Origin of the sequence: Streptomyces chumphonensis (assembly GCF_014779715.1) — a bacterium.
GTDB classification, from domain to species: Bacteria; Actinomycetota; Actinomycetes; order Streptomycetales; family Streptomycetaceae; genus Streptomyces; species Streptomyces chumphonensis.
In genome coordinates this window covers 56,600-112,700 of sequence record NZ_JACXYU010000009.1, presented here as the reverse complement: position 1 = coordinate 112,700, position 56,101 = coordinate 56,600, and the positions used below count along the sequence as shown (strand labels likewise).

Genomic DNA, 56,101 nt, shown 5'->3' with positions numbered 1-56,101 from the left:
GTGCGCGTGGTAGCCGTGCGCGGTGCCGGGCTCCCACAGCGGCGACTGCGCCGCCAGGGCGGCGGGGCCGCTCACCCCGTCCCGGGCCTCCTCGGGGGTGAGCGGGGTGTCCAGGACGGGCAGTCCGGCGCGGTGGGCGAGCAGGTGGCGGACGAGGACGCGTTCCTTTCCGTGGGCCTTGAACTCCGGCCAGTACGTGCCGACCGGCGCGTCCAGGTCGATCCGGCCGCGCTGCTGCAGGAGGTGGAGGACGGCGGCGGCCGGACCCTTCGTCGCCGAGCGGATCACCTGGGCCGTCTCGCGGCGCCAGGGGCGGGCGGGGGCGTCGGCGTCGGCGTCGGCGCGGCCGGCCCACAGGTCGACGACGGGGCGTCCGTCGCGGTAGACGGTCACGGCCGCGCCGACGTCACCGCGCTCGGTGAGGTTCGTGCGGAAGGCGCTCAGGACCGGTTCGAATCCGGCGGTCACCGTGCCCTGGACGTCGGTCACTGCGCTGCTGCTCCTGCCTCGTGCGGTCCGGTCCGCCCGCTGAACGCGGCACGGCCGGTGTGTACGGGTGTCGTCCCCTATGGTGCGCTACGCGTCCGGAAGGGCGACCGCGTGGGGGTCGAAGCCGAACGGCAGCTCCAGCCGGTGGGCGCGCAGCAGCTCGGCGTCGCACAGGAGCGTGCGGGTGGGGCCGTCGGCGGCGATGACGCCGTCGCTCAGGATCACCGCGCGGGGGCAGAGCTCCAGGGCGTAGGGCAGGTCGTGCGTGACCATGAGCACGGTGACGTCCAGGCCGCGCAGGATGTCGGCGAGTTCGCGGCGCGCGGCCGGGTCGAGGTTGGAGGACGGCTCGTCCAGGACGAGGATCTCCGGGCGCATCGCGAGCACCGTGGCGACGGCCACCCGGCGGCGTTGCCCGAACGAGAGGTGGTGCGGCGGGCGGTGGGCGGCGTCGGCCATGCCGACCGTGCGCAGTGCCTCGTGCACCCGGGCATCGAGCTCCGCGCCGCGCAGCCCGGCGTTGGCCGGTCCGAACGCGACGTCCTCGGCGACGGTGGGCATGAAGAGCTGGTCGTCCGGGTCCTGGAAGACGATGCCCACGCGGCGGCGGATCTCGGCGACGTGGGGCGGGGAGACCGGCAGACCGCCGACGCTGACGCGGCCCGCACCGGCCGTCAGGATGCCGTTGAGGTGCAGGACGAGCGTCGTCTTCCCCGCGCCGTTGGGGCCGAGCAGGGCCACGCGCTGGCCGCGCGCGACGGTCAGGTCGACGCCGAACAGCGCCTGGTGACCGTCGGGGTAGGCGTAGGCGAGGCCGGAGACCTCCAGCGACGCGGGCTCGGGGGCGGGTGCGGGTGCGGTGCTCACAGGGTCCATCCCATCAGGCAGACGGCCAGCGCCACGCCGGGGAGGGCGGCGGTCGCCGCCCACTGGGTGCGGCCGGCCGTGCGGGTGCGGGTGACGGGCATGGTGCCGGTGTAGCCGCGGCTGAGCATGGCCAGGTGCACCCGCTCGCCGCGTTCGTAGGAACGGATGAAGAGGGCGCCCGCCGTCCGCGCCGGGGTGCTCCACTGCCGCAGCCCGCGCGGCCGGTGGCCCCGGGAGAGCTGAGCGATGCGCATGCGGCGCAGCTCCCCGGCGACCACGTCGAGGTAGCGGACCATGAACGCGGCGATCTGCACCAGCAGGGACGGCAGCCGCAGCCGCTGGAGTCCGAGGAGCAGGTCCCGCAGTTCCGTCGTGGCGGCGAGCAGGACCGAACCGGCCACGCCGAGCGTGCCCTTGGCGAGGATGTTCCAGGCGCTCCACAGCCCGGACTCGCTGAGCGAGAGGCCCAGCCACTCGACGCGCGGCCCCTCGGCGATGAAGGGGAGGAGCACGGCGAACGCCACGAAGGGCACCTCGATGAGCAGGCGGCGCAGCAGGAAGCCCGGCGGGACGCGGGCCGCCGCCGCGACGGCGGTGAGCAGCCCGGCGTACGCGCCGAAGGCCCACACCGCCTCGCGCGGTGTCGCCACGACGATGAGGACGAAGGCCGACAGGGCGACGATCTTGCAGTGCGCGGGCAGCCGGTGCACCGGCGAGCGGCCGTGCCGGTAGAGCGCGTGGGCGTGCCCGGCACCCATGTCAGTCCCGTCCGTCCCCGTGCGACGCGCGCGCCTCGGCGTCCCGGTGGGACGCGCGGCGGCGGGCGAGGAGGAAGACGCCGGTGCCGGTGGCGAGCGTGGCGGTGACGCCGATCAGCCCGGCCAGCCCGCCCGAGAGCCGGGCGTCGTCCAGGCCCTCGACGCCGTAGTCGGCGAGCGGGGAGTCGGCGGTGCGGCTGTCCTCGGCCTGCTGGATGATCTCCTGATCGGTGGCGACCCGCTCCAGCCCGTCCAACTCGGAGGAGGCGTAGAAGCTGAGGAACCCCGCGCACACGACGGTCGCGGCCAGGCCGCCCCACCACAGCGGCCGGACGGAGCGCGCCGGGGACGGGGCACGCTCCGTCCCGGCCGCCGGGACCTCGGTCTCCTCCCCGGCGGCGTTGCGCAGCACGAGCGGTGCCCGCAGGCCGCGCGCGCCGTGGACGAGGTCGGGCCGGGCGCCGAGGACGGCTCCGACGGCGAGCGCGGTGATGACGCCCTCGCCGACCCCGATGGCGGTGTGGACGCCGGTCATGGCGGCGAACACGGCGCCGATGGGCACGTCGGCCGTGCCGCCGAGCGCGAAGAGCAGGGTGAACACCATCGCGGCGACCGGGACCGAGACGAGGGCCGCGGCGAAGGCGGCGGCCGTCAGCGAGCTGCGGCGCCGGGGCAGGGTCCGGGCCAGCAGCCGGAACAGCGGGTAGGCCACGAGGACGGCGACGACGCCGAGCAGCGTGATGTTGATGCCGAGCGCGGTCAGGCCGCCGTCCGCGAAGAGCAGCGCCTGAAGCATGAGCACGACGGAGAGGCACAGGACCGCCGTGTAGGGCCCGACGAGGATCGCGGCCAGCGCGCCGCCCATGAGATGGCCGCTGGTCCCGGCGCCCACGGGAAAGTTGATCATCTGGACGGCGAAGACGAACGCCGCGACGAGCCCGGCGAGCGGGGCGGCGCGCTCGTCGAGTTCGCGGCGGGCGCCCTTGAGGGAGACGGCCACGGCCGCCACGGCGACGGCGCCGGCGGCCACGGAGACGGGGGCGTTGAAGAATCCGTCGGGTACATGCATGGCTGATTCGCCTCCGGTCGGCCGGAACGCTTCGATCGCGGCGCGATCGAACGATGATAGGCACCTGTTGCGAACGGCTTGCAAGAGCGCATCCCTCACCGTGCGGCATGCGGCGGGTGCACAGGGTCGTGTGGGGGAGTTCACAGGGGCGCGGCCGCACCCGTACGCCGGTTTGCGGGTCTTACACAGCGACGGGCGTCCGCCCGCGAAGGAGCCCGACCATGCGACGACCGCTCACCATCGACCACACCGTCCACGTGCGGCTGGCCAGCCGCCCCGGCGACCGCCCGGTACCGGCGACCCTGCGCTACGACACCTCCGACCCGCTCGCCGTGCGGGTCGCCTTCCCCGCCGAGGCGGCCCTGCACGGCGCCGAGGTCACCTGGGTGTTCGCCCGCCGGCTGCTGGACGAGGGACTGCGCGGGCCGGCCGGCGACGGCGACGTGCGGTTCCGCCCCGGGCTGCCCGGGCGGACGTTCATGGAGCTGAAGGCACCGCAGGGCTCGGCGCTGGTGGAGCTGGCGACGGAGGACCTGCACCGGTTCCTGGCGGCGACGTACGCCTTCGTCCCGCAGGCCGTGGAGGCCGCCCGGCTCGACGTGGACGGCGCCCTCGCCGCGCTGCTCGGCTCCTTCTGACGCGTCCGTGACCCCGTCGCGGGCGGGCGGCGGCCGGGGTCAGTAGCGGCAGGCGCGGGTCGAGGTCACGGCGACCGTGTGGACGCCGGCCGCGTTGCCGGGCCACCGCACGCCGATGGCCCGGCGCCTCGCGGTGCCGGGCCATCGGGGTGTGCGGGATCAGACGGAGACGCGTTCGCGCTCCGGGTCGGCCGCGGGGCCGCTGGTCCGGGCCAGGTGCTGCTGCAACCGCTCGCCCTCGACGTCGACGTTGGGCAGCGCGCGGTCCAGCCACTTCGGCAGCCACCACGCCTTGTCGCCCAGCAGGGCCAGCACGGCGGGCACGATGGCCATGCGCACGACGAAGGCGTCGAAGAGGATGGCCACGGCCAGGCCGAAGCCCATCATCTTGACCATGGAGTCGCCGGCGCCGATGAAGCCCGCGAAGACGCTGATCATGATGACGGCGGCGGCGGTCACCACGCGGGCGCCGAGCTTGAAGCCCGTCACGACCGCCTGGCCGGGGCGCTCCCCGTGGACGTAGGCCTCCCGCATCCGGGTGACGAGGAAGACCTCGTAGTCCATCGCCAGACCGAAGATCACACCGATCATGAAGATCGGCATCATGCTCATGATCGGTCCGGTCTGCTCCACGCCAAGCGCACCGGACAGCCAGCCCCACTGGAAGACCGCGACGACCGCGCCCAGGGCGGCCAGCACGGACAGCAGGAAGCCGAGCGCCGCCTTGAGGGGCACCAGCACCGAGCGGAACACCATGAGCAGCAGGACGAAGGCCAGGCCGACGACCAGCGTCAGGTAGGGCACCAGGGCGTCGTCCATGACCTGCGAGAAGTCGATGCCGCTGGCCGTGAAGCCGGAGACGAGGACGAGGGCGCCGGTCTGCTCCTCGTAGGAGCCGGCCCGGTCGCGGATCTCCCGCACCAGGTCCTCGGTCTCGGTGCTGCTCGGCCGGGACTCGGGGACGACGGCCATGACGCCGGCGTCGCCCTTCTCGTTGATCAGCTGCGCGGGGGCGACGTTGGCGACGCCGTCCAGCTCGCGGACGCTGTTGCCGATCTTCTCGGCCGCCGCCTGGGGGTCACCGCCGTCGGCGATGACCTCGTCGAAGTCCATGACGACGAGCAGCGGACCGTTGAAGCCCGGACCGAAGCCCTCGGCGACGAGGTCGTAGGCGCGGCGCTGGGTGGTGGACGTGGGCTGGTTGCCCTCGTCCGGGAGGCCGAGCGTCATGCTGCCGACCGGGAGGGCGGCGACGCCCAGGCCGATGACCGAGACGAGCAGGACGACGAGCGGCTTGCGCAGCGTGAAGCGGGCCCAGCGGGTGCCCAGGCCGGGCTTGCTGTCGGCCGACTCCGGCGCGGGAACGCCCCGCTCCGGGTTGGCGTTGCGCACCTTGCGCCCGAAGATGCGCTTGCCGACCATGCCCAGCGCGGCCGGGACGAGGGTGATGGCGACGAGCACCGCGATGACGACCGTCGCCGCGGCGGCGAAGCCCATCTTGGTGAGGATCGGCACGTTGACGACGGCGAGACCGGCCAGCGCGATGATCACGGTGAGACCGGCGAAGACGACGGCGGAGCCGGCGGTTCCGACGGCTCGGCCGACGGCCTCCTCGCGGTCGCGGCCCTCCACCAGTTCGGCGCGGTAGCGGGAGGCGATGAAGAGCGCGTAGTCGATGCCGACGGCCAGGCCGATCATCATGGCGAGCGTGCCGGTGGTGGCCGACAGGCCCAGCGTCGCCCCGAGGGCCGCGATGCCGGTGACGCCGATCATCACACCGATGAGCGCCGTGATCAGCGGCAGTCCGGCGGCCACGAGCGAGCCGAAGGTGAGAATGAGGACGAGCGCGGCGACACCGATGCCGATGATCTCGCCGTGGCCCATGTCCGGCTCGGCGAAGAGGACGTCACCGCCGACCTCGACGGTGAGCCCGGCCTCCCGCCCGAGGTCGGCGGCCTCCTCGATCTCCTCGCGGGTCTGGTCCTCCAGCTCCGGGCCCGGCACCTCGTAGGAGCCGTTCGCGATCGCGGTGGTGCCGTCCTGGCTGATCGTCTCGGTCTCGAAGGGGTTCTCGATGCTGACGATCTGCTGGTGCTTCTCCGGCGAGAGCGCGCCGAGCACCTTCTCCACGGCGGCCTGGTTGTCCGGCTCGGTGATGGCCTCGCCGTCGGGGGCCTTGAAGACGAAGCGGCCCTGCGCGCCGTCGGCGGCGGCGTCACCCGGGCTGCGGTCCTCCATCAGGTCGAACGCCTGCTGGGACTCCGTTCCCGGCAGCGCGAACTCGTCGTCGGGGGGATCTCCGGCGGTCGACGCGGCGCCGATCACGACGACGAGCACCGCGGCCCACAACAGGGCAACGATGCGCCGCCGCCGGAAGGCGAGCCGGCCGAGCTTGTACAGGAAGGTGGCCACGGGAGGAATACTCCGGTCTGGTCGGGCGGGCGGTCGGTGCGGGAGAAAATGACAGTCCCTGACAGAAGAGACGCGTGAGCCCGGGTCCGGGGTGCCCGGTTCGCCACACTGAGGCGCAGCTCACATCCGACGGGGGGAACGTCCCGTTCCCGGCGCGCGTACCGACCGCCCGCCGCCGAGTTGCCGGGGTCCGGGGGCGGCCGAACCATAAGAGGGGTGAGTGACGACGCCGCGTACCTCCGGTACCCGCACCTCCACGGTGACCTGCTCTGCTTCGTCGCCGAGGACGACGTGTGGGCGGCGCCGCTCGTCCCGCCGGGGCGGCGCCCGGAGCGGGCCTGGCGGCTCACGGTCGACCGCACCCGGCTGGGTCCGCCGCGCTTCTCCCCCGACGGGCGGCACATCGCGTTCACCTCGTGGCGCAGCCTCGACCCGGAGATCCATCTCGTCGACGTCGCCGGGGGCCCGGCCCGGCGGCTGACGTACTGGGGCGCCCCCGACACCCGGGTCTGCGGCTGGACGCCGGAGGGGGACGTCCTGGCCGTCGCCTCGCACGGGCAGCCGTTCCCGCACTTCACCTGGGCGTACCGGCTGCCGCTGGACGGCGGGCCCGGCGGGCGGCTGCCGTGGGGGCCGTGTACCGACATCGCCGTGGACGACCTGCTGGGCTACCCGGGCGGCGAGCGGCGCACGCTCCTCCTCACCGGCTGCCCGCCGCACGAACCGGCCGCCTGGAAGCGCTACCGGGGCGGCGCCACGGGACGGCTGTGGCTGCACGGACGGCGGCTGCTGCCCGAGCTGGCCGGGCACCTGGACGCCCCGATGTTCGTCCGCGACCCCACGGAGACGGGCGAGGACGGATCACCCCGGTGGCGTATCGCCTTCCTCTCCGACCACGAGGGCGTGGGGAACCTCTACTCGTGCCGGACCGACGGCACCGACCTGCGGCGGCACACCGACCACGCCGACTTCTACGCCCGGCACGCCTCCTGCGACGGCACCCGCGTCGTCTACCAGTGCGCCGGCGAGGTGTGGCTGGTGGACGACCTCGGCCCCGGCGCCGTGCCCCGCCGCCTGCACGTCCGGCTGTGCGGGCCGCGCACCGGGCGGCGCGCCTACCAGGTGCCCGCGGCCACCCGGCTCGACGGCCTGGCGGTGGACACCACGGGCCGGGCCAGCGCGGTGTGCGTCGGCGGCAGCCTGTACTGGCTCACGCACCGCGACGGCCCGGCCCGGGTCATCTCCGGTACGCCCGGCGTGCGGGTGCGGCTGCCGGAGATGCTCGGCGCCACCGGGCGCATCGCGTACGTCACCGACGCCGAGGGGGAGGACGCCGTCGAGATCGCCTGGCTGCCGAGGGCGAGCGGCGGGCAGGGCCCGCGCCGGGTGGCGGCCGGGCGGCTGGGCCGGGTGCACGAGCTGGTCTCCTCCCCCGACGGCGACACCCTCGCCGTCGCCTCGCACGACGGACGGCTGCTGCTGGTCGACGTGGGCGGGCTCCTGGCCCGCGAGAACGACACGGCGGCGGGCGGCGGGCCGGACGGCGCGGACAGCGGGCCGGACGGCGCGAACAGCACGGAGCGGGGCGCCGACGAGGAGGGGGCGGGCCGCCGGGAGGGGGACGACGACGGGGAGGGCGGCGGCGAACCGGCCGTCACCGAGCTGCTGCGCTCCGCCAACGGGCCGGTGCGCGACCTCGCCTTCTCCCCCGACTCCCAGTGGCTGGCCTGGGCGCACCCGGGCCTGGGGCGGACCCTGCGCCAGATCCGCATCGCCCGGATCGCGGACGGCACGGTCATCGACGTCACCGACGCCCGGTTCGAGGACGAGCAGCCGGTGTTCACCCGGGACGGCCGCTACCTGGCCTTCCTGTCCTGGCGCGGCTTCGACCCGGTGTACGACGTGCACACCGGGGACCTGTCGTTCCCGCTGGGCTGCCGCCCCCACCTCGTCCCGCTCTCCTCCGCGACGCCGTCCCCGTTCGCGCTGAACCCCGAGGGGCGCCCGGCCGCAGGGGGCCTGGACCCGACGGAGCTGCCGGGCGGCTTCGACGAGGACCGCGCCGTGCTGGTGGAGGCCGAGGGGCTGGCCGGCCGCGTCACGCCGTTCCCGGTGACGGCCTCCAAGTACTCGGCCCTGACGCCGGTGGCGGGCGGCGGGCTGGTCTGGCTGCGCTACCCGATCTCCGGCGCGCTCGGCGAGACGTTCGTCAACCCGGCCGACACCTCGGGGCGCCCCACCCTGGAGCACTTCGACCCCGCGCGGGCCAAGCGCGTCGAGCTGAGCGCCGACGCCGACTCCTTCGCCGTCAGCGGCGACGGCACCCGCATGGTCGTCAACGACGAGGGCGACCTGCGGGCCGTGCCGGCCACCGAACACGCCGACGGCGACACCACCGTCTGGATCGACCTGCGCCGCATCCTCCACGACGTGCACCCCGGAGCGCAGTGGCGGCAGGCGTTCGAGGAGGCGGGCCGCATCACCCGCGCGTACTTCTGGGAGCCGGGCATGTGCGGCATCGACTGGGACGCGGTGCTGGCCCAGTACCGGCCGCTGGTGGACCGGGTGGCGTCCCCCGACGAGTTCGCCGACCTGCTGCGCGAGGTGCTGGGCGAGCTGGGCACCTCGCACGCGTACGTGGCCGCCGCCCGGCGCAACGAGGGCCCGCCGCACTACCAGCGCCCGATCGGACTGCTGGGCGCGAACCTGTCCCGCACGAAGGACGGCGAGTGGCTCGTCTCGCGCATCCTGCCGGGCGAGTCCTCCGACTCCAAGGCCCGCTCCCCCCTGGCCGGTTCGGGCATCCGGGACGGCGCCGTGCTCACCCACGTGGACGGCCGGCCCGTGGACCCGGCCGCCGGACCGTACCCCCTGCTGGCCGGGGCCGGCGGCACGACGGTGGAGCTGACCTTCCGCGCGCCCGGGGGCGCCGGGCCCGCGCGCCGGGTGGCCGTCGTCCCGCTGATCGACGAGCGGCCGCTGCGCTACCAGGACTGGGTGGCCAAACGCCGGGCGGTGGTGCGGAAGCTGAGCGACGGCCGCTGCGGCTACCTGCACATCCCGGACATGGGCGGCTCGGGCTGGGCGCAGTTCAACCGCGACCTGCGCATGGAGGTCTCCCGCCCGGCGCTCATCGTGGACGTCCGGGGCAACGCGGGCGGCAACATCAGCGAACTGGTCATCGAGGGTCTGACCCGCACCGTCCTCGGCTGGGACCTGACGCGGGACGCCGAGCCCGTCTCGTACACCTCCAACGCGCCGCGCGGGCCGATCGTCGCGCTGGCCGACGAGGCGACGTCCTCCGACGGGGACATGATCACCGCCGCGTTCCGGCTGCTCGGCCTGGGGCCCGTCGTCGGCTCGCGGACGTGGGGCGGGGTCGTCGGCATGACGGGCCGCCACCGACTCGGCGACGGCTCGGTCATCACCGTGCCCATGAACGCGGCCTGGTTCGACGCCTACGGCTGGGACGTGGAGAACCACGGCGTCGCCCCGGACATCGAGGCGCTGCGCACCCCGCTGGACTGGGCCGAGGGCCGCTACACCGTGCTGGACACGGCCGTCCGCACGGCACTGGACCTGCTCGAACGGCACCCGGCCAGCAGCCCGCCGGACCTCTCCGACGTCCCCGACCGCCGCCGTCCGCCGCTGCCTCCCCGCGCGGTGTGACGCGGCCCGCCCCGGACGACGACGGTCGGGACGCGGGGGCACCCCGCCTCACCGGCGCGTCCCCGCGTCCCGCGTCCCCACGCGACTGACCCCGCGTTGGGCCCCGCACGGCCGCCCGGTTCCCCGCCCCGGGTCAGCCGCGTTCGCGCTCGTCGGCGGCGCCGCCCGCGCCCACCAGACCGGTGGGACGACCGTCCCGCGCGGCGAGCAGCCTCGGCGCGACCCTGCGCATCTCCCGACGCCCGCCCACCCCGACGATCGTCGGCAGGGCACCGCGTACGAACTGCATGCCGCGCAGCCACCACTGCCCGTAGACGTGCGGCGACCGGCGTTCGATGCCCGCCACGATCCGGTCCACGGCCGGGCCGAGCGGGTAGGTCCGGTTCATCGGCGGCGGCATGGAGTGGGCGCGCAGGTCGCGCATCACGTCGTCCTCGTCGGCGCCGCGCACCATGTCGGTGTCGGTCCAGCTCAGGTAGCCGACCCCGACCCGCACCCCCTGGTGGCCGACCTCCGCGCGCAGGCTGTGCGCGAACGCCTCGACGCCCGACTTCGACGCGCAGTACGCCGTCATCATCGGTGCCGGGGTGATCGCGGCGAGCGAGGCGATCTGGAGGAAGTAGCCGCGGGACTCCGTCAGCGCGGGCAGGAAGGCCCGCCCCGTCACCGCTCCGCCCACGAGGTTGACCTCGATGACCCGGCGCCAGGTCGCCGGGTCGCTGTCGCCGAACAGGCCGCCGGTGGCGACACCGGCGTTGGCGACGACGACGTCCACCTTCCCGAACCGGGCCTTCACCTCCCCGGCGACCTGCTCCATGGCCACGTGGTCGGTGACGTCGGCGTGCCAGTAGGCGGAGTCCGTCGGGAGTGCGGCGCTCACCTTCGCCAGCTCGTCCGGCTCCAGCCCGACGAGGGCGATCCGCGCGCCGCGCGCCGCCAGCTTGCGCGCCAGCAGCGCGCCGACACCCCGCGCGCCCCCGGTCACGACCGCGACGTGGCCGTCCAGGTCTCCACGCTTCATCGGGACTCCTTCGTCACGTCGGCCGCCGTGTCGGCGCCGGAGGGCTTCAGGTGGTCGGCGACCAGGCCGCGCAGGACGTCCGTCACGGACTCCGGGTCCTCCAGCGGCGTCATGTGGCCGAGACCGCGCTTCTCGTGCACGCCGACGCAGTGCGGCAGCGCGGCCACCAGCTCGCGCGCGTGCGACAGCGGCGTCAACCGGTCGCGGGTACCGGCGAGGACGGCCGTCGGCATGGTGAGCCGCGGGACCTGCTCGGAGAGGTCGAGACCGGTCAGCACCCGCCCCCAGCCCTGCCGGACCTTGCGGTGGCAGGCGTGCACGATCCGCGCGCAGGCCTCGATCCGCTCGGGCGCCGAGCCGGGGCCCATCGTCGCGTAGGCGAGCATCGCGCGGCTGACCGACGAGACGGGGCCGAGCGGGGCGGACGAGGTGAGCAGCAGCCGGTGCGCCAGCCCGCGCGGGCCCGCCCCGCCCGGCACGGGCAGGACCCGCGCCTCGGACGACAGCCGCCGGGCGCCGGTGCTGCACAGGAAGGCCGCCGCGGCGTGCCGGACCAGCGCGGGCCGCCCGGCGGCGGCCATGATCGTCATGCCGCCCATGGAGTGCCCGCCGACGACGGCCCGCTGCTCCGGACCGAGGACCGCCTCCAGGACGGCGCACAGGTCGTCGGCGAGGGCCTGCGTGCTGTACCGGCCCGGGGTGGCCGGGGACCTGCCGTGACCGCGCTGGTCGTAGGCCACCACCCGGACGCCGTCGGCGGCCAGGGCGCGCGCGACGGGCGCCCAGAAGGCGATGCCGCACGTCCAGCCGTGCGCGAGCACGACGGTGGGGCCGTCGGCCGGACCGAACTCCTCGACGTGCAGCCGGGCCCCCGTGCTGGACGTGACCTGCCGGGTGGCGGCCGGTTCCGGCGCCGCGAACGGTCCGGAGGTGAGCGGGGCGACGGGGCTCATGCGGCGGCCTCCCCAGAGGCGGCGGGCAGCGGACGTCCGGCGGCGACGGCCGGTTCGTCCCGGTCGGGGCGCTCGGCGCGCAGGACCTCGTACTCCTCCAGCCGCACCTCGCGCGTGGCGCGGCGGAACTCCGCCGTCGTGCCCGGCCACACGGTGGTGTTGCGTCCGTTGGCGTCCAGGTACCAGCTGTCGCAGCCGCCGGTGTTCCACACGGTGCGCTTCATGCGCTCCTGGATCCGCGCCGTCCAGGCGTGCACCGCGCCGCGCCGCGCGTCCAGGGCCACCCGGCCGCCGAGGGCGTCGAGCCGGCGCAGGTAGTCGATCATGTAGGTCAGCTGGGCCTCGATCATCAGGATCATGGAGCTGTTGCCGAGCCCGGTGTTCGGCCCGATGATCGTCATGAAGTTGGGGAAGCCGGCGGCGCTCGCGCCGCGCAGCGACTCCATGCCGTCCCGCCATTCCTCGGCCAGCGTCGTGCCGTCGGCGCCCTTGACGCGCTGGGCGATCGGCATGTCGGTGACGTGGAAGCCGGTGCCGAAGATGATGGCGTCGACCTCCGTCTCGGTGCCGTCGGCCGCGACGAGGGTGTTGCCCCGGACCTCCTTGAGCCCGGAGGCCACCAGGTCCACGTTGTCCTGGGCGAGGGCCGGGTAGTAGGAGTTGGACAGCAGGATGCGCTTGCAGCCGATGCGGTAGTCGGGCGTCAGCTGACGGCGCGTCTCCGGGTCCTTGACGGCGCGCTTCATGTGCAGGAGCGCGAGCTGCTGGACGGGCCCCAGCTCACCGGGACGCTTGGTGAAGGCGCTGACCTGCAACTCGCGGATGCCCCAGAGCAGCTGACGGCGCAGGTACCGGGTGACGGGCAGCTTCGCGTGCAGCCAGCGCTCCGCCCCGGTGATCCTGCGGTCCACCCGCGGCATGACCCAGGCCGGGGTCCGCTGGAAGAGCGTGAGCCGGCCGACCGTCGGCTGGATGGCGGGCACGATCTGGATGGCGGACGCACCGGTGCCGATCATGGCGACGCGCTTGCCGCGCAGGTCGTAGTCGTGGTCCCACTGCGCCGAGTGGAAGACCTTGCCCGTGAAGCCGTCGAGCCCGGGGATGTCCGGGATCTTGGGGTCGGAGAGCGGGCCGGTGGCGGAGACGACGACGTCCGCCGTCAGGGTGCCCTGCGAGGTCCGCACGACCCAGCGCAGCTCCTCGGCGTCCCACTCCGCCTGCTCGACCGTGTGCCGGAACCGGATGTGCGGACGCAGCCCGAAGGTGTCGGCGACCCGCTCCAGGTAGGCGTGGATGTGCGCCTGCCCGGAGAAGCTCCGCGGCCACTCGGGGTTGGGCGCGAAGGAGAACGAGTAGAGGTGCGAGGGGACGTCGCAGGCGCACCCGGGGTAGGAGTTGTCGTGCCACGTGCCGCCGACGGCGTCGCGGCGTTCCAGGACGACGAAGTCCGTGATGCCCGCCCGGCGCAGCCGCACGGCCGCCCCCAGGCCGCCGAAGCCGGAACCGATCACCGCCACCCGTACATGCTCATGTTCGCGCTCGCCCATGCCGCGCCCTCCCGGTCTCCGTACCGTCGTGCAAACCGTGCCAGCAATCACTGGCGCAATCGCAGCGTAGAGGAGCGGCGTACTCATGGGTAGGGGGCGGCGCGGAAAAGTTACCGCCGGTTGCACCTCTCCGCCCCCACCGCCCACGCCCCGCCCCGCGGGCCCCGCACGCCCGTCACGCCCCGCACGGCCCCGGCGCCCGCACCCGGAGCCGCGGCGCACGGGGTCATAGGCTGGCCCGGTGGGGAACTTCGAGGAGCAGCACACGGCGACGGGCCCGGCACCCGAACGCGAGTACCGCATGACGGAACTCGCCGAGGCCGCCGGCGTCACGGTGCGCACCGTGCGCTTCTACCGCGAACGCGCCCTGCTGCCGCCACCCCGCCGCGAAGGCCGCATCGCCTGGTACAACGAGCACCACCTCGCCCGGCTGCGGACCATCGGCGCCCTCCTGGCCCGCGGCCACACCCTCGGCGGCATCACCGAACTCCTCACCGCGTTCGAGAAGGGCCGCGACTCCCACAGCGCCGCCGGGCTCCTCGGCCTCGAACCCGCGCTCACCACGCCGTTCTCCGAGGAAGTGCCCGTACGCCTCACCCCCGAGGAGCTGGCCGCCCACTACCCGGGCGAGGTCACCCCCGAGAACCTCTCCGACTCCATCGACCTCGGCTACGTGGCCGTCGACGGCGACGAACTCGTCCACACCAGCCGACGCCTGCTCGACGCCTCGGCCGCGCTCGTCCGCGAGGGCATCCCGCTCGCGGACGTCCTGGACGGGGCGCGCCGCGTCCGCACCCAGGTCGAGGCCATCGCGGCCGTCTTCGCCGACGTCCTCTCCGCGCACCTGCTCGCCGAGGACCGCGACCCCGAGGACGTCGCCGCCTCCGTCGACCACCTGCGCCCCTACGCCAAGCACATCGTCGACGCCGAACTCTCCATGGCCCTCGACCGCCGCGTCCGGAGCCGGCTCGACGCATGGCTCGCCGAACACGGCGAGAACGGCGGCGGGGTCGGCGGCGAGAACGGCGGCGAAGACCAGGATGCGGGGTAGCGCAACCGTCACCCGGGGTGAGAACGTCTCCGTCCCCGCGCGGATCCTTCCGGCCCCCGCCGGACCGCGCGGCAGGGAGGGAGACACTCATGGCACGAGGGTCGGCCCGGCGGCGCACCGCCGTGGCACTGCTGGTCACCACCGCCGTCGTCGCACCCGCCGGGGTCCTCGCGACGGCCGCGCCCGCCCAGGCGGCGCCCTACTGCAACGTCACGACGGGCAGCCACCAGCGGCAGGTCGAACGCTTCCTGAAGCTCACCGTGGACGGCCGGCAGTCGCTGAAGGACTGCCGCGCGATCCAGGCGTTCCAGACCCGGCACGGCATAGCCCCCAACGCCGGCTGGGCCGGCCCGGTCACCTGGGGCGTGATGCACCTGATGAACCAGCAGAAGGCCGCCGGGAAGAACCCGAACCGGAGCGGGCGCTGCCCCACGGACAAGGGCCGCATCGCCTGCGTGGACCTCACCCGGCAGCTCAGCTGGATCCAGGACGGCCGCAGGCTCGTACACGGGCCCGTCCCCGTCCGCACCGGCCGGAACGGCCACGAGACCCGCACCGGCGCCAAGAAGGTCTACTGGCGCAACAAGAACCACTGGTCGACGCTGTACGACGTCGCGATGCCCTACGCCCAGTTCTTCGACGGCGGCATCGCCTTCCACTCCATCAAGGGCAGCGTGTGGTCACCGCCCGGCTCCCACGGCTGCGTCAACCTGCGCCGGTCGGACGCCGCCACGTACTGGAGCCTGCTGCGCAACGGCGACGACGTGCACGTCTGGGGGCGCAAGCCGGGGACGTGAGCCCGGGAGCGGCCGTCAGGAACCGAAGACGGCCGTCACGGGGGCGTGGTCCGACCACCGCTCGGCGTGGCTCGCCGCGCGCTCCACGTACGCCTTCACACAACGGGCGGCCAGCCCCTCCGTGGCGGCCAGCAGATCGATGCGCCAGCCGCTGTCGTTGTCGAAGGCCCGCCCCCGGTAGGACCACCACGAGTACGGCCCGGCCTGGTCCGGGTGCTGCCGCCGGACGACGTCCACGAACCCGCCGTCCGCCGGGTCCAGCACCCGGCTCAGCCAGGCCCGCTCCTCCGGCAGGAACCCGGAGTTCTTCCGGTTGGCCTTCCAGTTCCTGAGGTCCGCCTCCTGGTGGGCGATGTTCCAGTCACCGCAGACCAGCGCCTCCCGGCCACTCTCCGCCGCCCGCTCCCGCAGCTCCCGCAGGTAGGGCAGGAAGGCGGCCATGAAGCGCTCCTTCTCCTCCTGCCGCTCGGTGCCGACCTCCCCCGACGGCAGGTAGAGGCTCCCCACCGTGACGCCCGGCAGGTCCACCTCGACGTAGCGCCCCGCGTCGTCGAACTCGCTCACCCCGAAGCCGACCCGCACCGCCTCCGGCGCGCGACGTGTGAGAACCGCCACCCCGGCCCGGCCCTTCGTCGCCGCCGGCGCCCACTGGACGTGCCAGCCCTCCGGCGCCCGCACGGCCTCCGTGAGCTGTTCGGGCTGGGCACGGACCTCCTGGAGGCACACGACGTCCGCCTCGCAGGACGCCAGCCAGGGCAGATAACCCTTGCCGGCCGCCGCGCGCAGACCGTTCACGTTGACCGATGCGACCTTGAGCATCCCCGCAGCCTACTTAGGATTTCCGTATGCACCTGGCCCGCATCCGGTACGACCACCCCGACGCCCGGCGACTCGAAGCCGAGGTCCAGCAGGAGTACGCCGTCCGCTACGGCGACGAGGGCGACGTCACCCCGCTCGCCGCGGGGATGTTCCTCCCACCCGGCGGCCTCTACCTGCTCGCCTACGACGACGACGGCCGCCCCGTCGCCTCCGGCGGCTGGCGCGCCATGGACCGCGACGGCGAGGGGTACGCGGACGGCGACGCCGAGATCAAGCGGATGTACGTCGTCCCCGACGCGCGCGGACAGGGCCTGGCCCGCAAGATCCTCGCCCAGCTGGAGGCGGACGCCCGCGCGGCGGGACGGGTGCGCATGGTCCTGGAGACCGGCACCATGCAGCCGGAGGCCATCGCGCTGTACGAGTCCGAGGGCTACGAGCCGTGCGCGAAGTTCGGCCTCTACCGCGAGGAGCCGAACAGCCGCTGCTACGCCAAGCCCCTCACCGTCTGACGCCGAGCGGCGCCCCCAGGCGGGGACGTGCCGGACGTGCGGCCCGTCCCGCACGTGACGACGGCCACGTCACCGGCGGCACGGGGGCCCCGCGCCGCTCGATAGCCTGACCGGCATGCCGCTCGACCACGTGGACGTCCTGATCGTCGGGGCGGGCCTGTCCGGGATCGGCACGGCCTGCCACCTCACCCGGGACGCGCCCGGCCGCACGTACGCGATCCTGGAGGCCCGCGACGCCGTCGGCGGGACGTGGGACCTCTTCCGCTACCCGGGCGTCCGCTCCGACTCGGACATGTTCACCCTCGGCTACGCCTTCCGCCCGTGGCGGGGTGAGCGGTCCATCGCCGACGGCGCCGCCATCCGCGAGTACATCCGCGACACCGCCCGCGCCTACGGCGTGGACCGGTACATCCGCTTCCGGCACCGCGTCGTGCGCGCGGAGTGGTCCAGCGCCGACGCCCGCTGGACGGTGACCGCCGAACGCACCGACACCGGCGAGCGCACCCGCCTCACCTGCTCGTTCCTCACCGCCTGCGCCGGCTACTACCGCTACGACCGGGGCCACACCCCGGACTTCCCCGGCGCGGACCGCTTCACCGGACCCGTCGTCCACCCGCAGCACTGGCCCCGCGACCTCGACTGGCGCGACCGGCGCGTCGTCGTCATCGGCAGCGGCGCCACGGCCGTGACGCTCGTACCGGCGCTCGCCGAGGAGGCCGCGCACGTCACGATGCTCCAGCGCTCCCCCGGCTACGTCGCCGCGCTGGCCGCCACCGACCCCCTGGCCCGCGCCCTGCGGCGCCTCCCGCCCCGGCTGAGCGGGCCCGTCGTCCGCTGGAAGAACGTCCTCGTCTCCGTGGCCGGGTTCCAGCTCAGCCGACGGCGCCCGAAGCTCATGAAGGCGCTGCTGCGCCGGGGCGTGACGCGCTGGCTGCCGCCGGGCTACGACGTCGACACCCACTTCACCCCGCGCTACGACCCCTGGGACCAGCGGCTGTGCGCGGTGCCGGACGGCGACCTCTTCCGTGCCGTGTCCGAGGGCAGCGCGTCCATCGTCACCGACCACGTCGAGACCTTCACCGAGACCGGCATCGCCCTCGCCTCCGGCATCCACCTGGACGCGGACGTGATCGTCACGGCGACCGGTCTGACGCTGCACCCGATCGGCGGGCTGCGCCTGCGCGTGGACGGCCACGACGTCGACCTCGGCCGCACCGTCGCCTACAAGGGCGCCATGCTCTCCGGCGTGCCCAACTTCGCGCTCACCCTCGGCTACACCAACGCCTCCTGGACGCTCAAGGCCGACCTCGTCGCCCGCTACGTGTGCCGCGTCCTCAACCACCTCCAGGACCACGGCCTGCGCGCCGCCACCCCCCTCACCCCGACGTTCCCGCCCGGCACGGAGCTGTCCCCGCTCATCGACCTCAGCTCGGGCTACGTGCGGCGCGGCGTCCACGCCCTCCCCCGCCAGGGCCCCCGCACCCCCTGGCGCCTCCACCAGAACTACCTGCGGGACGTGCGCCTCCTGCGCCGCTCCCCCCTCACCGACCGCCACCTCCACTTCACCTGACGCCGGTGCGGAGCGGATTGCGGGGGTGGTGATCCGGTGAGCGGTGCACCGGGGTTCAATTTGGCCGTCGGCCAAGGGACGATGGCCGGCATGGGGAGTGAAGGTGAGCCTCGTTGGAGCGACTTCGGGCGTCGGCTGCGCTACTGGCGGTCCCGGGCCGGGCTGACGCAGGCCCAGCTCGGCGAGCTGCTGGGCTACCACCACAGCCACATCAGCAAGGTCGAGCGGGGGTTCCGGGGGCCGCCGCCCCGGTTCTCCGAGGCGGCGGACGGGCTGCTGGGCACCGGCGGTGAGCTGGCCGCCCTGTGGGAGCGCGCGAGCGCGGGGGAGGCGGCGGCGCAGAGCGTCCCGTTCCCGGTGCCCAGGACGGACGGGCGGCCCGCCGACGTCACCCCGGAGCTGCTGGCCAACTGGCCCGGGGCGCTGCCCGCCAACGGCCTGCCCTGCCCGCTGCACGACACGGCCGGGTGCCCGGTGCCGCCGCCCACGTACGTGCTGGTCTCCGGTCGGCCGCTGCCCGTCGACGTCGACGGCGTGCACGGGCTGACGGCTCTGCTGGCGGCGTTCGAGCGGATGACGGTGGGGCGGACGTCGGTGGAGTGCGCGCCCGTGGAGCGGACGCTGCGGACGCTCGTGGAGCGGTCGACGCAGGTCGGACGCCGGACGGCGCTGCCGCTGCTGCGGCTGGCGGCCCGGTACGCCCAACTCGCGGGCTGGCTGCGGGTCCTGCGCGACCAGAACGGGCTGGCCATGTCGTGGTACGGGCACGGGTTGCGGTGGGCCGACACCTCCGGCGACGTGACGGCGAAGGTGGCCCTGCTCTTCGACATGAGCATGGTGGCGCGCATCGAGCGGGACCGGGACGCCGTGCACGCCTATGCCGACGCCCTGGAGCACGCCGCGCCCGCCCGTCGCTGGGTGGCCACGATGGCCAGCCTCTACCGCGCGCGGGGCGAGGCCCTGTGCGGCGGGCTGGGCGAGGTGGAGCGGCACCTCGGGGCGGCCCGGGGGCTGTTGGACGGCTTCGGTGAACGGGATCGCGCCGAGGCCCCGTGGCTGGTGGGGGCGGAGGGCCGGATGCGGTTGGAGTCGAGTGCGGCGGGGGCGCTGCGGGACGTCGCCGTGCTGGCCGGTGACGTGCGGGCGGCCCGCCGCGCGGTCACGGCGGGCCGCGCGTCCCTGCGGGCGCTCCCCGGCCACATGCGCCCCACCCGGACGCTGCTGACGCTGCGGCTGGCGGACGCCCACGCCTGCGCGGGCGACCCGGACGCCGCCGTGGCGACGGCGGGCGGGGCGCTGGACGAGGCGCTGGCCGCGCCCCGCACGACTATCGTCCGGGAGCTGCGCGGCCTCCACACCCGGCTGTCGGGCGACCCGCGCTGGTCGGGGACGTCGTCCCTGCGGGACTTCCGGGAGCGTCTGCTCACCGCCCTGCCCCCACGCTGAGCCGCGCCCGGTGGGGTGCGGGTCGCCGGAGCGCGTCAGTACAGACTGACCTTGTAGCGTTTCAGGGCCTCGGTGACGGGCTGGTAGAACGTGGTGCCGCCGCTGCGGCAGTTGCCGCTGCCGCCGGAGGTGATGCCGAGCGCCTTGTTGCCCTGGTAGAGCGGCCCGCCCGAATCGCCCGGCTCGGCGCAGACGTTGGTGCGGATCAGGCCGTGCACCGTGCCGGCGCTGCCGTAGTTCACGGTGACGTTGAGCGCGGTGACCGTCCCGCTGTGGGTCCCGGTGGTGGAGCCGGTGCGCGTCACGGACTGGCCGACGTACGGGTCGGCGGCGACGAAGCCGCCCGGGTGGTCCAGCGCCGGGTTGTCGTAGCGGACGAGGGCGTAGTCGTCGCCGGGGAAGCTCGAGTGGATCGTGGGGCCGATGGGCGTGCTGCCGCCGGGGTCGGTGTACCAGTAGTCCACCGCGTTGCCGCAGTGCCCGGCGGTGAGGAAGTAGTACGTACCGCCGCTGCGGACGTTGAACCCGAGCGAACACCGGTGGCCGTTCCCGTAGATGCGGTCCCCGGCGGACAGCAGGGGACGGAACGTCGCGGACGTCCGCTCGATCTTCAGCGCGCCGGCGTCCGGGCCCGCCGCCTTCCGGAGGCCGGCGAGTTCGGCCCGGGAGACGGTGGCGTCCGCCGTGACGACGACCCGGCCGGAGCGGGCGTCCACGTGCCAGGCCGTTCCGCCGACGTCCGCCGCGAGCACGGCGTCGCTGACCCGGGACAGTTCGGCCGCGTCGTAGGTCTCCGGTTCGGCGGCGACGGCGTGCGGAAGGCTCGCCGTCGCGGCGGCGAGCAGTCCGACGGCGGCCGCGAGTGTGCGCGTGGTCCTCACTGCGGGTTCCTCCTGTGGGGGGGTCGGGGCCCGTGTGGTCGCGGGCCTGCGGCAGGGACCCTCCGTGGACGGGGAGTTCACCCCCGCGTTGGCGTGCCCCTGCCAAAGAGCGAGTATGGAGCGCCGCCACGCCCCGTCAACCCCGTCGAGGCGGTGGACGTCTCAGCCGGGGGAGGTCGACGAGGGGTCCGCCCCCGGGCCGGAGGTGGGCGTCGGCGCGCCCGCGGGCTCGCCGTCCACCTCGCAGGCGGCGGGCGGCAGCACCGTGTCGGCCCCGCGCAGCCGCACGGCGGCGCGGCCCTCCTCGTCCTCGGCGAAGGCCGCCGTGCACACGATCTGCCGGACGGCCAGGTCGTCGAGGCCCGCGAGGGCGATCGGCAGCAGCACCTCCACCCCGCCGTCCGGCAGCGGCTCCGTCCGCACGGGGGTCTCCGGCAGGTCGGGCAGTCCGTCGGTGAGCCCGATCTCCCGCTCGGGCCCGCGCGGCCCGGCGAAGAGGGCCGCGACCGTCCGGGACGTCCTGGTCACCCCCGGCACCTCCGGTACGTCCGGCACCCCCGACATGTCGGGCGCCTCCTCGAACGCCTCGTCCAGGAAGCGGATCACGGGCGTCACCCGCCCGTCCGTCGTCCGGAAGAAGAGGAGCCCGGTGGAGGGGTGCGGGACGACCGGGAACGCGGCCGGGTCGCCCGCTCCCACGACCTCCGTCTCCGCGATGCCGCAGCCGCCGAGCAGCAGGGCGGTGAGGGCGGCGCAAGCGGCCAGGGGCGCGGCGCGGCGGCCCCGCCGTCCTCTCCCGGGCACTCTCATGCCGGGCCATCCCCCGCGCGCAGCGGGAGCTCGACGGTGAGGACGGCACCGCTCCCGTCGGGACGGTTCGCCGCGCGGACGGTCCCGCCGTGGAGTCGCGCGTTCTCCAGCGTGATGGCCAGGCCCAGGCCGCTGCCCGCCGAGCGGGTGCGGGCCGCGTCGGCCTTGTAGAAGCGGTCGAAGATGTGCGGGAGCACGTCGGGCCGGATACCGGGTCCCCGGTCGGAGACCTCCGTGACCAGGTGCTCCGTCCCGTCCGCACCGACGGCGGTGTGCACCCGCACGGTCACCGGGGCTCCGCCGTGCCGCAGGGCGTTGCCGACCAGGTTGGCGACGACGATGTCGAAGCGGCGCGGGTCGAGCCGGGCGCGCAGGCCGTCCGGCAGCTCCGCGCGGACCACGTCCGTCCAGTGCCGCCGCTCCAGGGTCTTGCGGACGGTCTCCGCGACGTCGACCTCGTCGGTGTTGAGGTCGGCGGCGCGGGCGTCGAACCGGGAGATCTCCATCAGGTCCTCCACGAGGACCGCGAGCTTCTCCGTCTCCGCGCTGACCAGCCGCACCGCCCGCTCGGTGTCGGGATCCAGGCGGTCCGCGTCCTCCTCCAGGACGCCGGTGACGGCGAGCATCCCCGCCAGCGGGGTGCGCAGCTCGTGCGAGACGTCGGAGGCGAAGCGCCGGGCACGCGCCTCGGCCCGCCGCAGCTCGTCCACGGATGCCTCCAGCGCACCGGCGGACTCGTTGAACGTCCGGGCCAGGTCCGCGATCTCGTCACGGCCGCGCACCCGGATGCGGGTGTCGAGGTGGCCCCGACCCATGGAACGGGCCGCCGCGCGCAGTTCCCGCACCGGGCGCAGCACGCCGCGCGTGGCGATCAGCGCGGGGACGAGGGCGACGGCGAGGCCGGGCAGCGCCCCGTTGCGCGCGGCCACGACCAGCGCCTCCACGTTCGCGCGCTCGTCGGACATCGGCATCACCGCGAACAGGACGAGCCCGGTCGGCACCGCCCGGCCCGGACCGCCGCCGCGCTCGCCGACGTCGAACACGACCGGCATGCCGATCGTCAGATACGGCACCCCGTCCTTGACGACCCGCTGGAAGCTCCCGCTCGGATCGGCGTGGGCCCGGCGGCGCAGCTCGGGCGTGATCACCGTGGAGGTGGGGTTGTCGGCGGAGGAGACGCGGATGTCGCCGTACTCCGCGTAGACGTACCAGGTGTTCGGCTTGCCGTTGCGGGCCATCGCGCGCAACCCGCCGACCAGACCGTCGGTGTCCAGCGGCAGGTAGAAGTCGAAGGCGCCGACCTCGCCGCGGAACGTCGAGACGGCCGTGTCCTGCGCCGTCTCCAGCACCGCGTTGCGCGCCTCCCGGAAGGTGAGGGCGGCGGTCGTGCCCGCGCTGACGGCGGCCACCAGCAGGAACGCGAGCACGAGCCGGGCCCGCAGCCCGAAGGGACGGCGCCGCTCCCCCGTGGGCGGCCTGCGGAAGCGGAACGGTCCGCGGAGCCTCACAGCGGTCCGAAGCGGTAGCCGAAACCCCGCAGGGTCTGGATGTAGCGCGGGCTCGCCGGAACGTCCTCGATCTTGTTGCGCAGCCGCCGCACGCAGGCGTCCACGAGCCGGGCGTCCCCGTGGTAGCTGTGCTCCCACACGTGCTCCAGCAGCTGCTGGCGGCTGAAGACCTGCTCCGGGAAGGCCGACAGGTGCAGGAGGAGCCTCATCTCGGACGGTGCGAGCGCCAGGCGCGTACCGTCCTTGACGACGGTGAGGCCGGCCCGGTCGATGGCCAGCCCGCCGTGCGTCTCGACGCCGGGCCGCCCGCCGCCGTGGTCCTCGATCCTGCGCAGCACCGCGCGGATGCGGGCCTCGATGACCTCGGTGCGGGCGGGTTTGACGATGTAGTCGTCGGCGCCGGCCTCCAGGCCGATGACGATGTCGAAGTCGTCGCCGCGCGCGGTGAGCATGATGATCGGCAGCTGGCTGTCCTCCCGCACCGTGCGGCAGACCTGGACGCCGTTCATGCCCGGCAGCATCAGGTCGAGCAGCAGCAGGTCGGGCCGGAAGGTGCGCAGCGCGGCGAGCCCGGCCTCACCGGTGGCGGCCGCCCGCACCTCGTGGCCGCGCCGGCGCAGGCCCAGTTCCACGCCCTCCCGCACGGAGGGGTCGTCTTCGATGAGGAGCACACGGGGCATGGGCGCAGTATTCCCTGAGGCCGGGGGCGGGACGGGGGCGAGGTGCGTCACCGGCGGCGCAGCCGGGCGAGGCCCCCGGTGACGAGGGCGGTGAGCTCGGCGAGGCGCAGTGGGCGGGCGAGGAGGACGAAGACGGCGGCGATCGCCACCGTCCCCGCGGCGGTCGCCGCGAACGGCCCGGCGGACCCGATGGCCCGCGCGGCGCCGTACCCGAGCGCGGACGCCGGCACGGCGGCGACGAGCAACCGGACCTGCCCGGCGAGGGCCCGCCCGGAGGGACGGCGTGCGCCCGACGCCGCCAGGGTGCGGTGCAGCACGAGGGCCGTCACGGCCCAGCCCACCCACAGGGCGATCGTGTACGCCCCGGCCATGCCCGTCACCGCCCAGCGGGCCGGCAGCAGCACGTACGCGACGATCGACAGGCCCGCCTGGAGCCCGGCCGTCACCAGGTTGAGGAGGAACGGCGTGCGGACGTCGGAGAGCGCGTAGAAGGTGCGGAACAGCACGTACTGCCCGCTGAAGGCGATCAGGCCCGGCGCGAAGGCCATCAGGGTGCCCGCCATGACGGCGACGGCCGCCGCGTCCGTCTCGCCGTAGCGGAAGACGACCGCCAGCACCGGCTGCGCGAGGGCGAACAGCACGCACGCCGCCGGGACGACGGCCGCCGCGCTGTGCCGCAGCGCGTAGGAGACGTCGCGACGCACGGCGGCCGTGTCCGCGTCGGCGGCCGCCGCGCTCATCCGGGGCAGCAGCGCCGTCATCAGCGACACGGTGATGATCCCGTGCGGCACGGCCCACAGCAGGTAGGCGTTGTTGTACGCGCTGAACCCCGCGCCGCCGTCCACTCCGGCCGCCTCGGCGTGCAGGCCGGCCGCCGTGGCCAGCCGGGTCGTCACCCAGTACGCGACCTGGTTGGTGAGCACCAGCAGCACCAGCCAGCCCGCCTTGCGCAGCGGCGCGGTGAGCCCGCTGCCCGCCCAGTCGAGGCGGGGCCGGAAACGGAACCGGGCGGCGCGCAGCGACGGCAGCAGGGCGAGGGCCTGGACGACGATGCCCGCGGTGGTGCCCCAGCCGAGCAGCGCGGTCTCCGCCGGGCTGAGGGACCCGCCGTCGCCGACCACCAGGTAGAGGCCGAACACGGCGATGACCACCAGGTTGTTCAGCACCGGCGTCCACATCATGGCGCCGAACCGGCCCCGGGCGTTCAGTACCTGACCGAGCAGGGTGAACAGCCCGAGGAAGAAGATCTGCGGCAGGCAGTAGCGGGCGAAGGCGACCGCCGTGGCCGTCCGGTCCGGCGGGTAGTCCGTGTACACGTCGATGATCGCGGGGGCCGCCCAGACCGCGCCCGCCGTCAGCGCCAGGAGGGCGAGCACGCACGCCGTGAGCAGCCGGTCGGTGTACGCCGCGCCGCCGTCGGCGTGCTCCTTGGCCGCCTTGACCAGCTCCGGCACGAAGACGGCGTTGAGCGCCCCGCCGATGAGCAGCATGTAGACGATCGTCGGCAGCGCGTTGCCGACGGCGTAGCCGTCGGCGAGCGTCCCGACGCCGATCGCGGCGGCGACGACGGCGGAGCGGGCGAACCCCGTCGCGCGCGACACCACCGACCCCGCCGCCATGATCGCGCCGCTGCGCGCCACGGACCGCGCCCGTCCGGCTTCGGCGGGTGCGTGGGGGGCGGCGGCGGGGGCCTCCGGGGCGGGCGCCGCACCCGGCGCCGTCACCGGCGCGCCAGGTACGTCTGGAACGCCCGGTACAGCGCGTGGTTGGCGGCGCCGTCCAAGGGCTTCTCCCATTCCCCGAGGGTTTCCACGACCTCGCCCCCGGTGCCGAGCTTCCAGCGCAGCAGCCCGTAGGGCCGGTCGTCGGGGTCGAGGGTGGAGGGTACCCCGCGCATGTCGTACGCGTGGGCGCCGAGGGCCTGGGCGTCGCACAGCATGTGCCACTGGAGCAGGTTCGAGGGGCGGACCTCGCGGCGGTGGTCGGCCGAGGCCCCGGTCTGGTACCACACGCGCCGCCCGACGCGGATCATGGTGTGGGCCGCGAGGATCTCGCCGCCGTGCCGGGCCAGGTAGAGCTTCATCCGGCCCGGTTCCTCGGCGTTGAGGGCCGCGTACTGGCGCTCGTAGTAGGCGAGCGAGCGGCCGAGCCGGAACCCGTCCCGCTCCTCGGTGATCCGCAGCAGCCGGTAGAAGGCGGGCAGGTCGGCCGCACCGCCGACGGTCACCTCCACGCCGGACCTCCGCGCCCGCCGCACGTTGCGCCGCCACTCCTGGTTGAGGCCCGCCCACAGGTCGTCCGGGCTCCGGCCGGCGAGCGGCAGCCGGAAGACGTGCCGGGGCTGCGCGTCGCCGTCCTCCTCGCCGCCGCAGCGCCGCCAGCCCCGCGCCCGCAACCGGTCGGCGACGGCCGTGCCCAGCGAGTCCACCTCGCTCGCCAGGACGTCCCCCAGCCGCCGCCCCGGCCCGGTCGCCGCCTTCAGCCGGGCGGCGCTCCAGCGGCGGTAGTCGGGCGAGGGCCCGATCCGCACCGCGAACGCCCCGGAGGCGCGCAGGTGCCTCAGCAGCGGGCCGAGCCAGTCGTCGACGCGGGGGTCGGTCCAGTCGGCGACGGGACCCTCCGGCAGGTAGGCGAAGTGCTTGTTCGTGCCCGGGAGTTGCCGGAGCAGCACGAGTGCCGCCCCGGACAGCCGACCGGCCGCCGGGTCCCCTCCCCACCCGACGAACCGCGCCTGCCAGCCCTCCTTGACCTGCGCCCAGGACGGGCACTGGAGGAAGCCGGGCGCCAGCGCCGCCCCCTCACGGGACTCCAGGAAACGGCGGTACGTCGCGGCGGAGATGGGCCGCAGCGGCGTTTCCCGGCTGCGGTCGGCCGTCACAAGCAGCGCTGACACGGTGAGACCCTCTCGGTCGGGGCGTCCGGTTCTTCGGGGACGCCGAGGATGCTCACAGCCGCCCTTGACCGCTCCGCGCGGCGTGTGTGACGGGACGATGACCGTTCCCCCGCAATCGCCGTCATCCGCCGCCACAGCGGTCCGCCCGCGCCTTCGCGCTCCTACAGTCGCCGATACACACCCCCTATCGCGACGGAGGAGTCCGTTGGGTCACATACGTATGCGCGGAGCGGCGTGCGCGGCGCTGCTCGTGCCGCTCGCCGCCTGCTCCACCTCGGTTCCGTACGGGCGGGGCGCCGACGGTCCGGACGACGCGCCGGACGGGGACCGGTCGGCGGCCGTGACGGTGACACCGCGCGGCGAGGCCGCACCGGCCGGCGAGCCCGTCCGCGTCACGGCGTCGGGCGGGCGGCTGACGTCGGTCACCGTCACCGACGCCGACGGCGGCCCCCTCGCGGGTGAACTCGCCCCGGACGGCTCGGAGTGGGCCTCCCGGCGCAAGGCCGCACCCGGCACCTCCTACCGCGTCACCGCCGTGACGACCGGCGGGGACGGCCGGGACCGCACCTGGAAGTCCGCGTTCACCACGGCCGAGGCCGACCGCGTCAACAAGGTCGACTGGCGGCCGGGGACGGACACCACCGTCGGCGTCGCCCAGCCGATCTCGCTGGTCTTCGACCACCCGGTCACCGACAAGGCGTCCGTCGAGCGGCAGTTGACGGTCACCACGTCCAACGGGACGGAGGGCGCCTGGGCCTGGCTCACCGACCACTCCGGCCGCGACCGGGTGGACTGGCGGCCCCAGGAGTACTGGGAGGCCGGCACCCGGGTGACGATGACGGCTGAGCTGAACGGCACGGACTCCGGGGACGGCGGCTGGTTCGTCCGCGACTACACGACCACCTTCACCGTCGGACCACGCCAGGTCGTCGAGGTCGACCTCGACCGCAAGCAGCTCACCCTGGTGCGGGACGGGAAGGAGGTCCGCACGATCCCGGTCTCCGGCGGCACCCCCGGCGGTGACAAGCGCTCCTGGCGCGGCACGGCCGTGCTCATGGCCAAGGAGGGCACCATCAACATGAGCTCCGAGACCGTCGGACTCGGCGACGCCTACGACAAGATGGTCGACCACTCGATGCGGCTGACCTGGTCCGGCATGTACGCGCACGCCGCGCCCTGGAACGACCGGTGGATGGGCAAGGCCAACAGGAGCTCCGGCTGCATCGGCATGAGCGACGCGGACGCCGCCTGGTTCTACGCGCAGGTCCGTCCCGGCGACCCGTTCGAGATCACCGGCGCGGACACCAAGGGCGTCGTCGCGCCGGGCAACGGCTTCGGCGCCTGGAACGTGTCCTGGCCCGACTGGCAGGCCCGCAGCGCCCTCCACTGAACCGGACCCCGTGTTCCGCGCCCCTCGCACGGTCCGCGCACCGCCGCGTCGTGACGGCGGTGCGCGGACGGGTGGTCTACCGCGGTGCGATCGCCACGGCGTCGATCTCGAAGAGCATCTCCGGCAGCGCCAGCGCGGCCACCCCGACCAGCGTCTGGGCGGGCAGTCCCGCGCCCCAGACCCGGTGCAGCGCGGCGCCCAGGACCCGCAGCTTCTCCGGGTCGTGGTCGACGATGTAGGTGCCGAGACGCACGACGTGCCCGACGTCCAGGCCGACGGCCGCGAGCGCGGTACGGAGATGGGCCAGGGACTGGTCGACCTGGGCGGCGAAGTCCCCGGTGGTGACCGCGCCGGAGTCGTCCGAGGCGTACTGGCCGGCGATGAAGACCTGCTCGCCGGGTGCGGAGACGACGTGGCTGTAGCCGAAGCCGGTCGGGTCGTGCAGACCTGCGGGGTTGGTGAGGGTACGGGTCATGACGGTGCTTCCTTTCCCTTGGTGGTGGTGCCGATGACCGTGCGGCCGACGGCGACGGCCGCGACGAGCGCGAGCGCCGCCCCGGCCCACAGGGGTGCGGAGAGGGAGACGGAGTCGACGAGGCGCCCGCCGAGGAAGGCGCCCAGCGCGATGGACAGGCAGAACGCCGCGACGAAGAGCGAGGTGGCGGCCAGGGTGGCGTCCGGCGCAGCGGCCAGGAACCACGACTGCAGGCCGACCGAGACCCCGCCGAAGGCCAGCCCCCACCCCAGCAGGAGGAGCGTGCCCGCCGTGCCGCCCGTGGTGAGCGCGAGGGCGGCGAGCACGGCGGTGAGCCCGCCCGCCACCGGCAGGAGCGCCGGCCGGGCCGCGCGGGCGGCGGCACCGCCGACGAGGAAGTTCCCGGCCAGCCCCGCGCCGCCGTAGGCGAGCAGCAGGACGCCGACGAGGTCGTCGCCGATGCCGTAGCGGCCCTGCAACAGCGGGCGGACGAAGGTGTAGGCGAGGAAGTGCCCGGTGACGACGAGGAACGTCAGCGCCAGGCCCGTCCGTACACCGGCGTTCGACCGCAGCAGACCACCGAGATCCGCGGGGCTCGGGCCGCGCTCGGCCGGCAGCGGCGGCAGCAGCAGGACGAGGCCGCCGAGCACCGCCAGCGCCAGCGCGCCGAGCGCGGCGAACGCCGTCCGCCAGCCGCCGAGTTCACCGGTGAGGGTGCCCAGCGGCACGCCGAGGACGGAGGCGGCGGAGACCCCGGCGAAGATGACGGAAGTGGCCCGGCCGACGTGCCGTGCGGGCACCAGGCGCAGGGCGAGCCCGCCCGCGAAGGCCCAGAAGCCCCCGATGCTCACCCCGAGCAGCACCCGTGCACCGAGCACCACCGCGAAGTGCCCGGCCACGGCGGACAGCACGTGGGCCGCGCCCACCAGGGCCATCAGCGCGCACAGGACCAGTCGGCGGTCGAGTCGCCCGGCCCCCACCGCCAGTACCGGCGCCGACACCGCGGCGACCAGCCCGGGGACGGTGACCATCAGCCCCGCCGTGCCGTCCGAGACGTGCAACTCCCCGCCGATCGGGGTGAGGAGCCCCACCGGCAGCAGTTCCGCGGTCATCACGGTGAAGATGCCGAGCGTGACCGCCGCGACCGCGAGCCAGCCGCGTACGACGGCCCGCCGCCCGACGTCGAAAACCTGGATACCAGACATCCAGAATATGTCCCTCCCTCAACCGGCCCCGGCGGGCCGGTCGTTCATGTCAGCCGTTCAGGAACCAGCGCCTGATCCGCTCCGGCGCCCCGGGTGCCTGCCGTTCGGCCTGCTCCCGCACGTCGTCCAGCGTCTGCCGGGCGAGTTCCCGGCGCCAGGCGAGCTCCGCCCGCGCCATGGCGTGCGCGAAGGCGCACGGCTTCTGATAGCCGTCCGGGCTCCCCGCCCCGGGCCCCTGCTGCCGGATCTCGGCACACCGGAACGCCTCCTCGGGCCCCTCGATCGCGGCGACCACGTCCATGAGCGTGACCTGCGTCAACGGCCGCGCCAGCCGGAAACCGCCCCGGGGCCCGGAGGTGGAGGTGACGATGCCGGCCCGGGCGAGTGCCTGCAACTGCTTGTTGAAGTACGGCGCGGGAAGCTCGTGGTACGCCGCCAACCGGGCCGCCGTCACCGGACGGTCCGGGCCGATCCAGGCGAGATTCAGCACGCCGTGCAGCGCCCACTCCACACCCTCGCTCATCCTCATGATCCTGGATCTTACACATCCAGGATCTCTGGGGCCACGCGAGCGGGCGGAGACATAGGGCAGGTGGTACCCTACGTTCATGATAAAGACGAGCGTCTACCTTCCCGAAGAGCTGGAAGTGCGGTTGGACGCCGAGGCCGCCGCCACCGGCGTCAGCAAGGCCGAGCTCATCCGGCGGGGAATCGCCATGCTGCTCGAGCACTCGACGCGCCCTCGACAGGGCAACGCGTTGCCCGTCTTCGACAGCGGCCGGACCATGACCGCCGAAGCGATGGATGACGCGCTCTACGAGCACATCAAGGAACGATCGGCGCGCCGTTGATCATCGTCGCCGACACGTCCGCCCTGTTCGCCGCGTTCGACGCGGCGCAGCACGAGCATCGTGAAGCCCTGGACATCGTGGACCGGGAAGTCCTCGCCCTCTCCCCCCTGGTCATCACCGAACTCGACCACCTCGTGCACCGGGATCTCGGATTCACCCCGGCCCTGCAGGTCATGGAGGCACTGAACGCCCGCATGGCGGACGGCCAGTACAGGCTGGCCGCCCTGAGGCCGGCGGACCTCATCGCCGCCCACGAGGTACGCGTGAAGTACGAGGGGCTCCGACTCGACCTGGCGGATGCCGTGGGCGTCGTCCTCGCGGACCGGTACAAGACGGACCGCATCCTCACTCTTGACCAACGCGACTACCGCGCGATCACCCCACTGACCCCCGGGCTCACCGCTTTCCGCATTCTCCCCGCCGACCACTGACTCCGGGGGCACCCGCCCTCAGACACCTCGCGGCGAGGCCGAGAACGACGAAGATCCCGCCCGATCTTGCGATCGGACGGGATCTCGTGTGCTGTGGACCTGAGGGGATTTGAACCCCTGACCCTCTCGTTGCGAACGAGATGCGCTACCAGGCTGCGCTACAGGCCCTTGCAACGGGTGAAACTGTAGCACCTGGGAAGGGCGGCGCAAAAATCCCGGTCGGGGGCCCGCGGGAGGCCGCTACTCGTTGGCGGCGCGGCGTCGTTCCTGGTCGGCGTACTGGTCGAAGAGCGGGGTACGGCCGCGACGGCGGTCCTCGGTGGAGGACGGAGCCGAGGCCGAAGCCGGTTCGGTGGCGCGGGCCGAGCTCCAGGCGTCCGGGGCCTCCAGGTCGACGCCGGAGGCGTGCCGGGGGGCGACGGGGGCGTTGACGTAGGTCGGCAGCGGGACGGGGACGGGCTCCCAGCCGTCGGCGTCGTGCAGGGCGCGGGGCGCGCGCTGCTGGTCGACCCACTCGGCGTGGTCGGTGGCCTCCACGAGGGCGCGGCGGTCGTCCGCCGGGCTGGGGGCGGTGTGGGGCTGCTCGGGGGTGGGGGCGGCGGCCGGGTCCGGGCCGGTGGGACGGCGGCGGGCGCGGAGCCGCCGGGCGGCGTCCTCGGCCCGGTGCCGGTCGACGCGGGCGGAGGCGAGCCGGACGGCGTAGCGCCGGCGCTCCTGCGCGCGGACGTAGAGGATGTAAGCGGTCAGCAGGCCGGCCGGGACGGCTGGCGCCCACAGGAGGTGGAGGCCGCCCACGGCGGCGGTGACGGAGCCGAGGGTGAGCGCGAGGAAGAGGACCATCGTGGTGCGGCGTCGACGGGCGAGGACCTTCGCGCGGACGGCCCGCTCCTCGGGGTGGAGGGCGCCGGGCCGGGCGGACGCGGGGTCGGCTGGGGGCCGGTCGGCGGTGCCGTCCGGCTCCTCGGGGGCCGGGGGTTCCGACCGCTCGCCGTCCTCCTTGGCCTGACGCCGCTCGGCCGACGCCCGGCCCGTCAGCATGCGGATCGCGGTGCTGAACCGTTCCGTCGGACGTGCGTCGTTCAGCTCGTCCTGGCGGCGGAGCCACATCGGTACCAGGTAGGCGGCCCAGGCCCCGACGATGACTGCGTAGATGAGGCCGCTGCTGCTCACTCTCACACCGTAGAGGGGTTTCGGGAGGTGCATCAGCCAATTGACGCGGTGTGTCGCACGATCTGCCTGACATCTCGACACTTTTTCGCGGCCGGTTCCGACCGATAAATCACTGAAACTGACGGGAATTCGAACAGGAATGCGAATAACGGCGGGTGCTGCTATTCCGTAATCCCGCTCCCGTTCCCGCCGCAGCGCCGCTTCCCGCTCCGGCTACATCTGGGCCGGGCCCGGCAGGGAGCGGTCGTGCCAGCGGGCGAGCAGGCCCTCGGGGACCTCCTCGGCGGTCAGGGCGTAGACGAGATGGTCGCGCCAGGCTCCGTCGATGTGGAGGTAGGCGGGACGCAGGCCCTCCTCGCGGAAGCCGAGCTTCTCCACGACGCGGCGGCTCGGGATGTTCTCCGGACGGATGCAGACCTCGATGCGGTGCAGGCCCACGGCGGCGAAGCAGTGGTCGACGCTGAGCGCGACCGCCGTCGGGGTGAGGCCGCGGCCCGCGACGGCCCGGTCGATCCAGTAGCCGACGTGCGCGGAGCACATGGAGCCCCAGGTGATGCCCGCGACGGTGAGCTGGCCGACGAGTCGGCCGCGCCACACGATGACGAACGGCAGCATCCGGCCCGCCTGGGCCTCGCCACGCAGGTGGCGGACCATCTGCCGGTAGGTGGGGCGCTGCGGGGGGAACCGTCCGGGCGGAGCGGGCGGAACGGTGGCCTCCCAGGGCCGCAGCCAGGCGCGGTTGCGCTGGTTGACCTCCCGCCAGGCCCGCTGGTCGCGCATTCTTATCGGGCGGAGGGCCAGGTCGCCGTCCGCCAGTTCCACCGGCCATACGGCGTTCAGTGGGATTCACCTCTGGGGTGGTCGCCGCCGCGGAGCTGGTCGACGGCGTGCGGAAGGATCTCCGTCAGGACGGCGAGCCCGTCCTTGACGCCTCCCCGGGAGCCGGGCAGGTTCACGATCAGGGTACGGTCCGCGACACCGGCGAGGCCACGCGAGAGGGCCGCCGTGGGGACCTTCGTGCGGCCCGTGGCCCGGATCGCCTCGGGAATGCCGGGGATCTCGTGGTCGAGGACGCGGCCGGTCATCTCCGGGGTGAGGTCCATGGGCGTGAGGCCGGTGCCGCCCGTGGTGACGACGACGTCGTAACCGGCCGCGACGGCGCGGCGCAGGACCTCCTCGACCGGATCGCCGTCGGGGACGACGCTCGGCCCGTCGACGTCGAAGCCCATCGCCCGCAGTCCGTCGGCCAGCAGGGGGCCGCCCGTGTCGGCGTAGACGCCGGCGGACGCCCGGTTGGAGACGGTCACCGCCAGCGCCCGCACGGGTGCTCCGGGGGGACGCGGGGTCGGTCCCGGGGTGGCGGTCGTCATGAGCGCTTCCATTCCCCGGACGCGCCGCCCGTCTTCTCCTCCACGCGGACATCGGTGATCACGGCGCCCTTGTCGACGGCCTTGACCATGTCGACGACCGTCAGCGCGGCGACGGAGACGGCGGTGAGCGCCTCCATCTCCACGCCGGTGCGGTCGGTGGTCCGCACCGTCGCCGACAGTTCCACGGCGTCGTCGGCGACGGTCAGCTCGACGTTGACGCCGGAGACCGCCAGGGGGTGGCACAGGGGGATCAGCTCGGGCGTCCGCTTGGCCCCCATGATCCCGGCGATGCGGGCGGTCGCGAGCGCGTCGCCCTTGGGCAGCCCGCCGTCGGCGCCGCGCAGCAGTTCGACGACGCGGGGGGCGACCAGGACCCGTCCGCTGGCCGTCGCCGTGCGCGTGGTGACGTCCTTGGCGGAGACGTCGACCATCCGGGCGGCCCCGGACTCGTCGAGGTGGGTGAGGTGCTGCTGGCTTTTCATGGGCAGCAACCGTACCCGCCCGGCACCGCCCGTGACGGGCCGCCCGATCCGCGGGACGGACGTCAGCCGAGGGGCACGACGTCCAGTTCGTCGCCGTCGTCCACCCGGGTGCGGGACTCGGGGACGACGATGAGGGAGTCCGCCTGGGCGAGCGCGGCGATGAGGTGGGAACCCGCACCGCCGACGGGACGCACCTCGCCCGTCCCGCCCGGCACGGACGGCGGCCGGTAGGCGCCGCGCAGGAACTGGCGCTTGCCCTCGGGCGAGGCGAGCGGTCCGGCGTCACCGAGCCGCACCACCGCCCGGACCCGGGGCCGGTTGACGTCCGCGCAGCCCATGAGCGCGCGGATGACGGGCCGGACGAACAGTTCGAAGGAGACGTAGGCGCTCACCGGGTTGCCGGGCAGGGCGAGCAGCGGGACGCGGTCGGGCCCGACGAGTCCGAAGCCCTGGGGCTTGCCGGGCTGCATGGCCAGCCGGCGGAACTCCACGCCGCCGCCCCAGGCCATCGGCTCCTCGCCCGGCCCGGCGCCCGCGCCGCCGAGTGCCTCCTTGACGACGTCGTACGCGCCGACGCTGACACCGCCGCTGGTGACGAGCACGTCGGCCCGGACGAGCTGGTCGTCGACGGCGGCGCGCAGGGAGTCGGCGTCGTCGGCGACGGCGCCGACGCGGTAGACCTGGCCGCCGGCGTCGCGGGCGGCGGCGGCGAGGACGTAGCTGTTCGAGTCGTGGATGCGACCGGGGCCCAGTTCCTCGCCGGGCGGGACGAGTTCGCTGCCGGTCGACATGACGACGACGCGCGGACGGGGCCGGACCGGCACCGAGCCGCGCCCGATGGCGGCGAGCAGCCCGAGCTGGGGCGGTCCGAGCACGGTACCGGCGCGCAGGGCGAGTGTGCCCGCCCCCACGTCGCTGCCGCGCCGGCGCACGTACTGCCCGGCGCGCACGGCGCGGTGGACGCGGACCTCTCCCCCGGCGCCGGAGGGGTCGGCGGCGTGGGCGGTCATGGCGTCGGCGGGGCCGCCGCCCGCGCCGCCGTCGGTCCACTCCACAGGGACGACGGCCTCGGCGCCGGGCGGCAGCGGGGCCCCGGTCATGATGCGGGCCGCCTGCCCCGGGGCGACGGTGGGCGGCTCGGCGCTGCCCGCCGCGACGTCCCCGACGACCGTCAGGACGGCCGGGTACTCCGGTCCGGCGCCGTCGACGTCGGCGGTGCGCACGGCGTAGCCGTCCATGGAACTGTTGTCGAACGGCGGCAGCGGGGCGGGGACGGTCACGTCCTCGACGAGGACGCAGCCCTGTGCCTCCGGCAGGGACAGCTCGATGGGTTCCAGGGGGCGGACGGAGGCCAGGACGTCCGCGAGGTGGTCGTCGACGGACCAGATGTCGGTCACAGCCGCACGGCCCCCTGCATCGCCGGTTCGAGGTCGCGGCCGTCGGCGTCGGTGCGGGCGGCCGTCCCGCCCATCTCCTTCGCCACGAAGTCGCGCAGCCAGGAGCGGAACTCCGGGCCGAGGTCCTCGCGCTCGCAGGCGAGCCGGACGATGGCGCGCAGGTAGTCGCCCCGGTCGCCGGTGTCGTAGCGGCGGCCTCGGAAGACGACGCCGTGCACGGGCCCGCCGAGGGAGGGGTCGGCGGCGAGGGTCTGGAGGGCGTCGGTGAGCTGGATCTCGCCGCCGCGCCCGGGCTCGGTGCGGCCCAGCACGTCGAAGACCGCCGGGTCGAGGACGTAGCGGCCGATGATGGCGAGGTTGCTGGGGGCCTCGGCGGTGGCGGGCTTCTCCACCAGGTCGCGGACCTGGACGACGTCCTCGGCGCCGGTCGTCTCCACGGCGGCGCAGCCGTACAGGTGAATGCTGGCCGGGTCCACCTCCATCAGGGCGACGACGCTGCCGCCGTGCCGCGCCTGCACCTCGGTCATCCGGGCGAGCAGCGGGTCGCGCGGGTCGATGAGGTCGTCGCCCAGGAGGACGGCGAACGGCTGGTCCCCCACGTGCGGCGCCGCGCACAGGACGGCGTGTCCGAGGCCCTTCGGGTCGCCCTGGCGGACGTAGTGCATGGTGGCGAGCTCGCTGGACTCCTGCACCCGCTCGAGCTTCCGCTCGTCGCCCTTGGTGCGCAGGACCTCCTCCAGCTCGTAGTTGCGGTCGAAGTGGTCCTCCAGGGGGCGCTTGTTGCGCCCGGTGACCATGAGCACGTCCGACAGACCGGCGGCGACCGCTTCCTCGACGACGTACTGGATCGCGGGCTTGTCGACGACCGGGAGCATCTCCTTGGGCGTCGCCTTCGTGGCGGGCAGGAAGCGCGTGCCGAGACCGGCGGCCGGGATGACGGCCTTGCGGATCGGGGTACGTGGCTCAGTCATGTCGGGAACCCTATCTGGTGATTTCGCGCGTACGGACGGAAGTCGGGTGACCCCCCGACGGGTGCCGCCGGGGCGGTGACACCATGCCGTCGGAACGGACGAACGGCGGGGCCGGCCCACGGCCCGCGAGTGAGGACGGCGACGTGACGCACGACCCCCCACACGGCAGTGGCCCCGGCACGCCGGGTCCCGGACAACCGAAGCGGGCCCTGCGGCGCGTGCTGCTGGAACGACGCCGGGCCCTGTCGGAGAAGGACGCGGCCGACGCCGCGGCGGTTCTCGCCGAGCGCGCGCTCGGGCTGCCGGAGCTGGCCGGGGCCCGCACGGTGGCCGCCTACGTCTCCGTCGGACGGGAGCCGGGCACCCGCGGGCTGCTGGACGCCCTGCGCGGGCGCGGCGTCCGGGTGCTGCTGCCCGTGCTGCTGCCGGACGACGACCTGGACTGGGCGGCGTACGGCGGGCCGGGGAGCCTGCGCCGCGCCGGGCGCGGACTGTGGGAACCGGACGGCCCCCGGCTGGGGCCCGCCGCCGTCACCGGGGCGGACGCCGTCCTGCTGCCGGGGCTCGCGGTGGACGCCGACGGGCTGCGGCTGGGCCGGGGCGGCGGCTCCTACGACCGGGTGCTGGCGCGCCTGGCCGGGGCCGGGGCGGACCCGGCGCTCGTCGTCCTGCTGTACGACGACGAGCTGCTGCCCGTCGTACCGGCCGAGCCGCACGACCGGCCGGTGCACGCCGCCGTCACTCCGTCCGGCGTGCACCGCTTCGGGGCGGGCGCTACGGGGTGAGGGCCATGGTGTCCTCGGCCGACGCGTCCACGGCCTTTCGGCTGTAGGCCCAGGGCAGCAGCTCGCCCTTCGCCCACAGGTCCGTCTGGTCGGTGTAGTGCGGGTGGTAGGCGTGGCCGGAGGCCCCGGTGAGGTTGATCCACCGGGACTTGTCGAAGTCCTCCAGGTTCACCACCATCCGCATCGACGGCACCCAGACGACGTCGTAGCCGCCCGCGGCGTTCCAGCCGGTGGCGTTGACGGCGTCCTTGCCGCCGGGCACCTCCCACGGACCGCGGTTCAGCATGCGCTGCACCAGGGCGGGCCCCGCGGTGCCGAGGGTCTGGTTCTCCAGCATCAGGCGGTGGAGGCGGCCCCAGCTCCAGGTGTCGATGTTCTTGCCGAGCTTGGTGGTGAGCTCCCAGCGGGCGTCCTTCATGGCCCGCGCCAGCAGCTCGTCGCGTCCCTCGGCGGCCGGGGTGTCCAGGCCGTCGGCCGGGGCGGACCACCAGGCGTTGTCGGGGTCCTCCACCAGGCGGCGCACGATCTCGAACCAGCGGTCGCCGCCGTCGGGCTGCGCGGCGTCGGGGGCGCGCGTGCCGCACTCGCGCACGGTGCGGGCGGTGCCGTCCAGGTCCTCCAGCGGGCCGGAGTCGTCGGCCGGGCGCACCCGCAGGCACTCGCCCTCGACCCGCAGCTCCTTGGGCAGCTTGTTGCCGAAGGCCAGCATGAGCAGGTTGCGCCAGACGCCGTTGAAGTAGGCGGCCGGGGCGGAGTCCGCGTCCTGCGTGTAGTCCCAGCCCTCGAGGAGCTGCTGCGCCTCGCGGACGTAGGGGTCCTCGACGTCGATCTTGAGCAGGTACGGAACGAGGAGCTTGGCGATCTCGCTGCTGCTGTCGGACTGCATGGCCTGCATGTCGTCCATGGAGACCTTCCCGCCGTCCTCGATCTTGGACTGGATGAGGTCGTTGATGCGCTGGCTGCGGGCGCCGTAGCTCCAGTCCTCGGTGAGCAGGTAGGGGTAGGTCTCCTGGTCGACGACGGCCTGGTTGGCGGTGACGATGTAGCCGCGCTCGGGGTTGTACTCGTAGGGCAGCGCGGACTGCTCCACGTAGCCGGTCCACTCGTAGTCCGGGTCCCAGCCCGGTGCCGGGTAGCGGCCGTCGCCCTTGCCGCGCACCGGGATGCGTCCGGGGGCCTGGTAGCCGATGTTGCCCTCGGTGTCGGCGTAGACCAGGTTCTGGGAGGGGACGGCGAAGTCGGCGGCGGCGGCGCGGAACTCCTCGAAGTCGCTCGCCTTGTTGATCTTGAAGACGGCGTCCATGGTGGCGGACGGGGACAGGGCCGTCCAGCGCAGGGAGACGGCGTAACCGTCGCCCCGGTCGGGCGCCGGGCCGGTCACGGGAGCACCCTCGCCCACGCGGGACAGCTCGGTGTTCCGGTCCGACACGATCGGCCCGTGCCGGGTGGAGCGCACGGTGATCTCGCGGTCCTTCCCCCCGGCCACCTTGATGACCTCGGTGCGCGTCTCGTAGGGGACCATCTCGCCGTCGTACAGGTAGCGGCCGTCCTCGATCTTCTCCAGGTAGAGGTCGGTGACGTCGGCGCCGAGGTTCGTCAGACCCCAGGCGATGTCCTGGTTGTGGCCGATGACGACGCCCGGCAGACCCGCGAAGGTGAAGCCGGAGACCTCGTACGGGCAGCGCTCACTCACCTGCTTGCAGTGCAGTCCCATCTGCGTCCACACGGACGGCAGCTGCGGGGCCAGGTGCGGGTCGTTGGCGAGCAGCGGACGGCCGGTCGTCGTGTAGTCGCCGGAGACGACCCAGGAGTTGGACCCGATGCCGCTGCCGCTGCGGCCGAGCAGCGCGGGCAGGTCGTCCAGGGACGCGGCCAGCCCGCCGAGCTGCGTGCTCACCCCGCCGGGCAGCGCGTCGTCCTGCCCGGTGCCGTCGGCGGCGTCCCCGGGGGCGGGTTCCGTGTCGGCGTCGGGGGCGGGTTCCGTGTCGGGGAGGAACGTCTCCGTCGCCTCGTCGACCGCGCCGCCCTCCACGATCGGGCGGTGCCGCTCGGTGGGGTAGTCGGGGTAGAGGTCCTCGATCTGCTCCTCGTCGAGCCGCGTGGACAGCAGCGAGCGGTCGATCTCGTCCTCGACGTTGCCGCGCAGGTCCCAGGCCATGGCCTTGAGCCAGGCGACGGAGTCGACGGGCGTCCAGGGCTGCGGCTCGTACGCGTCGTTGACGAGGCCGAGTGCCGCGTACTCCAGCGAGAGGTCCGCGCCGCCGTGCTCCTCCAGGTAGGCGTTGACGCCGGCCGAGTACGCCGTCAGGTGGTCCTTGGTCTCCTCGGACAGCTCCGTCTCGTACTCCTCCTTCGCCACGTCGTGCCAGCCGAGCGTGCGCAGGAAGGCGTCGGTGCGGACCTGCTCCTCACCGAACATCTCCGAGAGGCGGCCCGCCGTCGTGTGCCGGCGCACGTCCATCTCCCAGAACCGGTCCTGGGCGTGGACGAAGCCCTGCGCCATGAACAGGTCCTCGGCGCTGGACGCGTAGATCTGCGGGATGCCGTTGCCGTCCCGCTTCACCTCGACCGTGCCGGACAGACCCTCCAGTTGCACCGAGCCGGTCGTCTGGGGGAAGGAGGCGCGGACGGTGCCGACCGTCCAGAAGCCCCCGGCGACCAGCCCCCCGACGAGCAGCAGCACCAGAGTGATCACAACCAGGCGGGCGCGCCGGGACCGTTTCTTGACGGGCATCGCTGTCCTTCGGGGCAGGGTGGGACCTTACGACCTATGGATTCCGGGGGGATTCCGTGCTGGAGCAACTGTAGGCGGACGCGATGCGGGCTCTTGCGGCGAGTGTCGCTCCACCCCATGCCGTCACCGGGCCTTCACCGGGTCCCGACGGTCATGGGATGGTAAATTGTTAGACTAGGCAACGAATATTAACGGCTTCTTAGCGCGCCGGGGGACTTGCGCGGGCACTGTTTCGGTCGAACCGGCGCCCGTATCGGGCCGGTTCACGGACGGGTGCACCGACCCTCGGGGCCGGTGGTCGCGCGACGTCACGGTCGTCACCGCCGCCCGACCGGTGCCACCGCCCGCCCCCACCCGACGGGCCGACAGGACAGACGACCGACGAGACCGACGAGACCGAGACCAGAAGAGAGAGGACCGGCCCCTGACTGTCGACCGCCTCAACGAACTCCTGCTCGCCTGCGCACTCGTGCTCCTGGTGGCGGTGGCGGCCGTGCGGCTCTCCACGCGCAGCGGGCTCCCCACGCTGCTCATCTATCTGGGCATCGGCGTCACGATGGGTCAGGACGGGCTGGGGGTGGAGTTCAGCGACCCCGAGCTGATGCAGGTGCTCGGCTACGCCGCCCTCGTGATGATCCTCGCCGAGGGCGGGCTCGCGACGAAATGGCGGGAGATCCGCCCGGCGGTGGGCGGAGCGGCGGTGCTCGCGACGTTCGGCGTGGCGATCAGCGTGCTCGTCACGGCGGCGGCGGCGCACTACCTGGTGGGCCTGTCCTGGCAGTTGTCCCTGATCCTCGGCGCGGTCGTCTCCTCCACGGACGCCGCCGCCGTCTTCTCCGTCCTGCGGGTGATCCCGCTGCCGCGCAGACTGAGCGGCATGCTGGAGGCGGAGTCCGGCTTCAACGACGCGCCCGTCGTCATCCTCGTCGTCGCGTTCTCGGCCCTCGCCACCGACCCGCAGCCCTGGTACCAGCTCGTCGGCACGATCGTGTTCCAGCTGGCGGTCGGCGTCCTGTGCGGCCTCGGCGTCGGCAAGCTCGGCGAGCTGGGGCTGCGGCGCATCGCCCTGCCCGCCTCCGGTCTCTACCCGATCGCCGTGCTGGCGCTGTGCGTCCTCTCCTACGCCGTGGGCGCGCTCGCCCACGGCAGCGGCTTCCTCGCGACGTACATCACCGGCCTGATCCTGGGCAACGCCAAGCTGCCGCACCGGCCCGCCGTGCGCGGGTTCGCCGACGGGGTCGCCTGGATCGCCCAGATCGGCCTCTTCGTGCTGCTGGGCCTGCTCGCCACGCCGAGCGCGCTCACGGCCGACTTCTGGCCCGCCATCCTCATCGGCCTGGCCCTGACCCTGGTGGCCCGCCCGCTGTCCGTCGTGCTGTGCCTGACGCCGTTCCGGATGCCGTGGCGGCAGCAGATGCTCATGTCCTGGGCCGGGCTGCGCGGGGCCGTGCCCATCGTCCTCGCCACGATCCCGATGGTGGCCGGGATCGAGCAGAGCGACCGGATCTTCAACATCGTGTTCGTGCTGGTCGTCGTCTACACCCTCGTGCAGGGCCCGACCCTGCCGTGGCTGGCGCGAAAGCTGCGGCTCGGCGCCACCGACGGCGCGACGGACGTCGACATCGAGTCCGCACCGCTGGAGCGGCTGCGCGGCCACCTGCTCTCCGTCTCGATCCCCTCCGCGTCGCGCATGCACGGCGTGGAGATCAACGAGCTCCGGTTGCCGCCGGGCTCGGCGGTGACGCTCGTCGTCCGCAACGGCAAGAGCTTCGTCCCGACGCCGACGACCGTCCTCACGCGCGGGGACGAGCTCCTGGTCGTCGCCACCAACGCCGTACGGGACCAGGCCGAGCAGCGCCTCATCGCCGTCGGCCGGGGCGGCAAGCTCGCGGGCTGGCTGGGCCGCCGTCCGCACCCGGGGCCGCCCGGCGTCTCCGGCTCGCCGGGACGCTCGGCGCCCAGCCGCTGAGACCCCGGCGGGGCGTCCGGCCGGGGCCGAGGGTGTTTCCCGCCTCCGGCCTTGGAATACCAGGCAGAACGTACGGGTTACACTGCGAGTACCCAGATACGTTTTCCCCGACCCTGCCTGATGCAGAGCCGGCGTCACCGGTGTGAACCACCCGGTGCGACGCGAGCGGACGGCTCTCGGTGCGCACAGGCCCCGTTCGATCCGGGTGCGCACTACCAGGCGGCAGAAAGGCACGGCCGTGGCGTCGAAGCCCGGCTACCGTCAGCTGTTGCGCACCCCGGGTGCGTGGTCCTTCCTCCTCCCCGGCTTCCTGGCCCGGCAGCCGTTCGCGATGCTCACCATCGGCATCGTGCTGCTCGTCCAGCACACCACCGGGTCCTTCGGCGCCGCCGGTGCCGTCTCGGCGGCCACCGGCGTCGCCATGGCGCTGTGCGCCCCGCAGGTCGGCCGCCTCGCCGACCGGTTCGGACAGCGGGCCGTCCTGATCCCCGGCGCCCTGGCCCACGCGACCGCCGTCACCGCGCTCATCACCCTGGCCCTCTCCGACGCCCCGCTGTGGGCGCTCCTGCTCGTCGCCGTGCCCACCGGCGCCTCGGTACCGCAGATCGGGCCCATGGTACGGGCCCGCTGGGCGCACCGGCTGGGCGGCGGACCGCTGCTGCCGACGGCCGCCGCCTTCGAGTCCGTCACCGACGAGCTGACGTTCGTCGTCGGACCGGTCCTGGCCACCGCCCTGTGCACCGGCGTCCACCCCGCCGCCGGGCTCGTCGCCGAAGCGGTCCTGACGGTCGTCGGCGGCCTGGTGTTCGCCGCCCAGACGCGCACGGCTCCGCCCGCCCACCGCGACGCCCTCGCGGGCCGCTCCGGCGGCTCGGCCCTCGCCGAGCCCGGCGTCCGGGTGCTCATCCCCGTCTTCCTGGGCATCGGTGCCGTCTTCGGCGGCCTCCAGGTCTCCTTCACGGCGTTCACCGAGGCCATCGGCCAGCCCGCCGCGAACGGGCTGCTGTACGGCGTCTTCGCGGGCGGCAACATGCTCGCGGGCGTCGCCTGCGGCGTGATCGCCTGGCGCTCCGAGGCGCACCACCGGCTGCCCCGCGCCTACACCGTCCTGGCGCTGGTGACCGTGCCGCTGTGGTTCGCCGCCGCCGGCGGCTCCCCGGTGCTGCTCGGCGCGGTGGGACTGCTGGTCGGCCTCGCCACGGCACCGGCGATGATCACCGGGTTCACCCTGGTGGAGCGACTCGTCCCGGCCCGGTCGCGCACCGAGGCGTTCACCTGGCTGACCGGCTCCGTGGCCCTGGGCCAGGCGCTCGCCGCCACCACGGCGGGCCAGCTGACCGACGGGTTCGGCTCCACGGCCGGTTTCACCGTCCCGCTCGCCGGTACGGCGCTGGCCGCGCTCGCCGTCGTGACCCTGCGCCGACACCTGGCACCGCGCCCCGCGCAGCCGGCCGAGGCCCGCGTCGTGGCACGTGGCGCCGATCACCGTGTGCCCGTCGCAGTGGACTAAGCCGCCGGAATGCTGCACCATGGAGCGTCGTTAGCACTCCACAGGGACGAGTGCCAGGAGGAGCAAGTGCCGACCTACCAGTACCAGTGCACCGAGTGCGGCGAGGGCCTTGAGGCGGTGCAGAAGTTCACCGACGATTCCCTCACCGACTGCCCGAGCTGCTCGGGACGCCTGAAGAAGGTGTTCTCCGCCGTCGGCATCGTGTTCAAGGGCTCCGGGTTCTACCGGAACGACAGCCGCGGCTCGTCGTCCAGCAGCAGCCCGGCGTCGGGGTCGTCCGGCTCCTCGGGGTCGTCCGGCTCCGGTACCTCGGACGCGGGCTCCGGCTCGTCGGGCTCCGGCTCGTCGTCGGACAAGAGCGCGGCGAAGAGCGACACGAAGCCCGCCGCCACCACCTCCGCCGCCTGACGACACCCGTCCGGGCCCGGGCGTGCCCGGCCGCCGTCCGCGCCGACGACCGCCGGGCACGGCGGAGCACGGCCGCGGGCGGCGCTTAGGGTGTGCGCATGACGACACCTGCGCAGGCCGACATCGGCGTCATCGGCGGCTCCGGCTTCTACTCCTTCCTGGACGACGTCACCGAGGTGCCGGTGACCACGCCCTACGGAGAGCCGAGCGACGCCCTCTTCGTCGGGGAGCTGGCCGGCCGCAGGGTCGCGTTCCTGCCCCGACACGGCCGCGACCACACCCTGCACCCGCACCGCATCAACTACCGCGCCAACCTGTGGGCCCTGCGCGCCGCCGGAGTGCGCCAGGTGCTCGGACCGTGCGCGGTCGGAGGGCTCCAGGAGAAGTACGGACCCGGCACCCTCGTCGTCCCCGACCAGCTCGTGGACCGGACCAGGTCACGGGCGCAGACCTACTTCGACGGCGAGGAGCGGGCCGACGGGCAGCGGCCCAACGTGGTGCACGTCACCTTCGCCGACCCGTACTGCGAGACGGGCCGGGAAGCCGCCCTGAGCGCCGCCCGGGGCCGGGAGTGGGAACCGGTGGACGGCGGCACGATGGTCGTCGTCGAGGGGCCGAGGTTCTCCACCCGCGCGGAGTCCCTGTGGCACGCCGCTCAGGGCTGGGCCGTGGTCGGCATGACGGGCCACCCGGAAGCCGTGCTCGCCCGTGAGCTGGGCCTCTGCTACAGCTCCCTCGCCCTGGTCACCGACCTGGACGCCGGGGCGGAGACGGGCGAGGGAGTCTCGCACGCCGAGGTGCTGGAGGTCTTCCGGGAGAACCTGGGACGGCTGCGCACGGTGCTGTTCGACGCCGTGGCCGCCCTGCCCGGGACCCGTTCCTGCGGCTGCGCGGACTCGTTGGCCGGATTCGACCCGGGCATCGCCCTGCCGTGACGCCGCACGGCCCGGGTCTTGCGGGCCGTGCACCGTGCGAGCTGTGCGGGGCGTGCGGGCGTCTCGTGCCGGGCTGAGGAGGTCCGGCGTGCACCTGGGGCGCGTCGGGGTTCGTGAGGGGCGCGTCGTGAGCGACGTGGCCGAAGTTGTCCACAACCGGGGAGTTGTCCACAGGTCTCGGTGACATCGGGGCGGGTGCGGCACCGTGAGGGGGTCGTCGTTCCCGAAACGAGGTGCTGTCGATGTCTCCTGCCACCGGTCTGCCCGCCGATCCGTCCCCGGCCGAAACGCCCGCCCCGACCACGGCGCCCGCCGCGACCACGCCGTCCGCGAGCGACACCGTCGCCGCTGCGGTGGCGCCACCGGACCCGCCCACGGACGTGCCGCCGACCGCCACCGTCCCCTCCTTCCCTCCGGTCCGGGCGGGTGGGCTTCTTCGGCACCGCCTGCGCACGGGGCTGCGTCGGGCCCGGCGCACGGCCGCCGCGGGCCTGGGCGCCGCCGCCGTGCTGCTCGTCGCGCTCGGGCCACCGGGCGGGGACGACCGTCCCCGCGCGGGGGACGGGGGCCGGCCGTCCGACGCAGGAGACCGGGCCGTGGCCGTGGGCGCCGCCGGGTCGGTGGCGGGTGCGTCGGCCGAGGCCGGCGACGGCCGACCACCCGATGACGCCCTGGTGCGGGCCCCGGTACGGCTGGCCGACCCGGGCGTCGTCCGGCTGCTGAAGCCGGGCGACCGGGTGGACGTCCTCGCGGGCCCGGCTCCGGAGTCTCCCGGGGCTGACGCGTCGGCGGCCACGGGGTCGGCCGACGTCCTCGCCACCCGGGCCCGGGTGGTGGCCGTCCCCGATCCCGGCGTGCCGGACAGCGAGGGCTCCGCCACCCCGTCCGTCCCGGGCGGAGCCCTCGCGTGGGACGGGGTGGCGGAAGGCGCGGCGGGCGGTGTGGCACCGACGCTTGCGGGGAGCGGGGCCCTGGTGGTTCTGTCGGTTCCACGTTCGATCGCGGCCCACCTCGTCGGACGCGCCGCCGAGGGATCTCCGCTGGCCGTGACGCTGTGGTGAGGCCGGAGCCACGGGGCACGGTCCGGGCCGTCCGCACTGGTGCCCGCAGGCCCGACCGTAAGGGGTCACCGGATTGGACAGCCGGGAGGCCCCTCGTGCAGCGTGCCCGGTGCGGTGTCCCGGAAGCATCCCCTCCGGCGGGTGCCGCAGCCCGTCCACCAGCGTGTGCCGCAGCGTGCACAGAAAGGCAGTCCGTTGAGCGAGAAGCAGAGCGTCCTGGCGGGATTCAAGGAATTCCTGATGCGGGGCAACGTGGTCGAACTCGCGGTCGCCGTCGTGATCGGCGCCGCGTTCACCAAGATCGTGAACGCCGTGGTCGAGGGCGTGATCAACCCCGTGGTCGGCGCCATCGGCCCGAAGGACCTGGACGCCTACCAGTCCTGCCTGAAGGCACCCTGTTCCGTGGACCCGGAGACGGGCGAGGCCATCGGCATCTCGATCCAGTGGGGTTCGGTGCTCAGCGCCTCCATCACCTTCGTGATGACCGCCGCCGTCGTCTACTTCGTCATGATCATGCCCATGAACCGCTACAAGCAGCGCGTCGCGGCCCGCACGCCCGTGGTGGAGACGCCGCCGACGAAGACGGAGCTGGACGTCCTGACCGAGATCCGCGACGCCCTGGTCGCCCAGCGCACGTCCTCCGAGGAGAGCGGCGGCGCCACGGTGGGGGCCCCTCGCGACGGCGGGCAGAGCCCGAAGTCCTGAGGACCGCGCTCGCAGCGGCCCCGAACGGCCGGGCGGAGGTGGGGCCCACCGGCGTCACAGATGGTGCGGTGGCTTCTCGTCCAGGAAGCGCGCCAGGTCACCGGCCGCGCCTCCGCCCCCCGAGGGTGCGTCCCCCCAGCCGCGGTCGGAGTCGTCCGCCGACGGACGGCTCAGCGGGTCGCCGAAGTCCAGCGCCGCGGCAGGGTCGCGCGGCGTCCGGGGGGTGGGCCGGTCCGGTGCGGACGGCTCTCGCGGTGCGGTCATGCCTCCAGCGTAGCCAGGGCCTCGTGCCACCAGAGGTCGCGCCCGGGTGTCCACGGCACCGGCCGCGCCACCTGGTGCACGACGATCACCGAGCGCACGGCCGGACAGCCGTCCAGGACCCGCTCGACGAGCTGCTTCGCCGGATAGATCCGACCGGCGTGCACACAGCTGTCCGCGACGACCAGGACGCCCGCCCCCGAGCTCCGGACGCGCTCGCGCAGAAGTGCAGCGCCGGCGCCGACCGGCAGGCTGACACGCACCGCGTCCAGTCGGCCGCACGCCATCGTCACCGCGACGGATTCCGGCGACATCGGCAGCAGCACGGCCACCCGCTCGGCCGGCCCCACGCCCTGCCGGGCGAGCGTCCCGGCGGCGCGGCGTGCCTGTTCCAGCAGCCGGACGTGCAGGTACTCGGTGGCGGGCTGCGGGGCGGCGACACCCGGCGCACCGGGCTCGGCGCCCCGTTCCGGTTCCCGCGCCGCCGGGGCGTCCGGAGCCGCGTTCGCGGCGGGGCGGGGGACCGGGTGGCTGAGGCTCTGCTGCTGATCGGCCGACATGCCGGTAAGCGTCGACGGGCGGCATGAACGTCTGATCAACGTTCGTTGTACGCGCACGGGCCGGTGTCCGTGCCGTCGCCCACCGCGCCGTCGCAGTGGTACCCATGGTCCGTGGCTGACGAAACCGGATCGACGGAGACGACCGAACCCACGCGGCGCGACGCCCTGACCGACGTGCCCGGAATGCGTGTCGGGCACGCGCAGCGGGTGGGCGACGGCTGGCTGACGGGTACCACCGTGGTGCTGGCGCCCCCGGGCGGGGCCGTCGCCGCCGTCGACGTGCGCGGCGGCGGGCCGGGCACCCGCGAGACCGACGCGCTGGACCCGCGCAACGTCGTGCAGCGTGTCGACGCGGTCGTCCTGACCGGCGGCAGCGCGTTCGGTCTGGACGCCGCCTCGGGCGTCGCGGCGTGGCTGGAGGAGCAGGGGCGTGGTGTGCCGGTCGGCCCCGACCCCGCGCAGGTCGTGCCGGTCGTTCCCGCGGCCTGCCTCTTCGACCTCGGGCGGGGCGGCGAGTGGCGGGCCCGCCCGGACGCCGCGCTGGGACGTGCGGCCGCCTCCGCCGCCCACGCGAGCGGCCCGGAGGTGGCCCAGGGCAATGTGGGGGCGGGCACGGGGGCGGTCACGGCCGGGCTCAAGGGGGGCGTCGGCACGGCGGCCACCGTGCTGCCCTCCGGGACGACGGTCGCGGCTCTGACGGTCGTCAACGCCGTCGGGTCGGTCCTGGACCCGGCGTCGGGCGCGCTCTACGGCGAACTGGTCGACGGCCGGTACGCCCTTCCGGACGCCGCACGGCACGCGGCGGCCCGGGAGCGGCTGGACCGCTCGCGGGCGTCCCTCGGCATGCCGCCCCTGAACACGACCCTGGCGGTGATCGCCACGGACGCCTCCCTGACGAAGGCGCAGGTGCAGAAGCTCGCCGGCTGCGCGCACGACGGGCTCGCCCGCGCCATCCGGCCCGCGCACCTCCTCCACGACGGCGACACGGTGTTCGGACTCGCCACCGGCGCACAGGGCCCCGCGGATGTCATGGAGGTCAACGCGATCCTGGCGGCCGGTGCCGATGTCCTGACGCGCGCCGTGGTCAAGGCGGTGCTCGCCGCCGAGACCGTCCGGGCGGGCGGCCGTGAGCTCCCGTCCTACCGGGACCTGTACGGCCGCTGACCACTCCGGCCGACGGGCGGCCCTAGGCCGCCGCGTCGAAGCCGGTGTCGTGCGCCATGCGCTTGAGCTCCAGCAGCGCGTGCTTCTCGATCTGCCGGATGCGCTCCCGGGTCAGGCCGTGCTGCTTGCCGACCTCGGTGAGCGTGCGCTCCCGACCGTCCTCGATGCCGTACCGGGCGCGGATGATGGACGCCGTCCGGTGGTCGAGGCGGCCTATGAGGCTCTCCAGCTCCTCGCTGCGCAGCAGCGTGAGCACGGACTGCTCGGGGGAGATGGCCGAGGTGTCCTCCAGCAGGTCGCCGAACTGCGTCTCGCCCTCGTCGTCCACGGACATGTTGAGGCTCACCGGATCGCGCGCCCAGTCCAGGACGTCGGTGACGCGCTCGGGCGAGGAGCCCAGCTCGGCGGCGATCTCCGTCGCCTCGGGGTCCCGCCCGTGCTCGCGGTTGAACTCGCGCTGGACGCGCCGGATGCGGCCGAGCTCCTCGACGAGGTGGACCGGCAGCCTGATCGTCCGCGACTGGTCGGCTATGGAGCGGGTGATGGCCTGACGGATCCACCACGTCGCGTACGTGGAGAACTTGAAGCCCTTGGTGTAGTCGAACTTCTCCACGGCGCGCACCAGGCCGGCGTTGCCTTCCTGGATGAGGTCCAGCAGGGGCAGGCCGCTGCGGGGATAACGCCGGGCGACGGCCACGACGAGCCGGAGGTTGGAGCGGATGAAGACGTCCTTGGCGCGCTCGCCGTCGGCGACGACCGCCTCCAGCTCCTCCCGCGCGGCGTGCGCTCCCGCGCCGTCCGCGACCGGTTCCTCCTCGCCGTCCAGGAGACGCTGGGCGTAGACGCCGGCCTCGATGGCAAGGGACAGCTCCACCTCCTTCGCCGCGTCCAGCAGTGGCGTACGGGCGATCTCGTCCAGGTACATGCCGACCAGATCACGGTCGGCGACGTCGCCGCTCGCGCGCGCACCGGTTGCCGTTTCAGCGCCTTCGGTGGCGGGCTGCTGACGACGGGCGACGGCACGGGTTGCCATGCGCTCTCCCTTGCGTGTGTCACTTGCCGGGCGGTGGCGGAACCGGATGCCCGTGGTGAAGGACGCCCGGAGCGCCGTCCTCCCTGACCGGGTAACCGTTTCCGAACATCTCAACGAGTCGAATCGGGACAGAATTCCCAATGTGCCCGCTACTTTTCCGATCATGCAGTACCCTGGCCCGCCGCAGGAACGTGGGCGGGGGTGACGGGCCCGACGGACGTGCAGGTCAGAGCGGGCGCGGAGGGCGTCCTCGCGGTCACAGCGGGCCGGGCCGCCCTCTGGTGAGCGAGACGTCGATCACATGCGACATGCTGCCGTTCACCCCCGTCGAGTGACGTCCGTGACTGCTCTCCTCCAAGGACGGCACCCACCGGCTCCCGGTTGCGCCGGGAGACGGTGGCGCACGCCCCCTGGCGCGGCCCCGGGGCCGGGGCGCCGGGCGTCCCGCTGCCGTCCCGATGAGGAGCGCGTACCCGAAGCGCTCGGGCTTACGCGGCCGGTGCCCGCCGGGAGCCGAACCCGCCGGGGTCACCCGCGCCGGGTGAACACACCGGCCGCGACGCGCGGGACGCGGCCCGGTACGGGACGCCACCGACGGGTGAACGCGACAGGACGAGCCGCGCCGCACCCCCCTACGCAGGCGTGTCGACCCCCTATGGCACGGCGCACCCCCGGACGTGCGCCGAGCCCCGCGTGACGCTGGCGTGCGGGCGCGACGTGCTCGCGTCCTGAGGCGACACCTCCGGCAGGACATCGACAGGTTCCAGGACGCGCAACGGAAGCGAGAGTCACCATGCCCCCGCCCTCCACCTCCGCCACCACCGCTCCCCCCGCCCCCGGGGCATCCGCCGCACCCGCGACCGCCGAGGCCGCCACGCCCGGCGCGGCGGCGTACGCCGCGTCGATCGCCCACAGCGCCGACCAGATCCGGGCCGCCCAGCGCCTGCGCTACCGGGTCTTCAGCGACGAGCTGGGGGCACGGCTGCACACCCCGCTCGCCGGTCACGACGTCGACGACGTCGACGACGTCGCGGACCACCTGATCGTGACGGAGCGCGCCACCGGCAGCGTCGTCGGCACCTACCGCCTGGTGCCGCCGGGACGTGGCGACCGCCTCTACTCGGACGGCGAGTTCGACCTGGGGGCGCTCACCCCCCTGCGTCCGTCGCTGGTCGAGGCGGGCCGCTCCTGCGTCGACCCGGACCACCGCAACGGCACGGTGATCAACCTCCTGTGGTCGGCCCTCACCCGCTACGTGCTGCTCTCCGGGCACCGCTACCTCGCCGGCTGCGCCTCCGTCCCGCTGGCCGACGGCGAGCGGCCCGCGCACACCGCCCTGTGCCTGGCCGAGGGCCGCCACGCCGCGCCCGCGGGGCTGCGCGTCACTCCGCACCGGCCGTGGCGCCCCACCGCGCCGTTCACCGGCCGCCCCTCCCCCGCCGACCTGCCGCCCCTGCTGCGCGGATACCTGCGCATCGGGGCGTGGCTGTGCGGGCCGCCCGCGCACGACCCCGAGTTCGGCACCGCCGACTTCTTCACGCTGCTGGACATGGAGCGCCTGGGCGACCGCTACCGGCGCTACTTCCTCGGCACGTCCTCCGAGGAGGCCGGGAGATGACGCTGTGGCGCGTCACCTCCTCGTGCACCGTGCGGTGCGTGGGGCCGAACGCGCGCCCGGTGTCCGCCGCGACGACCGCGCGACGTCTGGCGGCCGTCACCGCCACGGTGGGCCGCGCCGTCCGCGACGGCGACCGGCTCGCCGACCCGCTCCTGCTGCGGGACCGGGCCCGGTCCGTCCTCGGCGCGCTCGGCGTCGCGCTGGAGACGCAGGGCGCCCCCCTGCCGTCCGTCGCGCACGGCGGCCGGGTCCCGGGCGGCACCGGCCGCCCCGGCACGCTCATCGTCGCCAACCACATCTCCTGGCTGGACGCCGTCGCGCTGCTCGCCGTCGTGCCGACGCCGCTGCTCGCGAAGCGTGAGGTCGCCGGCTGGCCGGTGCTGGGCCGGGTGGCCGGCCGGGCCGGCACCCTGTTCCTCGACCGCGACGCCGTCCGGACGCTGCCCGACGCCGTCGCCCAGGTCGCCGCCGTCCTGCGCTCGGGACGGAACGTCGCGCTCTTCCCCGGCGCCACGACGTGGTGCGCGCCGCCGGGCGGCGCCTTCCGCCGCGCCACGTTCCAGGCCGCCGTCGACGCGGGCGCGCCCGTCCAGCCGGTGCGCCTCGGGTACCGCCAGTTCGGGGAGCCCAGCACCGTGCCCGCCTACGTCGGCCAGACGTCGTTCGGCACGTCGCTGCGGCGGGTGGCGCGGGCCGGTGGGCTGTCGGTCACCGTGCGGGCCCATCCCCCGATCGCCTCCGACGGCCTCACCCGTCGCGAGCTCGCCGCCCGCGCGCAGGCGTCCCTGCGTGGCCTCCCCGGGGCGTCGGCCCCGGCCCGCATCCCGCTGGCCGTCTGACGCCGGCCGTCTGACGCACGCGTCGGGGCGGCCCGGCCTCCGGCCGAACCGCCCCCGTGCGCATGGTCGGTGAAGGGACCGCGTCAGTGCGCCAGCACCGGCACGGGCTCCGCCTCACCGGCGCCCTTCGGGCCGCCCGTCACCGGACCGCCCCGCTGGCCCTTGGCGTTGACCAGCGTGAAGGCGAGGGTCGCGGCCAGCACCAGGATGCCGAACGCCCACCAGATCGCCGTCGTGTACCCGTGCACGACGGCCAGCATCCGCACGTCCCCCACGACCGGGGCCGAGGGCACGTACGACGCGGCGGCGCTCGCCGCGATCGTGTTCAGCAGCGCCGTACCGATGGCCCCGCCGACCTGCTGCGAGGTGTTCACCATGGCCGAGGCGACACCCGAGTCCTGCGGCCGCACGTTGTACGTGGCCAGCGACATCGCCGGCATGAACGCCGACCCCATGCCGAGACCCAGCAGCAACTGCGCGGGCAGGATGAGGGTCAGGTAGGAGCTGTCCGTCTCCAGCTGCGTCAGCATCAGCATCCCGAGCGAGCCGACCAGGAAGCCCGGACCCATCAGCAGCCGCGGCCGGACCCGGGTCATCAGCCGGGTGCCGATCTGCGTCGAACCGGTCACCATGCCGACGATCATCGGCAGGAACGCGAAACCGGTCTTCATCGGGTCGTACCCCTTCACCAACTGCAGGTAGTAGGTGAGGAAGAGGAACAGTCCGAACATCGCGATGATCGCGAGCCCGAGCGACAGGTACACCCCGCCGCGGTTGCGGTCGGCGACGACGCGCAGCGGCAGCAGCGGCGCGCGGGTACGGGACTCCGTCAGGACGAACGCGGCCAGCAGCACGACGGACGCCACGAACGTCCACACCGTGCCCGCGTCCGACCAGCCGTGCACCTCGGCGCGCGTGAAGCCGTACACCAGGGCCACCAGGCCGAGCGTCGACAGCAGCACACCGGGGATGTCCAGCGTCGAACGGTTCCGCGCGCCGGCCGGCTCCCGGATGACCAGGACGGCCCCGACCGCCGCGACGACGGCGAACGGGATGTTGACGTAGAACGTCCAGCGCCAGTCGAGGTACTCCGTCAGGACACCGCCCAGGATGAGGCCGATGGCACCGCCGCCGCCCGCGATGGCGCCGTAGATGCCGAACGCCTTGGCCCGCTCCTTGGCGTCGGTGAACATCACCGCGAGCAGCGAGAGCGCCGCCGGGGCCAGCAGCGCGCCGAACACGCCCTGCAACGCCCGCGCGCCGAAGAGCATGCCCTGGTTGACGGCCATGCCGCCCAGCGCCGAGGCCAGGGCGAAGCCGACCAGGCCGGTCACGAACGTCCGCTGACGTCCCCACAGGTCGGCGACCCGGCCGCCGAAGAGCAGCAGACCACCGAAGGCCAGCGCGTACGCGGTGATGACCCACTGCTTGTTGGCCTCGGAGATGCCCAGGTCCTCCTGAGCCGAGGGCAGCGCGATGTTGACGATGGTGGCGTCCAGGACGACCATCAGCTGGGCTATGGCGATGAAGGCCAGGGCCTTCCACCGCTTGGGATCAGGTTGGGTCGGTGTTTCGGACACAGCGGGTTCCCCCCTCGGAGAGCACGAACGAAAAGAACTGGGGAGACCGAAGGGGCCTTCGGTCTCAGACGGGTCGGCGCAACGCCTCCAACGTCGCCGGAGTCCCGGGAAGCCGGGACGGCGCCGGGGCGCGGAGGCCGTCGAGGAACAGCCGGACGTGCCGGGCCATGAACTGTTCGAGCTGACCGCAGCCCGTACCCGGCAGCGGACGGCTCAACTGGCTCAGCGCCATCAGCAGATCGCCCACGGCGACGTCCGGCCGCACGGCACCGGCCCGTTGGGCCCGGTCCAGCAGCCGGGCCACCAGGGCGTCCAGCCGGTCCCGGGCCGCCAGCAGCTCCGGATGCTCCCGGTCGAAGGCGTGCGAGATCATCGGACACAGCGCCCCGATCCGCTCCTCCACCGCGCCGAAGACGAACCGGCACAGGGCGTCGAACGGATCACCGTCGTCCGCCAGCGCCGTCCGGGCCCGCGCCGCGACACTGTCCGTCACGTGCGCCACGACCCCGCGCACGAGCGCGTCCCGGTCGGCGAAGTGCCGGTACAGCGTGGCGTTACCCACGCCGGCCCGGCGCGCCACCTCGTCGAGCGGCACCTCGGCACCCCACTCCACGAACAGCTCCCGAGCCGCGTCTACGATCCGCTCCCGGTTCCGCGCCGCGTCCGCCCGCACTCCGGCCTCCTCTTCCCGTCACTGTCGACACAACCACAAACGGGGACCTGTTCCCCACTTATTTCTTCGGCCGACGTGACCCCCATCACCCACCCCCGACCCTCCACCCCGCCGGCCCCTCCCCCGCCCGCTACACTGACCCCGGCACATCCCCGCCTCCGTAGCTCAGGGGATAGAGCACCGCTCTCCTAAAGCGGGTGTCGCAGGTTCGAATCCTGCCGGGGGCACCAGCGAAAGGGGCCGGCTCAGGAGGATCTGCCTCCCGGGCTGGCCCTGAGCGGTTTCAGGTGCCGTGCCACTACGCGGATGTCACCACTCCGGGTGGCCCGCCCACCCACGGACGGATGACGCCCAGCAGCTGTCAGGGCGATGTCCTTGCGCCGCTGCGCGGCCAGTTCACCGAAGCGCGGCGTGGTGACGATCTCCAGGAGCACACGCGACCGGTACCGGGACCGACCGTCTGGAGCGTGCGTCGAACGCGCGGACAGGCGGGCGGGGTGGCGTCCCGGCCCGGCCTGTCCGCTCCCTGCTAGAGGTGGAGCTGGTACCGGTGGGTCGTGTGCGTGTGTGCATAGCCGAGAGCGTCGTTGATCCGTCGCATGTGCGCGTTGCCGTCGGCTGTGTCGGTCAGGAGGCCGTCGAGGTCCGGGTAGTCCCTTCGGGCTTGTCGGATCGACTCGGCCTTCATCCATCGGCCGAGGCCGTGACCACGGTGCTCGGGCAGCACGCCCGTGCCGTAGTGCTGGCCGTCGCCTGCGCCGTCGCCGGGGATGACGAGTTCGGTGAACCCGGCGATCGATCCGTTGGAGGCGTCGACGGCGACGACGGTGTGCAGGTGGTCGCCGCGCTGTTCGACGGCCTTCGCCGCCGACCGGACGCGGTCGACGTCCCAGACCGTGGTGCCGTGCTCGGCATCGTCCATGGGCATGTCGTCCATGGCGCGACGCGAGGCGGCGAACGTCCGGGCGAGGTCGTCGGGAACGGTTCCCTGCCATGACGTCAGCCGGTAGCCGGGGTGGGTCCGCTCGGTGATTCCGACGAGGACGGTGGTGTCCACGTCGGCCGTCGCCAGGCGGGCGTACCTGAAGGTGAGCACCTTCCGGAAGCCGCGTGCCGTCAGGAAGTGGTCGCCGGGCGATCCGGCTTCGGCCTGCGCGACGACGTGGCGTCGGGCGTTGTCCTCGGCGGTAGCCACGGCGGTGTGGAGGAGCCGAGAGCCGACGCCCTTGCGGCGCTCCGCGGGATGAACGCGGAGGTCGAGCTCGGCACGATGCTCCTGCCCGCCGTCGAGTAGGCGCAGGAAGGCGGTCCCGGCGGTGACGGACTCCGCGTCCGAGGCCAGCCAGGCAAGACGTCGGCCGTGCGGTCCGTGGGCAGGGTCGGTCAGTGGGGTGATGCGAAAGGACAAGGGGTCTCCGTCGAGAAGAGGGGGCAAGGGTCAGTACGCGAGTTCACGTCCTGAGCACTCGTGCGCATGTGCTCCACACCTCCTGGTCGACAGCGCCGGCCTGCACCGATGCGGGCGGCCGGACGAACCTCACTGACCGCCGGACCTGTGGGCCACGGGTTTACGAGAGGGGCGATGTCCCCGCTTCCGGGCCCCGGCCGCGTGCGGAGGGGCACCGCGCACCGTGGAGTCGACGCTCACGTCCCACGTGATCGCCCCCTTCGCGTCAACACGGAACGGAGCTGCTTGTTCCTGCCCAAGACGTGTCAGGCGGTCCCTGCGCTGGGGTGACCGAGCCGGCCACCCATGCGGAGGTCGGGTCGATGCTGGTCGACTGCCTCGGGACGGGTGGCCGGTTCGGTGTGTGCGGCCCGGGGGTGTGGGTCAGGCGGCGCTTCCTTCCATCAGGTTGAGCAGCATCTGCCGGAGCAGGGCCTCCGTGGGGGCGGTGGGGCGGCCCGCGACGCCGGAGCGGAACAGGGACGCGCCTTCCATCAGCATCACGAAGACCTCGGCGCGGCTGCGGGCTTCCTCGGGGCCGGTCTGCGGGGCGCGTTCCCGGATGAAGGCCGTGAGTTGTTCGACGTAGGCGGCGTAGAACGCGGTGACGGCCTCGGCGGCCTGGGTGTCGTGTGCCGCCATCGCCCAGACCTCGGTGAACAGCCGAATCAGGTCGGGGTCGTCGTGGTC

General features: G+C 74.1%; 52 protein-coding genes, 2 tRNA genes and 1 pseudogene (2 of these 55 cut by a window edge). 21 read left to right on the top strand and 34 right to left on the bottom strand.

Annotated features, from left to right (window positions below):
• From IF129_RS17545 to IF129_RS17530, 4 genes are all read right to left on the bottom strand, one after another.
• Positions 1 to 489 carry the start of a serine hydrolase domain-containing protein gene (locus IF129_RS17545; RefSeq protein ID WP_191210637.1) on the bottom strand. Its footprint begins 717 nt before the window's first position, so the window shows 489 of its 1,206 coding nt (coding positions 1–489); it begins with the start codon at positions 487 to 489; the stop codon falls past the left edge of the window.
• A gap of 87 nt (positions 490 to 576) precedes the next feature.
• Positions 577 to 1,365, bottom strand: coding sequence for an energy-coupling factor ABC transporter ATP-binding protein (locus IF129_RS17540; RefSeq protein WP_191210636.1), 789 nt, complete (start codon positions 1,363 to 1,365; stop codon positions 577 to 579).
• Complete coding sequence (cbiQ, locus tag IF129_RS17535) at positions 1,353 to 2,114, bottom strand: cobalt ECF transporter T component CbiQ (protein WP_191210635.1); 762 nt, start codon at positions 2,112 to 2,114, stop codon at positions 1,353 to 1,355. The genes IF129_RS17540 and cbiQ overlap by 13 nt, the downstream gene beginning before the upstream one ends.
• Position 2,115: 1 nt before the next feature.
• Entirely contained in the window at positions 2,116 to 3,183 is a 1,068-nt protein-coding gene (locus IF129_RS17530; protein WP_191210634.1) for an energy-coupling factor ABC transporter permease, read from the bottom strand.
• Positions 3,184 to 3,404: 221 nt separating this feature from the next.
• Here IF129_RS17530 and IF129_RS17525 point away from each other — a divergent pair, with 221 nt between their 5' ends.
• Positions 3,405 to 3,821 carry an SsgA family sporulation/cell division regulator gene (locus tag IF129_RS17525; protein ID WP_191210633.1) on the top strand — a complete coding sequence of 139 codons (417 nt, stop codon included), beginning with the start codon at positions 3,405 to 3,407 and terminating at the stop codon, positions 3,819 to 3,821.
• Between the two features lie 159 nt (positions 3,822 to 3,980).
• Here the strand turns inward: IF129_RS17525 and IF129_RS17520 are convergent, their stop codons facing one another.
• Positions 3,981 to 6,233 carry an MMPL family transporter gene (locus tag IF129_RS17520; RefSeq protein ID WP_191210632.1) on the bottom strand — a complete coding sequence of 751 codons (2,253 nt, stop codon included), beginning with the start codon at positions 6,231 to 6,233 and terminating at the stop codon, positions 3,981 to 3,983.
• Between the two features lie 216 nt (positions 6,234 to 6,449).
• Between IF129_RS17520 and IF129_RS17515 the strand changes: the two genes are divergently transcribed.
• A complete protein-coding gene (locus IF129_RS17515; RefSeq protein ID WP_191210631.1) occupies positions 6,450 to 9,902 on the top strand; it encodes a S41 family peptidase in 3,453 nt (1,150 codons plus the stop codon).
• Positions 9,903 to 10,035: 133 nt separating this feature from the next.
• Here IF129_RS17515 and IF129_RS17510 read toward each other — a convergent pair whose 3' ends face one another.
• Genes IF129_RS17510 through IF129_RS17500 form a run of 3 tightly spaced genes read right to left on the bottom strand, consistent with a single transcriptional unit; the run spans position 10,036 to position 13,423 of the window.
• Positions 10,036 to 10,923 (bottom strand): SDR family oxidoreductase, encoded by an 888-nt coding sequence (locus tag IF129_RS17510; protein ID WP_191210630.1) that lies wholly within the window; start codon positions 10,921 to 10,923, stop codon positions 10,036 to 10,038.
• On the bottom strand, positions 10,920 to 11,876 hold the full coding sequence (locus tag IF129_RS17505) for an alpha/beta fold hydrolase (RefSeq protein WP_191210629.1): 957 nt from the start codon (positions 11,874 to 11,876) through the stop codon (positions 10,920 to 10,922). Before IF129_RS17505 ends, IF129_RS17510 begins: the two co-directional genes overlap by 4 nt.
• Complete coding sequence (locus IF129_RS17500; RefSeq protein ID WP_191210628.1) at positions 11,873 to 13,423, bottom strand: flavin-containing monooxygenase; 1,551 nt, start codon at positions 13,421 to 13,423, stop codon at positions 11,873 to 11,875. The genes IF129_RS17505 and IF129_RS17500 overlap by 4 nt, the downstream gene beginning before the upstream one ends.
• Positions 13,424 to 13,724: 301 nt before the next feature.
• On the opposite strand from IF129_RS17500, the gene IF129_RS17495 reads away from it, so the two are divergent.
• Together IF129_RS17495 and IF129_RS17490 are read left to right on the top strand one after the other, a co-directional pair.
• The gene (locus IF129_RS17495) at positions 13,725 to 14,474 is read left to right on the top strand and encodes a MerR family transcriptional regulator (protein ID WP_191210750.1); all 750 of its coding nucleotides are present in this window, start codon (positions 13,725 to 13,727) and stop codon (positions 14,472 to 14,474) included.
• A gap of 89 nt (positions 14,475 to 14,563) precedes the next feature.
• Entirely contained in the window at positions 14,564 to 15,271 is a 708-nt protein-coding gene (locus IF129_RS17490) for a L,D-transpeptidase family protein (protein ID WP_191210627.1), read from the top strand.
• Positions 15,272 to 15,286: 15 nt separating this feature from the next.
• Here IF129_RS17490 and IF129_RS17485 read toward each other — a convergent pair whose 3' ends face one another.
• Positions 15,287 to 16,090 (bottom strand): exodeoxyribonuclease III, encoded by an 804-nt coding sequence (locus tag IF129_RS17485; RefSeq protein WP_191210626.1) that lies wholly within the window; start codon positions 16,088 to 16,090, stop codon positions 15,287 to 15,289.
• 26 nt (positions 16,091 to 16,116) lie between these two features.
• Here IF129_RS17485 and IF129_RS17480 point away from each other — a divergent pair, with 26 nt between their 5' ends.
• From IF129_RS17480 to IF129_RS17470, 3 genes are all read left to right on the top strand, one after another.
• Complete coding sequence (locus IF129_RS17480) at positions 16,117 to 16,599, top strand: GNAT family N-acetyltransferase (protein WP_191210625.1); 483 nt, start codon at positions 16,117 to 16,119, stop codon at positions 16,597 to 16,599.
• A 115-nt stretch (positions 16,600 to 16,714) separates the two neighbouring features.
• On the top strand, positions 16,715 to 18,169 hold the full coding sequence (locus IF129_RS17475) for a flavin-containing monooxygenase (protein ID WP_191210624.1): 1,455 nt from the start codon (positions 16,715 to 16,717) through the stop codon (positions 18,167 to 18,169).
• A 90-nt stretch (positions 18,170 to 18,259) separates the two neighbouring features.
• Positions 18,260 to 19,615, top strand: a complete 1,356-nt coding sequence (locus IF129_RS17470; RefSeq protein ID WP_191210623.1) for a helix-turn-helix domain-containing protein — start codon at positions 18,260 to 18,262, stop codon at positions 19,613 to 19,615.
• Positions 19,616 to 19,650: 35 nt separating this feature from the next.
• On the opposite strand, the gene IF129_RS17465 is transcribed toward IF129_RS17470, so the two are convergent.
• From IF129_RS17465 to IF129_RS17440, 6 genes are all read right to left on the bottom strand, one after another.
• Positions 19,651 to 20,496 carry a S1 family peptidase gene (locus IF129_RS17465; RefSeq protein ID WP_191210622.1) on the bottom strand — a complete coding sequence of 282 codons (846 nt, stop codon included), beginning with the start codon at positions 20,494 to 20,496 and terminating at the stop codon, positions 19,651 to 19,653.
• Positions 20,497 to 20,658: 162 nt separating this feature from the next.
• Complete coding sequence (locus IF129_RS17460; RefSeq protein WP_191210621.1) at positions 20,659 to 21,306, bottom strand: hypothetical protein; 648 nt, start codon at positions 21,304 to 21,306, stop codon at positions 20,659 to 20,661.
• Positions 21,303 to 22,814: an ATP-binding protein gene (locus IF129_RS17455; RefSeq protein WP_191210620.1), complete on the bottom strand. Its 1,512-nt coding sequence runs from the start codon at positions 22,812 to 22,814 to the stop codon at positions 21,303 to 21,305. Before IF129_RS17455 ends, IF129_RS17460 begins: the two co-directional genes overlap by 4 nt.
• A complete protein-coding gene (locus IF129_RS17450) occupies positions 22,811 to 23,494 on the bottom strand; it encodes a response regulator transcription factor (RefSeq protein WP_191210619.1) in 684 nt (227 codons plus the stop codon). The genes IF129_RS17455 and IF129_RS17450 overlap by 4 nt, the downstream gene beginning before the upstream one ends.
• A gap of 47 nt (positions 23,495 to 23,541) precedes the next feature.
• Positions 23,542 to 25,113, bottom strand: a complete 1,572-nt coding sequence (gene murJ / locus IF129_RS17445) for a murein biosynthesis integral membrane protein MurJ (protein WP_381480112.1) — start codon at positions 25,111 to 25,113, stop codon at positions 23,542 to 23,544.
• Between the two features lie 101 nt (positions 25,114 to 25,214).
• Positions 25,215 to 26,387, bottom strand: a complete 1,173-nt coding sequence (locus tag IF129_RS17440) for a lipid II:glycine glycyltransferase FemX (protein WP_191210617.1) — start codon at positions 26,385 to 26,387, stop codon at positions 25,215 to 25,217.
• A 220-nt stretch (positions 26,388 to 26,607) separates the two neighbouring features.
• Between IF129_RS17440 and IF129_RS17435 the strand changes: the two genes are divergently transcribed.
• Positions 26,608 to 27,777 (top strand): L,D-transpeptidase, encoded by a 1,170-nt coding sequence (locus tag IF129_RS17435; RefSeq protein ID WP_191210749.1) that lies wholly within the window; start codon positions 26,608 to 26,610, stop codon positions 27,775 to 27,777.
• A 76-nt stretch (positions 27,778 to 27,853) separates the two neighbouring features.
• Here IF129_RS17435 and IF129_RS17430 read toward each other — a convergent pair whose 3' ends face one another.
• From IF129_RS17430 to IF129_RS17420, 3 genes are read right to left on the bottom strand one after another with little or no spacing between them, the layout of a single operon-like run.
• Positions 27,854 to 28,252 (bottom strand): RidA family protein, encoded by a 399-nt coding sequence (locus tag IF129_RS17430; RefSeq protein WP_191210616.1) that lies wholly within the window; start codon positions 28,250 to 28,252, stop codon positions 27,854 to 27,856.
• Positions 28,249 to 29,457 carry an MFS transporter gene (locus IF129_RS17425; protein ID WP_191210615.1) on the bottom strand — a complete coding sequence of 403 codons (1,209 nt, stop codon included), beginning with the start codon at positions 29,455 to 29,457 and terminating at the stop codon, positions 28,249 to 28,251. The genes IF129_RS17430 and IF129_RS17425 overlap by 4 nt, the downstream gene beginning before the upstream one ends.
• 49 nt (positions 29,458 to 29,506) lie before the next feature.
• Positions 29,507 to 29,980, bottom strand: coding sequence for an RrF2 family transcriptional regulator (locus IF129_RS17420; protein WP_191210748.1), 474 nt, complete (start codon positions 29,978 to 29,980; stop codon positions 29,507 to 29,509).
• Between the two features lie 85 nt (positions 29,981 to 30,065).
• Between IF129_RS17420 and IF129_RS17415 the strand changes: the two genes are divergently transcribed.
• Entirely contained in the window at positions 30,066 to 30,308 is a 243-nt protein-coding gene (locus IF129_RS17415; protein ID WP_191210614.1) for a ribbon-helix-helix domain-containing protein, read from the top strand.
• Entirely contained in the window at positions 30,305 to 30,739 is a 435-nt protein-coding gene (locus IF129_RS17410) for a type II toxin-antitoxin system VapC family toxin (RefSeq protein ID WP_191210613.1), read from the top strand. The genes IF129_RS17415 and IF129_RS17410 overlap by 4 nt, the downstream gene beginning before the upstream one ends.
• 94 nt (positions 30,740 to 30,833) lie before the next feature.
• On the opposite strand, the gene IF129_RS17405 is transcribed toward IF129_RS17410, so the two are convergent.
• The 7 genes from IF129_RS17405 to galU all read right to left on the bottom strand — a co-directional run bounded on the left by IF129_RS17405 (position 30,834) and on the right by galU (position 36,129).
• Positions 30,834 to 30,907 (bottom strand) — tRNA-Ala (locus IF129_RS17405).
• Between the two features lie 72 nt (positions 30,908 to 30,979).
• Positions 30,980 to 31,909, bottom strand: coding sequence for a divisome protein SepX/GlpR (gene sepX, locus IF129_RS17400; RefSeq protein ID WP_191210612.1), 930 nt, complete (start codon positions 31,907 to 31,909; stop codon positions 30,980 to 30,982).
• A 213-nt stretch (positions 31,910 to 32,122) separates the two neighbouring features.
• Positions 32,123 to 32,731 carry a GNAT family N-acetyltransferase gene (locus tag IF129_RS17395; protein ID WP_381480086.1) on the bottom strand — a complete coding sequence of 203 codons (609 nt, stop codon included), beginning with the start codon at positions 32,729 to 32,731 and terminating at the stop codon, positions 32,123 to 32,125.
• Between the two features lie 14 nt (positions 32,732 to 32,745).
• Positions 32,746 to 33,279, bottom strand: a complete 534-nt coding sequence (locus IF129_RS17390) for a MogA/MoaB family molybdenum cofactor biosynthesis protein (protein ID WP_224755130.1) — start codon at positions 33,277 to 33,279, stop codon at positions 32,746 to 32,748.
• The gene (gene moaC, locus IF129_RS17385) at positions 33,276 to 33,761 is read right to left on the bottom strand and encodes a cyclic pyranopterin monophosphate synthase MoaC (protein ID WP_191210610.1); all 486 of its coding nucleotides are present in this window, start codon (positions 33,759 to 33,761) and stop codon (positions 33,276 to 33,278) included. The genes IF129_RS17390 and moaC overlap by 4 nt, the downstream gene beginning before the upstream one ends.
• Positions 33,762 to 33,823: 62 nt before the next feature.
• Positions 33,824 to 35,158 (bottom strand): molybdotransferase-like divisome protein Glp, encoded by a 1,335-nt coding sequence (gene glp, locus IF129_RS17380; RefSeq protein WP_191210609.1) that lies wholly within the window; start codon positions 35,156 to 35,158, stop codon positions 33,824 to 33,826.
• Positions 35,155 to 36,129: a UTP--glucose-1-phosphate uridylyltransferase GalU gene (galU, locus tag IF129_RS17375; RefSeq protein ID WP_191210608.1), complete on the bottom strand. Its 975-nt coding sequence runs from the start codon at positions 36,127 to 36,129 to the stop codon at positions 35,155 to 35,157. The genes glp and galU overlap by 4 nt, the downstream gene beginning before the upstream one ends.
• An 83-nt stretch (positions 36,130 to 36,212) precedes the next feature.
• Between galU and IF129_RS17370 the strand changes: the two genes are divergently transcribed.
• Entirely contained in the window at positions 36,213 to 36,914 is a 702-nt protein-coding gene (locus tag IF129_RS17370) for a 5-formyltetrahydrofolate cyclo-ligase (protein WP_191210607.1), read from the top strand.
• Here the strand turns inward: IF129_RS17370 and IF129_RS17365 are convergent.
• Positions 36,904 to 39,648, bottom strand: coding sequence for a penicillin acylase family protein (locus IF129_RS17365; RefSeq protein ID WP_191210606.1), 2,745 nt, complete (start codon positions 39,646 to 39,648; stop codon positions 36,904 to 36,906). The two genes, IF129_RS17370 and IF129_RS17365, sit on opposite strands and share 11 nt — an antisense overlap.
• Positions 39,649 to 40,072: 424 nt before the next feature.
• On the opposite strand from IF129_RS17365, the gene IF129_RS17360 reads away from it, so the two are divergent.
• The 6 genes from IF129_RS17360 to mscL all read left to right on the top strand — a co-directional run bounded on the left by IF129_RS17360 (position 40,073) and on the right by mscL (position 46,236).
• On the top strand, positions 40,073 to 41,617 hold the full coding sequence (locus tag IF129_RS17360; protein ID WP_224755151.1) for a potassium/proton antiporter: 1,545 nt from the start codon (positions 40,073 to 40,075) through the stop codon (positions 41,615 to 41,617).
• A 238-nt stretch (positions 41,618 to 41,855) separates the two neighbouring features.
• Positions 41,856 to 43,127 (top strand): MFS transporter, encoded by a 1,272-nt coding sequence (locus IF129_RS17355; protein ID WP_318153803.1) that lies wholly within the window; start codon positions 41,856 to 41,858, stop codon positions 43,125 to 43,127.
• 66 nt (positions 43,128 to 43,193) lie between these two features.
• Entirely contained in the window at positions 43,194 to 43,535 is a 342-nt protein-coding gene (locus IF129_RS17350) for an FmdB family zinc ribbon protein (RefSeq protein WP_191210604.1), read from the top strand.
• 98 nt (positions 43,536 to 43,633) lie between these two features.
• Positions 43,634 to 44,470, top strand: coding sequence for an S-methyl-5'-thioadenosine phosphorylase (locus IF129_RS17345; protein WP_191210603.1), 837 nt, complete (start codon positions 43,634 to 43,636; stop codon positions 44,468 to 44,470).
• 242 nt (positions 44,471 to 44,712) lie between these two features.
• Complete coding sequence (locus tag IF129_RS17340; protein WP_224755128.1) at positions 44,713 to 45,531, top strand: hypothetical protein; 819 nt, start codon at positions 44,713 to 44,715, stop codon at positions 45,529 to 45,531.
• A gap of 195 nt (positions 45,532 to 45,726) precedes the next feature.
• Positions 45,727 to 46,236 carry a large conductance mechanosensitive channel protein MscL gene (mscL, locus tag IF129_RS17335; RefSeq protein WP_191210602.1) on the top strand — a complete coding sequence of 170 codons (510 nt, stop codon included), beginning with the start codon at positions 45,727 to 45,729 and terminating at the stop codon, positions 46,234 to 46,236.
• 54 nt (positions 46,237 to 46,290) lie between these two features.
• On the opposite strand, the gene IF129_RS17330 is transcribed toward mscL, so the two are convergent.
• Together IF129_RS17330 and IF129_RS17325 are read right to left on the bottom strand one after the other, a co-directional pair.
• Positions 46,291 to 46,500, bottom strand: a complete 210-nt coding sequence (locus tag IF129_RS17330) for a hypothetical protein (protein ID WP_191210601.1) — start codon at positions 46,498 to 46,500, stop codon at positions 46,291 to 46,293.
• Positions 46,497 to 47,057: an AMP-binding protein gene (locus IF129_RS17325; RefSeq protein ID WP_191210600.1), complete on the bottom strand. Its 561-nt coding sequence runs from the start codon at positions 47,055 to 47,057 to the stop codon at positions 46,497 to 46,499. The genes IF129_RS17330 and IF129_RS17325 overlap by 4 nt, the downstream gene beginning before the upstream one ends.
• Before the next feature lie 111 nt (positions 47,058 to 47,168).
• Between IF129_RS17325 and IF129_RS17320 the strand changes: the two genes are divergently transcribed.
• Positions 47,169 to 48,221, top strand: a complete 1,053-nt coding sequence (locus tag IF129_RS17320) for a P1 family peptidase (RefSeq protein WP_318153802.1) — start codon at positions 47,169 to 47,171, stop codon at positions 48,219 to 48,221.
• Between the two features lie 22 nt (positions 48,222 to 48,243).
• On the opposite strand, the gene IF129_RS17315 is transcribed toward IF129_RS17320, so the two are convergent.
• On the bottom strand, positions 48,244 to 49,254 hold the full coding sequence (locus IF129_RS17315) for a sigma-70 family RNA polymerase sigma factor (RefSeq protein WP_191210599.1): 1,011 nt from the start codon (positions 49,252 to 49,254) through the stop codon (positions 48,244 to 48,246).
• A gap of 793 nt (positions 49,255 to 50,047) precedes the next feature.
• Between IF129_RS17315 and IF129_RS17310 the strand changes: the two genes are divergently transcribed.
• Together IF129_RS17310 and IF129_RS17305 are read left to right on the top strand one after the other, a co-directional pair.
• On the top strand, positions 50,048 to 50,872 hold the full coding sequence (locus IF129_RS17310) for a GNAT family N-acetyltransferase (protein ID WP_191210598.1): 825 nt from the start codon (positions 50,048 to 50,050) through the stop codon (positions 50,870 to 50,872).
• The gene (locus IF129_RS17305; RefSeq protein ID WP_191210597.1) at positions 50,869 to 51,711 is read left to right on the top strand and encodes a lysophospholipid acyltransferase family protein; all 843 of its coding nucleotides are present in this window, start codon (positions 50,869 to 50,871) and stop codon (positions 51,709 to 51,711) included. The genes IF129_RS17310 and IF129_RS17305 overlap by 4 nt, the downstream gene beginning before the upstream one ends.
• A gap of 83 nt (positions 51,712 to 51,794) precedes the next feature.
• On the opposite strand, the gene IF129_RS17300 is transcribed toward IF129_RS17305, so the two are convergent.
• Positions 51,795 to 53,291 (bottom strand): MFS transporter, encoded by a 1,497-nt coding sequence (locus IF129_RS17300; RefSeq protein ID WP_318153801.1) that lies wholly within the window; start codon positions 53,289 to 53,291, stop codon positions 51,795 to 51,797.
• 64 nt (positions 53,292 to 53,355) lie between these two features.
• The gene (locus tag IF129_RS17295) at positions 53,356 to 53,964 is read right to left on the bottom strand and encodes a TetR/AcrR family transcriptional regulator (RefSeq protein WP_191210596.1); all 609 of its coding nucleotides are present in this window, start codon (positions 53,962 to 53,964) and stop codon (positions 53,356 to 53,358) included.
• A gap of 154 nt (positions 53,965 to 54,118) precedes the next feature.
• Here IF129_RS17295 and IF129_RS17290 point away from each other — a divergent pair.
• Positions 54,119 to 54,194 (top strand) — tRNA-Arg (locus tag IF129_RS17290).
• A gap of 299 nt (positions 54,195 to 54,493) precedes the next feature.
• On the opposite strand, the gene IF129_RS17285 is transcribed toward IF129_RS17290, so the two are convergent.
• From IF129_RS17285 to IF129_RS17280, 3 genes and pseudogenes are all read right to left on the bottom strand, one after another.
• A complete protein-coding gene (locus tag IF129_RS17285; RefSeq protein ID WP_191210595.1) occupies positions 54,494 to 55,372 on the bottom strand; it encodes a GNAT family N-acetyltransferase in 879 nt (292 codons plus the stop codon).
• A 177-nt stretch (positions 55,373 to 55,549) separates the two neighbouring features.
• Positions 55,550 to 55,645, bottom strand: a pseudogene (locus IF129_RS26460) (IS5 family transposase); the annotation flags it as partial.
• Between the two features lie 150 nt (positions 55,646 to 55,795).
• On the bottom strand, positions 55,796 to 56,101 hold the 3' portion of the coding sequence (locus tag IF129_RS17280; RefSeq protein WP_191210594.1) for a TetR/AcrR family transcriptional regulator. The gene runs 327 nt beyond the window's last position; 306 of the gene's 633 nt are visible here — the last part of the coding sequence; its start codon lies off the right edge, out of view — the gene reads right to left on this strand; its stop codon occupies positions 55,796 to 55,798.

Coding starts and splice junctions, on each gene's coding strand:
- IF129_RS17540 (WP_191210636.1), bottom strand. CDS start 1,365: ATGGACCCTGTGAGCACCGCACCCGCACCCGCCCCCGAGCCCGCGTCG.
- cbiQ (WP_191210635.1), bottom strand. CDS start 2,114: ATGGGTGCCGGGCACGCCCACGCGCTCTACCGGCACGGCCGCTCGCCG.
- IF129_RS17530 (WP_191210634.1), bottom strand. CDS start 3,183: ATGCATGTACCCGACGGATTCTTCAACGCCCCCGTCTCCGTGGCCGCC.
- IF129_RS17525 (WP_191210633.1), top strand. CDS start 3,405: ATGCGACGACCGCTCACCATCGACCACACCGTCCACGTGCGGCTGGCC.
- IF129_RS17510 (WP_191210630.1), bottom strand. CDS start 10,923: ATGAAGCGTGGAGACCTGGACGGCCACGTCGCGGTCGTGACCGGGGGC.
- IF129_RS17505 (WP_191210629.1), bottom strand. CDS start 11,876: ATGAGCCCCGTCGCCCCGCTCACCTCCGGACCGTTCGCGGCGCCGGAA.
- IF129_RS17500 (WP_191210628.1), bottom strand. CDS start 13,423: ATGGGCGAGCGCGAACATGAGCATGTACGGGTGGCGGTGATCGGTTCC.
- IF129_RS17495 (WP_191210750.1), top strand. CDS start 13,725: ATGACGGAACTCGCCGAGGCCGCCGGCGTCACGGTGCGCACCGTGCGC.
- IF129_RS17490 (WP_191210627.1), top strand. CDS start 14,564: ATGGCACGAGGGTCGGCCCGGCGGCGCACCGCCGTGGCACTGCTGGTC.
- IF129_RS17485 (WP_191210626.1), bottom strand. CDS start 16,090: ATGCTCAAGGTCGCATCGGTCAACGTGAACGGTCTGCGCGCGGCGGCC.
- IF129_RS17480 (WP_191210625.1), top strand. CDS start 16,117: ATGCACCTGGCCCGCATCCGGTACGACCACCCCGACGCCCGGCGACTC.
- IF129_RS17475 (WP_191210624.1), top strand. CDS start 16,715: ATGCCGCTCGACCACGTGGACGTCCTGATCGTCGGGGCGGGCCTGTCC.
- IF129_RS17470 (WP_191210623.1), top strand. CDS start 18,260: ATGGGGAGTGAAGGTGAGCCTCGTTGGAGCGACTTCGGGCGTCGGCTG.
- IF129_RS17460 (WP_191210621.1), bottom strand. CDS start 21,306: ATGAGAGTGCCCGGGAGAGGACGGCGGGGCCGCCGCGCCGCGCCCCTG.
- IF129_RS17450 (WP_191210619.1), bottom strand. CDS start 23,494: ATGCCCCGTGTGCTCCTCATCGAAGACGACCCCTCCGTGCGGGAGGGC.
- murJ (WP_381480112.1), bottom strand. CDS start 25,113: ATGGCGGCGGGGTCGGTGGTGTCGCGCGCGACGGGGTTCGCCCGCTCC.
- IF129_RS17435 (WP_191210749.1), top strand. CDS start 26,608: ATGCGCGGAGCGGCGTGCGCGGCGCTGCTCGTGCCGCTCGCCGCCTGC.
- IF129_RS17430 (WP_191210616.1), bottom strand. CDS start 28,252: ATGACCCGTACCCTCACCAACCCCGCAGGTCTGCACGACCCGACCGGC.
- IF129_RS17425 (WP_191210615.1), bottom strand. CDS start 29,457: ATGTCTGGTATCCAGGTTTTCGACGTCGGGCGGCGGGCCGTCGTACGC.
- IF129_RS17420 (WP_191210748.1), bottom strand. CDS start 29,980: ATGAGCGAGGGTGTGGAGTGGGCGCTGCACGGCGTGCTGAATCTCGCC.
- IF129_RS17415 (WP_191210614.1), top strand. CDS start 30,066: ATGATAAAGACGAGCGTCTACCTTCCCGAAGAGCTGGAAGTGCGGTTG.
- IF129_RS17390 (WP_224755130.1), bottom strand. CDS start 33,279: ATGACGACCGCCACCCCGGGACCGACCCCGCGTCCCCCCGGAGCACCC.
- moaC (WP_191210610.1), bottom strand. CDS start 33,761: ATGAAAAGCCAGCAGCACCTCACCCACCTCGACGAGTCCGGGGCCGCC.
- galU (WP_191210608.1), bottom strand. CDS start 36,129: ATGACTGAGCCACGTACCCCGATCCGCAAGGCCGTCATCCCGGCCGCC.
- IF129_RS17370 (WP_191210607.1), top strand. CDS start 36,213: ATGCCGTCGGAACGGACGAACGGCGGGGCCGGCCCACGGCCCGCGAGT.
- IF129_RS17365 (WP_191210606.1), bottom strand. CDS start 39,648: ATGCCCGTCAAGAAACGGTCCCGGCGCGCCCGCCTGGTTGTGATCACT.
- IF129_RS17345 (WP_191210603.1), top strand. CDS start 43,634: ATGACGACACCTGCGCAGGCCGACATCGGCGTCATCGGCGGCTCCGGC.
- IF129_RS17340 (WP_224755128.1), top strand. CDS start 44,713: ATGTCTCCTGCCACCGGTCTGCCCGCCGATCCGTCCCCGGCCGAAACG.
- IF129_RS17330 (WP_191210601.1), bottom strand. CDS start 46,500: ATGACCGCACCGCGAGAGCCGTCCGCACCGGACCGGCCCACCCCCCGG.
- IF129_RS17325 (WP_191210600.1), bottom strand. CDS start 47,057: ATGTCGGCCGATCAGCAGCAGAGCCTCAGCCACCCGGTCCCCCGCCCC.
- IF129_RS17315 (WP_191210599.1), bottom strand. CDS start 49,254: ATGGCAACCCGTGCCGTCGCCCGTCGTCAGCAGCCCGCCACCGAAGGC.
- IF129_RS17310 (WP_191210598.1), top strand. CDS start 50,048: ATGCCCCCGCCCTCCACCTCCGCCACCACCGCTCCCCCCGCCCCCGGG.
- IF129_RS17305 (WP_191210597.1), top strand. CDS start 50,869: ATGACGCTGTGGCGCGTCACCTCCTCGTGCACCGTGCGGTGCGTGGGG.